This is a genomic window from Chryseobacterium gilvum (genome assembly GCF_025628965.1).
Classification (GTDB): domain Bacteria; phylum Bacteroidota; class Bacteroidia; order Flavobacteriales; family Weeksellaceae; genus Chryseobacterium; species Chryseobacterium gilvum.
Genome location: NZ_JAOTEN010000001.1, coordinates 576,714 through 634,384, shown reverse-complemented (window position 1 = coordinate 634,384; position 57,671 = coordinate 576,714). Strand labels below are relative to the sequence as shown.

General features: G+C 35.3%; 53 protein-coding genes (1 of these 53 only partly in view). 22 read left to right on the top strand and 31 right to left on the bottom strand.

The window, feature by feature from the left end; genetic code table 11:
* The 5 genes from N0B16_RS02915 to N0B16_RS02895 all read right to left on the bottom strand — a co-directional run.
* A protein-coding gene (locus tag N0B16_RS02915) for a glycoside hydrolase family 13 protein (protein WP_262989225.1) crosses the window boundary here: on the bottom strand, positions 1–120 show its 5' portion. Its footprint begins 1,734 nt before the window's first position; only the first 120 of its 1,854 coding nucleotides appear in the window; it begins with the start codon at positions 118–120; the stop codon falls past the left edge of the window.
* A gap of 65 nt (positions 121–185) precedes the next feature.
* Entirely contained in the window at positions 186–2,345 is a 2,160-nt protein-coding gene (locus N0B16_RS02910; RefSeq protein WP_262989224.1) for a glycoside hydrolase family 97 protein, read from the bottom strand.
* 76 nt (positions 2,346–2,421) lie between these two features.
* Positions 2,422–3,534 carry a SusE domain-containing protein gene (locus tag N0B16_RS02905; RefSeq protein WP_262989223.1) on the bottom strand — a complete coding sequence of 371 codons (1,113 nt, stop codon included), beginning with the start codon at positions 3,532–3,534 and terminating at the stop codon, positions 2,422–2,424.
* 16 nt (positions 3,535–3,550) lie between these two features.
* Positions 3,551–5,110 (bottom strand): RagB/SusD family nutrient uptake outer membrane protein, encoded by a 1,560-nt coding sequence (locus tag N0B16_RS02900; RefSeq protein WP_262989222.1) that lies wholly within the window; start codon positions 5,108–5,110, stop codon positions 3,551–3,553.
* A gap of 12 nt (positions 5,111–5,122) precedes the next feature.
* A complete protein-coding gene (locus N0B16_RS02895; protein WP_262989221.1) occupies positions 5,123–7,984 on the bottom strand; it encodes a SusC/RagA family TonB-linked outer membrane protein in 2,862 nt (953 codons plus the stop codon).
* Between the two features lie 335 nt (positions 7,985–8,319).
* Here N0B16_RS02895 and metG point away from each other — a divergent pair, with 335 nt between their 5' ends.
* Positions 8,320–10,353: a methionine--tRNA ligase gene (gene metG / locus N0B16_RS02890; protein ID WP_262989220.1), complete on the top strand. Its 2,034-nt coding sequence runs from the start codon at positions 8,320–8,322 to the stop codon at positions 10,351–10,353.
* Positions 10,354–10,557: 204 nt separating this feature from the next.
* Here the strand turns inward: metG and N0B16_RS02885 are convergent, their stop codons facing one another.
* Positions 10,558–11,262, bottom strand: a complete 705-nt coding sequence (locus tag N0B16_RS02885; protein WP_262989219.1) for a class I SAM-dependent methyltransferase — start codon at positions 11,260–11,262, stop codon at positions 10,558–10,560.
* A 154-nt stretch (positions 11,263–11,416) separates the two neighbouring features.
* Here N0B16_RS02885 and N0B16_RS02880 point away from each other — a divergent pair, with 154 nt between their 5' ends.
* The 4 genes from N0B16_RS02880 (at position 11,417) to N0B16_RS02865 (ending at position 15,688) form a co-directional block, all read left to right on the top strand.
* Positions 11,417–11,878, top strand: coding sequence for a DUF6438 domain-containing protein (locus N0B16_RS02880; protein ID WP_262989218.1), 462 nt, complete (start codon positions 11,417–11,419; stop codon positions 11,876–11,878).
* Positions 11,879–11,981: 103 nt separating this feature from the next.
* On the top strand, positions 11,982–13,124 hold the full coding sequence (locus N0B16_RS02875) for a vWA domain-containing protein (protein WP_262989217.1): 1,143 nt from the start codon (positions 11,982–11,984) through the stop codon (positions 13,122–13,124).
* Between the two features lie 529 nt (positions 13,125–13,653).
* Positions 13,654–15,108 (top strand): sigma 54-interacting transcriptional regulator, encoded by a 1,455-nt coding sequence (locus tag N0B16_RS02870; protein WP_262989215.1) that lies wholly within the window; start codon positions 13,654–13,656, stop codon positions 15,106–15,108.
* A 109-nt stretch (positions 15,109–15,217) separates the two neighbouring features.
* Positions 15,218–15,688: an Mpo1 family 2-hydroxy fatty acid dioxygenase gene (locus N0B16_RS02865; protein ID WP_262989214.1), complete on the top strand. Its 471-nt coding sequence runs from the start codon at positions 15,218–15,220 to the stop codon at positions 15,686–15,688.
* On the opposite strand, the gene N0B16_RS02860 is transcribed toward N0B16_RS02865, so the two are convergent.
* From N0B16_RS02860 to dnaA, 5 genes are all read right to left on the bottom strand, one after another.
* Positions 15,685–16,752, bottom strand: coding sequence for a DUF2891 domain-containing protein (locus N0B16_RS02860; RefSeq protein ID WP_262989213.1), 1,068 nt, complete (start codon positions 16,750–16,752; stop codon positions 15,685–15,687). The two genes, N0B16_RS02865 and N0B16_RS02860, sit on opposite strands and share 4 nt — an antisense overlap.
* 101 nt (positions 16,753–16,853) lie before the next feature.
* The gene (locus N0B16_RS02855) at positions 16,854–17,231 is read right to left on the bottom strand and encodes a hypothetical protein (protein ID WP_262989212.1); all 378 of its coding nucleotides are present in this window, start codon (positions 17,229–17,231) and stop codon (positions 16,854–16,856) included.
* Positions 17,232–17,330: 99 nt separating this feature from the next.
* On the bottom strand, positions 17,331–18,029 hold the full coding sequence (locus tag N0B16_RS02850; protein WP_262989211.1) for an SAM-dependent methyltransferase: 699 nt from the start codon (positions 18,027–18,029) through the stop codon (positions 17,331–17,333).
* 27 nt (positions 18,030–18,056) lie between these two features.
* Positions 18,057–18,512: a low molecular weight protein-tyrosine-phosphatase gene (locus tag N0B16_RS02845; protein ID WP_262989210.1), complete on the bottom strand. Its 456-nt coding sequence runs from the start codon at positions 18,510–18,512 to the stop codon at positions 18,057–18,059.
* A 111-nt stretch (positions 18,513–18,623) separates the two neighbouring features.
* Entirely contained in the window at positions 18,624–20,078 is a 1,455-nt protein-coding gene (dnaA, locus tag N0B16_RS02840; RefSeq protein WP_262989209.1) for a chromosomal replication initiator protein DnaA, read from the bottom strand.
* Positions 20,079–20,212: 134 nt separating this feature from the next.
* Between dnaA and N0B16_RS02835 the strand changes: the two genes are divergently transcribed.
* Both N0B16_RS02835 and N0B16_RS02830 read left to right on the top strand, forming a co-directional pair.
* Complete coding sequence (locus tag N0B16_RS02835; protein ID WP_262989208.1) at positions 20,213–20,620, top strand: acyl-CoA thioesterase; 408 nt, start codon at positions 20,213–20,215, stop codon at positions 20,618–20,620.
* Between the two features lie 167 nt (positions 20,621–20,787).
* Positions 20,788–21,222, top strand: a complete 435-nt coding sequence (locus N0B16_RS02830; RefSeq protein ID WP_262989207.1) for a hypothetical protein — start codon at positions 20,788–20,790, stop codon at positions 21,220–21,222.
* 48 nt (positions 21,223–21,270) lie between these two features.
* Here N0B16_RS02830 and N0B16_RS02825 read toward each other — a convergent pair whose 3' ends face one another.
* Positions 21,271–22,548 (bottom strand): replication-associated recombination protein A, encoded by a 1,278-nt coding sequence (locus N0B16_RS02825; protein ID WP_262989205.1) that lies wholly within the window; start codon positions 22,546–22,548, stop codon positions 21,271–21,273.
* 118 nt (positions 22,549–22,666) lie between these two features.
* Here N0B16_RS02825 and yidD point away from each other — a divergent pair, with 118 nt between their 5' ends.
* Together yidD and lgt are read left to right on the top strand one after the other, a co-directional pair.
* The gene (yidD, locus tag N0B16_RS02820) at positions 22,667–22,909 is read left to right on the top strand and encodes a membrane protein insertion efficiency factor YidD (protein WP_262989204.1); all 243 of its coding nucleotides are present in this window, start codon (positions 22,667–22,669) and stop codon (positions 22,907–22,909) included.
* A gap of 431 nt (positions 22,910–23,340) precedes the next feature.
* Positions 23,341–24,204, top strand: coding sequence for a prolipoprotein diacylglyceryl transferase (gene lgt, locus N0B16_RS02815; RefSeq protein WP_438265265.1), 864 nt, complete (start codon positions 23,341–23,343; stop codon positions 24,202–24,204).
* 20 nt (positions 24,205–24,224) lie between these two features.
* Here lgt and N0B16_RS02810 read toward each other — a convergent pair whose 3' ends face one another.
* Positions 24,225–25,748, bottom strand: coding sequence for an NAD(P)H-hydrate dehydratase (locus N0B16_RS02810; protein WP_262989202.1), 1,524 nt, complete (start codon positions 25,746–25,748; stop codon positions 24,225–24,227).
* A gap of 124 nt (positions 25,749–25,872) precedes the next feature.
* On the opposite strand from N0B16_RS02810, the gene mscL reads away from it, so the two are divergent.
* Positions 25,873–26,250 carry a large conductance mechanosensitive channel protein MscL gene (mscL, locus tag N0B16_RS02805; protein ID WP_262989201.1) on the top strand — a complete coding sequence of 126 codons (378 nt, stop codon included), beginning with the start codon at positions 25,873–25,875 and terminating at the stop codon, positions 26,248–26,250.
* A gap of 52 nt (positions 26,251–26,302) precedes the next feature.
* Here the strand turns inward: mscL and N0B16_RS02800 are convergent, their stop codons facing one another.
* A complete protein-coding gene (locus N0B16_RS02800; protein ID WP_262989200.1) occupies positions 26,303–27,262 on the bottom strand; it encodes a D-2-hydroxyacid dehydrogenase in 960 nt (319 codons plus the stop codon).
* Between the two features lie 20 nt (positions 27,263–27,282).
* Positions 27,283–27,684 (bottom strand): LNS2 domain-containing protein, encoded by a 402-nt coding sequence (locus N0B16_RS02795; protein ID WP_262989974.1) that lies wholly within the window; start codon positions 27,682–27,684, stop codon positions 27,283–27,285.
* Positions 27,685–27,921: 237 nt separating this feature from the next.
* Between N0B16_RS02795 and idi the strand changes: the two genes are divergently transcribed.
* The 3 genes from idi to gcvT are packed head-to-tail and all read left to right on the top strand — an operon-like array spanning position 27,922 to position 29,998.
* Positions 27,922–28,431: an isopentenyl-diphosphate Delta-isomerase gene (gene idi, locus N0B16_RS02790; protein WP_262989199.1), complete on the top strand. Its 510-nt coding sequence runs from the start codon at positions 27,922–27,924 to the stop codon at positions 28,429–28,431.
* A gap of 4 nt (positions 28,432–28,435) precedes the next feature.
* A complete protein-coding gene (locus tag N0B16_RS02785; RefSeq protein WP_262989198.1) occupies positions 28,436–28,915 on the top strand; it encodes a hypothetical protein in 480 nt (159 codons plus the stop codon).
* A 6-nt stretch (positions 28,916–28,921) separates the two neighbouring features.
* The gene (gcvT, locus tag N0B16_RS02780; protein WP_262989197.1) at positions 28,922–29,998 is read left to right on the top strand and encodes a glycine cleavage system aminomethyltransferase GcvT; all 1,077 of its coding nucleotides are present in this window, start codon (positions 28,922–28,924) and stop codon (positions 29,996–29,998) included.
* 60 nt (positions 29,999–30,058) lie between these two features.
* On the opposite strand, the gene N0B16_RS02775 is transcribed toward gcvT, so the two are convergent.
* Positions 30,059–30,412: an arsenate reductase family protein gene (locus tag N0B16_RS02775; protein WP_262989196.1), complete on the bottom strand. Its 354-nt coding sequence runs from the start codon at positions 30,410–30,412 to the stop codon at positions 30,059–30,061.
* 138 nt (positions 30,413–30,550) lie between these two features.
* Between N0B16_RS02775 and N0B16_RS02770 the strand changes: the two genes are divergently transcribed.
* A complete protein-coding gene (locus N0B16_RS02770; protein ID WP_262989195.1) occupies positions 30,551–31,018 on the top strand; it encodes an acyl-CoA thioesterase in 468 nt (155 codons plus the stop codon).
* A gap of 52 nt (positions 31,019–31,070) precedes the next feature.
* Here the strand turns inward: N0B16_RS02770 and N0B16_RS02765 are convergent, their stop codons facing one another.
* From N0B16_RS02765 to N0B16_RS02735, 7 genes are all read right to left on the bottom strand, one after another.
* Positions 31,071–31,256, bottom strand: a complete 186-nt coding sequence (locus N0B16_RS02765) for a hypothetical protein (protein ID WP_262989194.1) — start codon at positions 31,254–31,256, stop codon at positions 31,071–31,073.
* Between the two features lie 160 nt (positions 31,257–31,416).
* Positions 31,417–32,985, bottom strand: coding sequence for a ribonuclease Y (gene rny, locus N0B16_RS02760; RefSeq protein ID WP_262989193.1), 1,569 nt, complete (start codon positions 32,983–32,985; stop codon positions 31,417–31,419).
* 215 nt (positions 32,986–33,200) lie between these two features.
* The gene (locus tag N0B16_RS02755) at positions 33,201–33,488 is read right to left on the bottom strand and encodes a cell division protein ZapA (protein ID WP_262989192.1); all 288 of its coding nucleotides are present in this window, start codon (positions 33,486–33,488) and stop codon (positions 33,201–33,203) included.
* On the bottom strand, positions 33,488–33,790 hold the full coding sequence (locus N0B16_RS02750; protein ID WP_262989191.1) for a hypothetical protein: 303 nt from the start codon (positions 33,788–33,790) through the stop codon (positions 33,488–33,490). Before N0B16_RS02750 ends, N0B16_RS02755 begins: the two co-directional genes overlap by 1 nt.
* A gap of 136 nt (positions 33,791–33,926) precedes the next feature.
* Positions 33,927–34,709, bottom strand: a complete 783-nt coding sequence (porT, locus tag N0B16_RS02745) for a type IX secretion/gliding motility protein PorT/SprT (RefSeq protein ID WP_262989190.1) — start codon at positions 34,707–34,709, stop codon at positions 33,927–33,929.
* Positions 34,710–34,712: 3 nt separating this feature from the next.
* Positions 34,713–35,441: a bifunctional demethylmenaquinone methyltransferase/2-methoxy-6-polyprenyl-1,4-benzoquinol methylase UbiE gene (gene ubiE / locus N0B16_RS02740; RefSeq protein WP_303647414.1), complete on the bottom strand. Its 729-nt coding sequence runs from the start codon at positions 35,439–35,441 to the stop codon at positions 34,713–34,715.
* Positions 35,438–36,007: a hypothetical protein gene (locus N0B16_RS02735; RefSeq protein ID WP_262989189.1), complete on the bottom strand. Its 570-nt coding sequence runs from the start codon at positions 36,005–36,007 to the stop codon at positions 35,438–35,440. The genes ubiE and N0B16_RS02735 overlap by 4 nt, the downstream gene beginning before the upstream one ends.
* A gap of 97 nt (positions 36,008–36,104) precedes the next feature.
* On the opposite strand from N0B16_RS02735, the gene N0B16_RS02730 reads away from it, so the two are divergent.
* Positions 36,105–37,172, top strand: a complete 1,068-nt coding sequence (locus N0B16_RS02730; RefSeq protein ID WP_262989188.1) for a 3-oxoacyl-ACP synthase III family protein — start codon at positions 36,105–36,107, stop codon at positions 37,170–37,172.
* Between the two features lie 68 nt (positions 37,173–37,240).
* Positions 37,241–38,446 carry a metallophosphoesterase gene (locus N0B16_RS02725; RefSeq protein ID WP_262989187.1) on the top strand — a complete coding sequence of 402 codons (1,206 nt, stop codon included), beginning with the start codon at positions 37,241–37,243 and terminating at the stop codon, positions 38,444–38,446.
* Between the two features lie 55 nt (positions 38,447–38,501).
* Here the strand turns inward: N0B16_RS02725 and N0B16_RS02720 are convergent, their stop codons facing one another.
* Both N0B16_RS02720 and N0B16_RS02715 read right to left on the bottom strand, forming a co-directional pair.
* Positions 38,502–39,254, bottom strand: a complete 753-nt coding sequence (locus N0B16_RS02720; protein ID WP_262989186.1) for a polysaccharide deacetylase family protein — start codon at positions 39,252–39,254, stop codon at positions 38,502–38,504.
* Between the two features lie 76 nt (positions 39,255–39,330).
* Positions 39,331–40,302 carry an NAD-dependent epimerase/dehydratase family protein gene (locus N0B16_RS02715; protein ID WP_262989184.1) on the bottom strand — a complete coding sequence of 324 codons (972 nt, stop codon included), beginning with the start codon at positions 40,300–40,302 and terminating at the stop codon, positions 39,331–39,333.
* 85 nt (positions 40,303–40,387) lie between these two features.
* Between N0B16_RS02715 and N0B16_RS02710 the strand changes: the two genes are divergently transcribed.
* The 4 genes from N0B16_RS02710 (at position 40,388) to N0B16_RS02695 (ending at position 45,292) form a co-directional block, all read left to right on the top strand.
* Positions 40,388–41,500, top strand: a complete 1,113-nt coding sequence (locus N0B16_RS02710) for a DUF262 domain-containing protein (protein ID WP_262989183.1) — start codon at positions 40,388–40,390, stop codon at positions 41,498–41,500.
* On the top strand, positions 41,497–42,129 hold the full coding sequence (locus N0B16_RS02705; protein ID WP_262989182.1) for an MAE_28990/MAE_18760 family HEPN-like nuclease: 633 nt from the start codon (positions 41,497–41,499) through the stop codon (positions 42,127–42,129). Before N0B16_RS02710 ends, N0B16_RS02705 begins: the two co-directional genes overlap by 4 nt.
* Positions 42,126–43,811 (top strand): gamma-glutamyltransferase, encoded by a 1,686-nt coding sequence (gene ggt / locus N0B16_RS02700; RefSeq protein ID WP_262989181.1) that lies wholly within the window; start codon positions 42,126–42,128, stop codon positions 43,809–43,811. The genes N0B16_RS02705 and ggt overlap by 4 nt, the downstream gene beginning before the upstream one ends.
* 200 nt (positions 43,812–44,011) lie before the next feature.
* Entirely contained in the window at positions 44,012–45,292 is a 1,281-nt protein-coding gene (locus tag N0B16_RS02695; RefSeq protein WP_262989180.1) for a dicarboxylate/amino acid:cation symporter, read from the top strand.
* A 106-nt stretch (positions 45,293–45,398) separates the two neighbouring features.
* Here the strand turns inward: N0B16_RS02695 and N0B16_RS02690 are convergent, their stop codons facing one another.
* From N0B16_RS02690 to gyrB, 5 genes are all read right to left on the bottom strand, one after another.
* Positions 45,399–46,289, bottom strand: a complete 891-nt coding sequence (locus N0B16_RS02690; protein WP_438265261.1) for a diacylglycerol/lipid kinase family protein — start codon at positions 46,287–46,289, stop codon at positions 45,399–45,401.
* Between the two features lie 42 nt (positions 46,290–46,331).
* Entirely contained in the window at positions 46,332–47,153 is an 822-nt protein-coding gene (locus N0B16_RS02685) for a DUF3298 and DUF4163 domain-containing protein (protein WP_262989179.1), read from the bottom strand.
* A gap of 91 nt (positions 47,154–47,244) precedes the next feature.
* Entirely contained in the window at positions 47,245–49,179 is a 1,935-nt protein-coding gene (locus tag N0B16_RS02680) for a transglutaminase-like domain-containing protein (protein ID WP_262989178.1), read from the bottom strand.
* A gap of 2 nt (positions 49,180–49,181) precedes the next feature.
* Entirely contained in the window at positions 49,182–51,074 is a 1,893-nt protein-coding gene (locus N0B16_RS02675) for a DUF3858 domain-containing protein (protein WP_262989177.1), read from the bottom strand.
* Positions 51,075–51,236: 162 nt separating this feature from the next.
* On the bottom strand, positions 51,237–53,171 hold the full coding sequence (gyrB, locus tag N0B16_RS02670; protein WP_262989176.1) for a DNA topoisomerase (ATP-hydrolyzing) subunit B: 1,935 nt from the start codon (positions 53,169–53,171) through the stop codon (positions 51,237–51,239).
* 218 nt (positions 53,172–53,389) lie between these two features.
* Here gyrB and N0B16_RS02665 point away from each other — a divergent pair, with 218 nt between their 5' ends.
* Positions 53,390–54,733, top strand: coding sequence for a cytochrome ubiquinol oxidase subunit I (locus N0B16_RS02665; protein ID WP_262989175.1), 1,344 nt, complete (start codon positions 53,390–53,392; stop codon positions 54,731–54,733).
* Positions 54,730–55,737 carry a cytochrome d ubiquinol oxidase subunit II gene (locus N0B16_RS02660; RefSeq protein WP_262989173.1) on the top strand — a complete coding sequence of 336 codons (1,008 nt, stop codon included), beginning with the start codon at positions 54,730–54,732 and terminating at the stop codon, positions 55,735–55,737. The genes N0B16_RS02665 and N0B16_RS02660 overlap by 4 nt, the downstream gene beginning before the upstream one ends.
* Before the next feature lie 62 nt (positions 55,738–55,799).
* On the opposite strand, the gene lysS is transcribed toward N0B16_RS02660, so the two are convergent.
* Positions 55,800–57,500 carry a lysine--tRNA ligase gene (gene lysS, locus N0B16_RS02655; RefSeq protein ID WP_262989172.1) on the bottom strand — a complete coding sequence of 567 codons (1,701 nt, stop codon included), beginning with the start codon at positions 57,498–57,500 and terminating at the stop codon, positions 55,800–55,802.
* Between the last annotated feature and the right edge of the window lie 171 nt (positions 57,501–57,671).

Below are 57,671 nucleotides of genomic sequence, written 5' to 3'. Positions count from 1 at the left end.
CTGGAGTTCGGGATTTTTCATTCCTTTCCACCAGAAAGCGGGCTCTATTTTATCTAATGGTTTTTGAGAAAATGCGATAGCTGCTACGGAAAGTGAAAGAATAGTGTATATTTTTTTCATCATTATTGTTTTAAAAAACCTTACAGGATATTCACCTGTAAGGCTCAATTTTTAATTCAATTTAATTATTGTACGGGTTTAATAGAAATCGCAAATCCGCCACTTCTTGCCATTTTAAAATTAATTTTGGATTTGCGCGTAATCTGCTTTTTATAAATATGATAGCTTTGAGGATTATCAATATAATCGGCATCTTTTCCGTCTTCATAGATGGTTGCCTCATATTTTTTATTTTTATCAAGGAAAGAAAAATCGACACTGTAATCACGTTTATTTTCATCTGTAATTCCGCCTACAAACCAATTTTCAGTACCTTTTGCTTTTCTAGCGGTAATGACATAATCTCCTGGCTCTGCAGATAAGATTTGAGTATCGTCCCAATCTGCCGCAACATCCTTGATAAACTGGAAGGCATCCATATGTTTTTTATAGTTTTCCGGTAAGTCTGCAGCCATCTGAAGCGGCATGTACATCGTAACATATAGTGCCAGTTGTTTTGCCAAAGTAGTTTTCACAAAACGCTTATCTCCCGGGAAATAGTAATCTAATTTGGTCTGAAAAATTCCAGGAGTATAATCCATAGGACCTCCCATCCATCTTGTAAATGGCAGAATGGTCTGATGATCCGGATTGTTTCCTCCAAAAGCTTCGTATTCCGTACCGCGGGCTGCTTCTGCGGAAATGTAATTTGGATAGGTCCGGCTTTCTCCGGTAGGACGTACCGATTCATGGGAATTGACCATGATTTTATATTCATTGGCTTTCTCTGCAATCCGGTAATAGTGATTGATCGTCCATTGTGAATAATGATGCTCCCCTCTTGGGATCATATCTCCTACGTAACCGGTTTTTACGGCATCATACCCGTATTTATTCATCAGCTGAAACGCTTTGTCGGCCCATCTTTCATAATTGGTGGCCGACCCGGAAGTTTCGTGATGCATGATGAGCTTGATGCCTTTGGAATGAGCATATTCATTCAACATTTTAATATCAAAATCCGGATAAGGAGTAATAAAATCAAAGACATATTCTTTTGAATGACCAAACCAGTCTTCCCAACCGATATTCCAGCCTTCGATCAGCAATCCCTGAAATCCGTTTTCGGAAGCAAAATCAATATATTCTTTAACTTTTGTATTATTGGCGGCATGTTTTCCGTTGGGGGTCAGTTTTGAAAAATCCGTCTGTCCTAAACGAACATTAGATTCCGGCTGTCCGTAAGCCCATTGCGATTTTCCGATGATCATTTCCCACCAAACGCCCATATATTTTGTGGGATGAATGTAGGAAGTATCTGTATATTTTGTAGGCTCATTCAGATTAAAAATCATTTTTGACGCCATCACTTCTTCAGCTTTAGGAGCTACGATAATGGTTCTCCATGGCGTGACAGAAGGGGTTTGAATGTATCCTTTAGCACCCTGTCTGTCGGCGGTTAAATGTGTTTTCAATTTAAAATTCTGTGCGTCAACTTCTAAGTGTGAAGCAGGATAATCTAAAACTGCGGCTTCTGCAATATTGACATATAAAGGTTCTTTTCCTTCTTTTTTCAACATCAATGGCGACTGTACCGCATTTTTTATTAAAGTCTGTGAGGCATTTCCGTCAAAAGCTTTGTCCCATCTTCCCGGAATTTCAGAAATTTTTGTCTGTTGGTATTGGTATTCCTGGGAATCATAATCTGCTACCATCCACCATGCTTTCATATCTGTCGGAAAATCAATTTCAGAATCTTCTTCACGGATGGTGAAATAATTGAGGTTTTTCTGTTGTGGGAATTCATATCTGAATCCTAAACCGTCATTAAACAATCTGAATTTTACAATAATATTTCTTTCGGTCGCAGCCTGATTGAGGGTAACCGCCAATTCGTTATAATTATTGATATAATTTTTTTTCTCACCCAGAACCGGCTGCCATTTTTCATTTTTGGAATCTCTTTGTTCTTGCGTTTTTGTAAAACCGTTGTTCAGATCAAATTTTACGTCTTCCGGTTTTGCAATTTCTGAAGCAAATTTGATGGAAGTGTCTTTAAAAAGCCTTAAACCAAGTTTAGAATCTTCAACAACAGTATTTCCATTATATTTCAGATTGTAATAAGGCACTCCCTGCTTGAGCTGAAAACTCATTTCAAATTTCCCATCGGGTGATTTTAAAGATTGGGCATTTAATCCTACAAACATCATTGAGAGCAAAAATGCTCCAACCGTAATTTTCTTCATGATAACTATTTATAAGTTTTAAAAATAAAAAAACTGCTGCTGAAAAGCAACAGTTTAGTGTATAAATTACATTGTTTTATAATTTTGTAACTGTTAATTTGTAATATGCAGAATTATGTAAATCTAATTCTATCTTATAATTACCAGCAGTAGAAACTTTATATGATGAATCTCCAGTCACTGTACCTTCTGTATTCATATATGTTTGAACCCCTGTTCCTGAAGTTAATGTCTGATCTGCACTTGCGGGCTGGAATTTTAAAACCCAATCATCGTTTGCTCTGAATTTAAATACTCCCGTATTATTTAAAGCAATAGAATTAATTATATATGTTTTTGTTGTAGGATTATAAATAAAATTGGTATCTGATCCCCAACCTGTTGGAGTCGCATCACCAATAACACCAAAATCGGCTTTGATTGATGAGTATATATTTGCTGCCCAATCAACGTTAACATAGTAAGCTCCTGCTGATACAGCTTTAACGTTTTGCTCTCCTGTTTCCACTAATTTTCCAGTAAAAGTTCCATCATCACCTTTATCTCCTGCCCAGTCCTGATTGATGGTAAATTTATATTCACTATTAGGATTGGCTATGTAAATAAATCCTCTGTATTTATTGTCTTTCGCAGGTGAAAACAAATTCGGAGCATTATTTGGAGTCCAATCTGCATAACCTGCGGCTCCGGCGTATCCACCAGGAACATTTATTTTAGGGAAAATCAAATCAGGGTTAGGAGTGTACCCTGTCATATCAACTTTTATTGCATTTGAATATATGAAAGTGCTGCTGTTTAAGCTTGATTTTAATCTTATTTCAATAGATTTAGCAACATTTGGAGAGACATTTAGTGATGCTAAAATATTATTTAGTTCAAGATGTGTTAATGAAAATGTTTTTTGCTCTAAAGAAACTTCTTTTGTTATACTAGGAGTAAAATTAGTTCCAGAAATACCAAACTCTACTGTATTGGTAAATGCTACACTTGGATTAAATGTAGGATTTGAATAAGTGAATGTTAAGGCATTCTGTGAAGCTATAGTTTCATTTAAAACCACAGATGTTTTGTCTGCTGAAAGTGTACTTTGTGAAGTATTATTTAAGGTAGTTTTGTCCTCTTCTTCAGCACAAGAAATAATAAAAAGACCTATTATTCCTACTAGAAATATTTTAAATATATTTTTCATTCTAAATTATTTAATGTTAATAACCTGTGTTTTGTGTTAAATTCGAATTTGCCTGTAAAGCAGTACTTGGAATTGGGAACACTTTATAATTATCCGAAATAGAAGTTCCGTTTTTCACGCCACCTTTCCATGGCCATAAATATGCAGAACCTGTAAACTTATTAAATCTGATAAGATCTTGTCTTCTCATTCCTTCAAAATTTAGTTCGCGTGCTCTTTCATCTAAAACTGCATCTAAAGTAATTGAAGTTAGAGAAGTAGCTCCAGCTCTTGATCTAACCAGATTAACATACGTTAAACCTTGTGGAACCGTAGTTCCTGCTGCTCCTCTTAATGCACATTCGGCATACATTAGATAAACATCTGCAAGCCTAAAAAGTGGGAAATCTGTAGATGAATAATCTGTTGCACCGCCGACCCCATTAGAATCTTTATTCCAAAATTTATCTGATGGTAAACCATCGGTCCATGCTTTATAATCGTTCATTTCCCAATTATGGCCTTGAGTCCAAAATAATTTTGCTCTTTTATCGGTTGTTGTCTGAAGATCTGCAATGCTATTTCCAAATAATCCATACCATGCTTTAGTGGCTCTATGACCGGCCCATCCTTGTTTGGTTCCAAAGTCTGCAGGAACCATTGTATCGGTACTTACACTTCCATTTACTAGATATGTAGTATTTCCAAAACTCTGACTTGAGACCGCATCTGCTAATAATGGGAAAATGATTTCTTTAGAAGTATTATTATCTGATGAAAAGTTCTTTCTCACATTTGATTCCAGCTGAAACCCTCCTTCAGTAATAATTTTATTAATATAAACTGCTGCATCGTTATATCTTGCTGTACCGGTGTAGACTTCTGCATTTAAATAAAGTTTTGCAAGCAACATTCTCGCACAGGACTTATTGGCTCTTCCATATGAATTTGTCACTGGTAAAGTGGATTCTATCGCTAACAATTCACTTTCAACAAAGTTAAATAATTCTTTTCTTGAAGATTCCGGTAAAGGTGCTGTAGTATTAAAATTGTCATTGGTAATTAAAGCACCTTTTCCAAAAAAGTCAATCAGATAATAATAAGACAAAGATCTTAAAAATCTTAATTCATCTACAACCTGATCCTTTTTGGCATAATTTACTTTATCACTTTTCATGATAAGAATCAAATTTGTTGCCTGAGGAATGGTGTAATAAATTCGATCATATACATATTTGAAAAACTTATTGTTTGATGTCCAGTTGGAAGATGTTGTTAATTGATCTAACCCATTATCACCCCATCTGTTTTTCATATCATCTGCAGTAAAATCCTGAAGATTTACAAGTCCTCTTACAAATGGAGATTCTCCCGGATCTGCACCAATTATATCTGATTTATCGGGACCTTCAACACTTGAAAGTGCGAAACTGGCATATAATCTTGATAGAAGGCCTTCAACAGCATTAGGATCAGCTGCCAATAGGTTTTCTAGAGTCTGTTCCACTTTTGGTTCAGTATCCAGATCATTTATACAAGCTGTATTAATGGCTAGAAACGTCATTAAAGCAACAATTTTGTATTTAGTATTTTTCATAATTTGTTTTTATTAGAAGTTAAAATTAAATCCAATAGTATAGGTTCTAGGTCTCGGATAAAAATTATTATCTATACCGTTAAAGTTTTCAGGATCTTGTCCCGTATAATTAGTCCATGTATATACATTATTTACTGAACCGTATATTCTGACATTTGTGCTACCAAACATATTTTTGATCATGTATCCTACCGTAACGTTATCAAACTTTAAGAATGATGCATCTTCGAGAAAATAATCAGAGAAATAAATGTTATCTGAAATTGTAAACGGCGAATCAGCTGTTGAAGCCAATGTATTGTTTAAATTATTTGAATTTTGTGGAACTACATAGCTTTTAAGACCCTGTGCAATTTTTCTTGTATTATACATTAAACCTCCGATCTGACCTCTGAAAGCTGCATTAAAGTCCCAATTTTTATAGCTTAAAGAAGTGCTAAAGCCATACGTCCATCGTGGTCTTATTGCCTTATAATATCTGTCGTTATCATTGATAATTCCATCATTATTTTTATCTACATATACATTATCAAGAGGATTTCCATTGGCATCATAAACCTGCTCAAGAACCCATGCAGAATATGGTTGATTTCCTACTTGATTTCCTGCAATTTTTATTCCTGTACCTACAGGAAGCGTACTATTATCATCGGTAAAACTTACAATATCTCCCAGACTTAGAACCTTTGGATCATTGTAAGCAAAATTACCGGATACAGACCAATTCAATTTTTCATTTTTTACCGGAACTACTGTCAGGTTAAGCTCAACACCCTTATTTTCTAGGGAACCTACATTTTTAGTAAACTGATTGGTTAAACCCTGTCCCGGAGGTAACGGTACCCTAGCTAAAAGATCAGAAGTTTTTCTTTTATAAATATCTACACTTCCAAATATTCTCTCCTGATTAAATAAAGAGAAATCTAAACCAGCATTCCACGTTTCAGTGGTTTCCCATGTAAGACCAGCGTTATAAGGTAAAGCACTGTAAGTTCCTATACCTGGAAAGTATTGGGAATTTGACCCTCCAATTGAAAAATATGGACTGGAAGGATAAAAGCCAGATATTCCCACAATATCAGCATTTCCTGTTTTCCCCCAACCTAATCTTAATTTTAACTCTTTTACGGTATTAGATTCTGTAAAGAAATCTTTATTTACCTTCCACGCAAAACCTACCCCTGGAAAATAGCCCCATCTTTTATCTTTTTGAAATAATGATGATGCATCTGCCCTAAAATTGACCGTAAACAGATATTTGTCATAAAAATCAATATTAGCTCTTCCTAAAAATGACTGCAAATTAAGCACATTATAATATCTGTTATTAGGATTTAATGAACTTCCGGGATTGGGAACTCGTAACCCAGTTTTATCATCATATCGGTACTGATCTTTAAAACCATCATTCTTAAAGTTTTGATATGAATATCCTCCTTGTATCAAAAAATGTGATAAGAAACCGGAATATTTTTTCTCATATACCAAATATGCATCTAAGGTCTGATTGACAATATTCTGAGTTTCAGCATAGTCTCTTCCTGGGCTAAACACATAATCATTAGGAGTTACAGAACTCTGAGGATTTCTGTAAGTTGCAATCGCATTATTAGAATAAATTGTTTCAAGATCTGATTTTGAAGCTTCTAACCCTAAATTCACTATTGCTCTTAAATCCGGTAAAAAGTGAAATTTATAATTCAATTCTGCATTTCCTAAAAATTTATATACCTTTTGAGGAGATTCTCTCTGCATAAGAATAGCTAAAGGATTGCTCTGCCCCTGAATTAAATATTGATTTCCTTTTAATACAATATTCTGATAATATCCTCCAAATCTATTAAAGGGATCACCTGATAAATTAGTTTGTGACTGATAAATAGGCAATGTAGGATTCATATTGAGCGCTCCCCCGATTGCTCCACCATCATCAATAGCATTTAACTTAGAATACAGACCTTTTAAGCTGATATCAATTTTTAAATGATTATCAAATAAGGTAGGAGTTATATTTAATGCAGTTGAATATCTTTCATAATCACTTGTCTTAATAACGCCTTCAGTCCTATTATATCCTATTGATAATCTCGTAGGAATTTTTTTAAATAAGCTTCCTGAAACACTTAAATTATTATCTGACGATACTGAAGTTCTGTAAATTGCTTTTTGCCAATCCGTATCATAAATAGTTCCAGGTACCGTAGGATTTGCAGAGTTTCCTCCTACGCCAAGCAAATAATTATATGCAGGATAGTTTTTACCTATAAAACTGACAAATTCGTCAGCTTTCATCACATCGATATATTTTGTTACCGTACCAATAGAAACATTTGTGTTAAATGATACTTTTAGTTTTCCTCCACCTCTTTTTGTCTTAATGATAATAACACCATTAGATCCCCTATTACCATAAATTGCTGTTGCAGATGCATCTTTTAAAATTGAAAATGATTCAATATCATTAGGATTTATCAAATTTAAAGGATTTCCAACACCAGCAGGATTATTAGTATCTAACGGAACACCATCAATAACAATTAGCGGATTATTGTTTGCACTGAAAGAAGACCCTCCTCTGATTCTAATATTCGGGGCTGAATCCGGAGATCCTCCCGCATTAGTGATTCTCACTCCCGGTGCTTTACCCGTAATTAGTTGATCAGCGGATACAATTGCACCTTTGTTAAATTCTTTTTCGTTAACTGCAGTGACAGATCCTGTCAAATCTGACTTTTTTCTTGTTCCATATCCAATCAACACCACCTCCTCGATTTTCTTCTCCTTGGTTGCAGAGTCATTGGTCTGCGCATGCATAATAGTACTTGCCAGTAAAAATGCAGGTGCAATTTTTAATACCGTTGTAAAATTTCTCACAATATTTGTTTTTTTATATAGTTTTGTTTTTGTAAATAATCCGCTATAACAGCATTGCAATTTAAAAAAAAATTACAATTATCATCATTTTATGTAAAATTTAAATAATTTTATGTAAATTTAACGTTGTAAAACATTTAATTTATTGATTAACAAATTATTACAGTGATTTATTCATTACATAACATTGTGTTAACATGTAGTAAATAATTAAACGTTCGTTTAACCGAATTGATATTTTTTTCTCATCACAGCATTTATCAGCCCTTAAAATCACCGGATTCTGTCAATTTGTTAAATAATCTTTATCTTTACAGCTAAAATTTTACTTTAAAATGTCAAACAGAAAAATGATTACGGCAGCTTTGCCTTACGCAAACGGACCGGTTCATATAGGGCATTTGGCGGGTGTTTACATTCCTGCAGATGTGTATGCAAGATTTCAGAGAAGGTCAGGAAAAGAGGTGGCATTTATCTGCGGATCAGACGAGCACGGAATTCCTATTACCATAAGAGCAAAAAAAGAAGGGGTCACTCCACAGCATATTGTGGATGAGTATCATGAAGTCATCAAAAAATCTTTTTCAGATTTGGGAATTTCTTTTGACGAATATTCACGAACAACGTCTAAAAAACATTATCAGACCAGTCAGGATTTTTTCAGAACGCTTCACGATAAAGGAAAATTTACGGAAGAAGTTTCAGAACAGTATTTCGACGAACAGGCCAATGAATTTTTGGCTGACCGATATATTGTAGGAACCTGCCCGAACTGCGGAAACGAAAATGCTTACGGAGATCAATGTGAAAGATGCGGCTCTACCCTTTCCCCTTCAGAACTCATCAATCCGAAATCGATGCTGAGCGGAAATGTTCCCATTTTAAAAGAAACAAAAAACTGGTATCTCCCTTTAAATGAATACGAAGATTTCTTAAATGAATGGATCATCGAAGGCCATAAAGACGACTGGAAACCCAATGTGTACGGACAGGTAAAATCATGGTTAAACGACGGCTTAAAACCCCGTGCAATGACGAGAGACCTGAATTGGGGCGTTCCCGTTCCGCTTCCGAATGCCGAAGGAAAAGTGCTGTATGTATGGTTTGATGCACCAATAGGATATATCTCTTTTACCAAAGAATGGGCCGCAAAACACGGAAAAGACTGGAAAGATTATTGGCAAAGCGAAGAAAGTGACCTTGTTCATTTTATAGGGAAAGACAATATTGTATTTCATTGTATTATTTTTCCTGCAATGATGAAGGCTCACGGAGATTATATCATGCCGAAAAATGTGCCTGCTTTTGAATTTCTAAATCTGGAGAATGATAAAATTTCCACTTCAAGAAACTGGGCGGTTTGGGCACACGAATATGTGGAGGAATTCCCGGGGCAACAGGATGTGTTGAGATATGCTTTATTATCTTCCGCTCCGGAAACGAAGGATAATAATTTTACCTGGAAGGATTTTCAGACCAAAAATAACTCTGAACTGGTAGGAATTTTCGGAAATTTTATCAACAGAGTGGCTGTTCTGATTCATAAATATTATAACGGAATTGTTCCTCAAGGTGATGTAAATGCGCCTGAATTACAGGAAATTAATAAATCAGCTAAGGAAATTTCAGGATTTTTAGAAAATTATGAATTCAGAAATTCTTTAACGGCTTTAATGAATTTAGCACGCTTCGGAAACCAATACCTTCAGGCTGAAGAACCTTGGAAAACCATTAAAGATAATCCTGAAAAAGCGGCTCAATCTTTATTTGTCGGAGCTCAGATTGCAGTTGGCTTGGCGCAGTTGTGTGAGCCGTTTATGCCATTCAGTTCTGAAAAGCTGTTGAAGATGTTTAATGTTGAAAAAACAGACTGGAGTGCTGTTGAGACAAAATCGGTTCTCATTGAAACCGGTCATCAGATCAATGAATCATCACTTCTTTTTTCAAAAATCGAAGATGATGTGATCGAAGCACAGATTAAGAAATTAGAAAATACAAAACAAAACAATAAAAAAACAAATCCTAACGCCAATCCTATGAAAGAAGAAATCACTTTTGATGATTTTACAAAGATCGATCTGCGAACAGCGACTATTTTAGAAGCTGAAAAAGTGGAAAAAGCAGATAAACTGTTGAAACTGAAGGTGGATACCGGTGTAGATGTAAGAATCGTCGTTTCCGGGATTGCAGAAAGCTTTACGCCTGAAGAAGTAATCGGAAAGCAGGTGATGATTTTATTAAACCTTGCACCAAGAAAAATCAGAGGTATTGAATCTCAGGGAATGTTATTATTGACCACAAAAGCAGACGGAAAATTATCTTTTGTAACGCCTGATGAAACAGTGGAAAATGGTATTGAGATAGGATAACAGTTCAAAAATATAGATAAAGAAAGGCGTACAAATTGTACGCTTTTCATTTGTCATTGCGAGAATTGCAGCGATATTGATAACAAAGTTTAAACTTAAATGCTCTTAAATCTTAATTGAATTTAATGATCAAAAATTTAAACATTAAGAATTATTTAAGTTGTTAAGAATATGAGAGATTACTTCGTTGCTCTCGTGCAATTACTATTTCTTAGTCAGTTTTGCAAGATAAGAATCTTCCTCCTTTAAAACTATTTCAATTTTAAAACCATTGTTTTCCGCAGCATTTTTTAACGTATTGAAGTCAAGGTACAGCCATTTGATCGGGTCTTCAGACTCACCTTTATAATGAACCACATAATCCAGCTCGCCATAATATCCTTCTGCCGGAATATAAACCCCGCCGTCTTCATCGGCGTCGAACATATACAGAATATCAGTGCTGTCAATAAGGATTTGTCCGTTTTTATTTAATAATGAATAAAGCTTTTGAAGATAAATATCAATCACTTTCAAGCTTTGAAAAATTCCGGTTCCGTTCATTAACAGGAGAATCGTATCAAAAGTTTCTCCTGAAAATTCAAGCATATTCTGAGTAACGGCTTTTTTAATTCCTCTCGATTTGCAAACTTCAATGGATTTTGGGGAAATATCCAACGCAGTAACATCCAATTTTCTTTCATCCTGCAGATACAGGGAATGCGAACCGGCTCCTGCTCCGATATCCAAAACTTTTCCGTGAGATAATTTCAAAGCTTTTTGTTCGATGGTATTCATCCCTTCAAAATCCCTGAAAAGATATTCTACCGGAAGTTCATCGAGCTCAGAAATTGAAGTTTCAGTCTGCAGATCTTCATAATTTTCTTTGTAGAAGTAATCCCAGATCGCGCGTCCCATTAAATCTTTCATGCTGAATTGTATTGGGGCAAAGATAGCGGTTTCCTGCTTAAAAATTTATTGTGAATAATGACATTTAAATTTTAAATACTTAAATTTATTATTTGAAACTATAATTGATGAAAAATTCATTTCTAATTTTTATTGTTGCTTTATTAGTGTTTAGATGCACAAACGAAACCCCAAATTTGATAAAGTTATATATAAAACAACTAGCTGTTTTGGAACCCGTCCAACATATTATCTCGAGATTAACAGCGATAGATCTTTTAAACTATTTGCAGAACAAGTTTTTATAAAAAATACATCAATTTTTGCTTTTAAATTGGATTCAGCAAAAATGGGATATTTTAAAGGTCAGTTAGATGATCTCACTTTTCATAATCTGAATTATAAAATACAGAAAATATCTAATCCTAATTACAAATATTATATAAATGAAATTATTATAGACACTCCAAAAGTGACTTTAATTGTACAAAAAGGTGGTGATAAAATCTGCTATGAAACATTTAATCCCCCTTCTGATTTCCAAAATGATATTATTAATTTCTTCAATAAAATATGTTCAGCAAAACTTGAAAAAGGCGATAAGTTTAAAACCGATTATAAATTTGATTGTTTATGATGCTCTTTTTTTAAATAAACATCATAAACAATTTCTATTTCAAGACTCTACTCTATTTACAATATTTCCCTAACTTGTCTATTCTAAAAACGAGATTCATCTCATGACAGATAAACAATTTAATTTTCAACAGGGTTTTACGTTCAACAAGCACATTCCGGAAGAAATATCAAATTTTGACCGGGTTTTTGACGTGTTCAAAGATCTACTGACCCACACTTCCGGTGATATTGAAGAAGCCTTCGAATGGCTCGATATGCTGGATAAAGAATATGATATTTTTACCGATGAATATACACTTGCCGATTTTGAAGAAGATCTCAGAAAACGGGGTTACATTAAAAAAGAAGATGATTCCGAAGACGGAAACACCGGAACCGGAAAAGGCAAAAATATTCTGACTGCCAAACTGGAAGCAGCTTTGCGGGAATATGCGCTCGACCAGATTTTCGGAAAGCTTAAAAAAAGCGGAATCGGAAATCACCGCACCAACAAAACCGGAGTCGGTGACGAACGTGACGGTGAAAACCGCAACTTCCAATATGGCGATGATCTTTCCAGTGTAAATATGACTGAAAGCCTTAAAAACGCACAAATCAACAATGGAATTTCAGATCTTCGGATGACAGAAGATGATCTGATTGTAGAAGAAACCAAGCACAAAGCACAGATGAGCACGGTTTTGATGATCGACATCAGTCACTCGATGATTCTTTACGGTGAAGACCGGATCACGCCCGCCAAAAAGGTCGCGATGGCTTTGGTAGAACTCATCAACCGGAAATACCCGAAAGATTCCATTGATATTATCGTGTTTGGAAATGAAGCCTGGCCGATTAAAATCAAAGACCTACCTTATTTACAGGTTGGCCCCTATCATACCAATACTGTTGCCGGATTAGAATTGGCCATGGATATTCTCCGCAGAAAAAGAAACACCAACAAGCAGATTTTTATGATCACCGACGGTAAGCCAAGTTGTATTCAGCTTCCTACAGGAGAATTTTATATGAACAGCAACGGTTTGGATGAAATGATTGTCACGCAGTGTCTGAACAGAGCGGCACAGGCAAGAAAATTGAAAATCCCGATCACCACGTTTATGATCGCCCAGGATCCTTATTTGCGAAAGTTTGTAGAAGCATTCACCGCACAAAATAAAGGGAAAGCCTTCTTAACAGGACTTTCCGGGTTGGGACAAATGATATTTGAAGACTACGAAAAAAACAGAATTAAAAGAATATAAATAAAGAACCAAGTAAAAAGGTTAAAAGTAACATTATTCTCTGGCAATTACTAATTACCTAACTATTAAAAACATTGAGATCTTTGCTAAGTAAAACGCATTTGCGAACTTAAATAAACAGTTGGTATTAAAAAGAATCTTTGCGGACTTTGCGTTAATAAAATAAATTAAACCTAAAGTATTCGTAAACTTTGCTGAGTGAAACGCCTTTGCGAGCTTAAATAAACAGTTAGTATTAAAAGAATCTTTGCGGACTTTGCGTTAATAAAATAAATTAAACCTAAAGTATTCGTAAACTTTGCTGAGTGAAACGCCTTTGCGAACTTAAATAAACAGTTAGTATTAAAAGAATCTTTGCGGACTTTGCGTTAATAAAATAAATTAAACCTAAAGTTTTCGTAAACTTTGCTGAGTGAAACGCCTTTGCGAACTTAAATAAACAGTTAGTATTAAAAGAATCTTTGCGGACTTTGCGTTAAAAATATATCAGCAAATAATGCAATACAAAAATAATTACATCATTAAACAAATGAAAAACGATACAACATTCAAAGAACTAAAAAAATCAGGATATACCGATAAAACCATTAATCAGGAAATTCAGGCCAATTTAATTGCAAAAATTAAAGCGAAAGAACCTGTATTTGAAGGACTTTGGGGATATGAAGACTCCGTCGTTCCTCAACTGAAGAAAGCAATTCTTGCCGGTCATCACATCAATTTATTAGGATTGCGCGGTCAGGCAAAAACCAGAATCGCAAGAAGCATGGTGAATCTTTTAGACGAATATATGCCGGTTGTAAAAGGTTCCGAGATCAATGACAGCCCTTTTCAGCCGATTTCAAAATTTGCGAGAGATCTTATCGCAGAATTAGGAGATGAAACACCGATTTCCTGGGTGCACCGCTCCAACCGTTTCTTTGAAAAACTGGCCACTCCGGATGTAAACGTTGCCGATTTAATTGGAGACATTGATCCCATCAAAGCAGCCACTTTAAAATTACCCTATTCTGACGAAAGAGTCCTGCATTACGGGATGATTCCCAGAGCCAACCGCTCAATTTTTGTGTTGAACGAATTACCCGATTTACAGGCAAGAATTCAGGTTTCTCTGTTTAATATTCTGCAGGAAGGTGATATTCAGATCCGTGGGTTTCAGCTAAGAATGCCGTTGGATATTCAGTTTGTATTCACAGCCAATCCGGAAGATTATACCAACCGTGGAAGTATTGTAACACCTCTGAAAGACAGAATCGGGTCACAGATTTTTACGCATTATCCGAAAACGATTGCTTTGGCAAAACAGATTACTGAGCAGGAAGCTGCGATTTCTGCTGAAGACCGTTCCCAGATACAGATTCCTGACCTGGCAAAAAATCTTTTGGAAGAAGTGGCTTTCGCAGCACGTGAAAGTGAATATGTAGACGCGAAAAGCGGAGTGAGTGCAAGATTAACCATCAGTGCTATGGAAAACCTGGTTGCTGCGGCAAAACTTCGTCTGATTGAAACCGATACTGAAAAAACCACCGTTCGACTGCTTGATTTTATGTCTGTAATTCCCTCCATCACAGGAAAAATTGAGCTCGTTTATGAAGGGGAACAGGAAGGTGCAGATTACGTAGCGAAAATATTGATCGACAAAGCGGTAATGACCCAGTTTGAAAGCATATTCCCGCGAATCTCAAAATTAGATAAAGAAGGGATCAAAACGCCCTATACTGATCTGATCAAATGGTTTAATAAAAACCAGCTTGAACTTAATTATACCGATACTGATGAGGAATTCTACAAAAAACTGGAACGTATTACTCCATTAACCACCATTGTAGAAGAAAATGCTTCCGGCTTAGGTACAGAAGATCAGAATTTCTGTAAAGAACTGGTTTTATGGGCATTAACGATTAGTAAAAAGTTAGATAAATCTGAAAATTCCACGGCCTACACATTTGATTCTGCAGGGATCGGACAGTTTTTACGAAATTAGATAAAGCAGAATTACAGCTATATGAAAGTGTAAATCCTCAGATTTAGAGAGATTTACACTTTCTTTTTTTCAAAAATTTTATTTAAATTCGTTATTATTAATGTTAACCATGAGAAAAATAGATTTACTTTTTGCAGAGTATGCTGAAAGTCACCGCAATTCAACCAATAAACTCATTCACTGGATCTGTGTACCGTTAATTTTCTGGACTATTTTAGGGTTTATCTCCCTTATTCCTGCACCCCATTTCTGTATTTCATATTTTGGCTGTATGAGTATTGTAAGTCTTATCGCCATTATTCTCGTCAGCATTTTTTACGCAAGGCTTTCCCTGTTAATCAGTTTAATCATGTTTTTTGTGATGCTTCTGATGGAGTATTTTATTTATTCAGTTAACATTCATGTCAGACAATCATGGATTGTTTTTCTTTCAGTGTTTATAATTACCTGGATTTTACAGTTTGTGGGTCATAAAATCGAAGGTAAAAAGCCTTCTTTCCTTAAAGATCTTCAATTCCTTTTGATAGGACCTATCTGGCTTTTAAGTTTCATCCTAAAAAAAGCAGGAATAAAATATTAATCCTCCAGCGCGTAGATGGCAAAACTTGCCAGCCAATGATCACCGCCGTAATTCCCCTGAAACAATAAAGGCAACGCATTTGATAAAAATATATCGGCTGACTTTTGAAAATCTTTTTTCAGCGGGTGACGATCAGGAAGTGATTTTGCAATCCCTTTCATACACCATGCTTTTGAAAAAGAAAGGCCCACCAAATGCACCGTCTGATAATCGCTCAAATCACTCACTACCGGAATTTTACTGATATTCTCAAGGCTTCTTTTTTCGTAAAACCTGTCGAGCCACTGTACAAATTCTTTTTGCGGAAGAACTCTTCGCATAAGATCGGCAATCTCTAAGCTGGGAGAGAAAAAATCTGATCCGTCCGGTTCCAGATAGGCCGGTGTTTTTGTGTTACCAAGATAAAAATATTTTGCCTTTTCGATGAGCTGATTTTCAAAATCATGATCTGCACCTGCTCTTGCCCAATCAAGCGCAAAAGCCATTGCGAAAGCAGTATTGGGATGTACACCGGTTCTGTTAGGATACGTTTGTTTCGGTAAATAGGTTTTCCAGGAATTTAAAATTTTATCAGTAAGCGGTTTCAGATTCTGGTGCCATATTTTGGCTTTCGGATGATTCCAGGTTATGAGTTCTTCGTCCAGTTTTAATATCCATGCCCATCCATACGTTCTTTCGAAAGTAGTGGTTAATTGATATTTTGTAAAATAATCGGCTTCAGCCTGTAATTTTTCTTTCTGGAAAGATTCATCAAGAATATTTTCAATGTCTTTCGCATTAGAAAGGCCCGGTTTTGTTTTTAAAAGCCTTAGCAACATCCAATGCCCATGAACAGAGCTATGCCAGTCGAAACATCCGTAAAAAGTAGGATGTAAATTTTTTGGACTTAAAGAAACTTCATTTTCATTATTAATGATGTGTGCGGTTTTATTCGGGTATTCCTGATTGATGCAATGAAGCGGCTTTTCAGATAATTGTAAAGCCATTTCATCCGTCAGCTTCGGAACTTGCTGGCCTAAAAATAAAACAGGGAAAAATATGATTGCTAAAAGATTGTTTTTCATCTATTAAAAATAAAAAAAATTGATCAATAAATGCTCAACGCACGTCAAGGTAGATACAGACAAAAAAAATCCGCACTTCAGTTGAAATGCGGATTTTATATTTAAGCGTTAAAATGTGTTTTAACCATTTCCAGTACCTGTTCGTCAGACATTTGTTGTGACGATTCCAGAGTAATGTTCAGATCTTTGAACTGAGCTGTATCGTGAAGATAATGTTTGAGTTCTTCCTGAATAGTTCCGGGTCCTGTAATAAAGACTTCCTGCGAATTGGTAAGAAGATGCTCGATTTCTTTAAAGAATTTGGTTTTATTGGTTTGTTCAGCATTATTTCCGGCATTTTCACTTGAGTTCCCATGTTGAATTACTGCTTTTACAGGACTGCATAGAAAAAATTTAAATGCATTTTGCGCATCATGATTTTTTACGACTACAGCTTTATGAGTATCAACCCAAAGTCCTGCTAATTTTTTATCAGACATAATTTATTATTTTAAGTAATACTATAAGTCAATTAGCATGCAAACCGTGAGTTAACAACTGTTAAACTATTGAAAAACAATTTATTTCTAATATTTCTATTATTTTCCCAAAACAAATACGGCAGGAATTTTATGAAGTTCCGGTTTCTTTTTTTGCCAGTCTTTGATTGCTAACGTTTTAATAAATTCATGTTCAGGATCATCAATATTGGCCGCAATGCACAATTTGGTATTGGGCGAAAGAAACTTGCATAAATCTTCAAAAAGAACATTGTTTCGATATGGTGTTTCCATGAAAATCTGTGAATAACCTGTTTTTTGAAGCGTACTTTCAAGATTCAGAATTTGCTTCTTTTTTTCAGTTTTATCAATAGGTAAATAGCCGTTAAACGTAAATTCCTGACCGTTGAAACCGCTTGAAATTAATGCTAGAATGATTGATGATGGCCCGGAAAAAGGAATTACCCTGATGTTTTTTTCGTGACACCATTTTACCACCAAATTTCCCGGATCTGCAATACAAGGAAGACCTGCTTCGGAAAGCAGCCCAAAATCCTGGCCGTTGAGCATCCTGTCCTGAGCTTCTTTGATGTCTGCGTTTTCAGTATATTTATCTAAAACAAAAAGCTTCAGATCAGACTGTTTTTTGTCAGGGGCAAAAAATTTGATGACTTTTCTCGCCGTTTTTTCATTTTCGACAAAAAAATAATCGGTCTGCATGATATATTCTTTCAATATCGGAGAAAAATGACTGACCGGAGTATTTTCTGAAAGGTACGCTGGAAGTAGAAAAAGCATTTTATGATGAATTATTAGGGTGAAGGATTATTGATCATTGATTATTTGTTTAGCAATCAGGGTACAGCCTTGATCGAGAAGCTGAAATACATTTTCGAAATCGCTCATATCGCCCCAATACGGATCTGGAACTTCAGCATTTTCATGATCTCCCAAAACTTCAAGAAATAATGAAATCTTTTGGCGCTGTTCTTCATTTTTAGCTTTTGAAATGACATCCTCGTACACATCAATATCCATACAGTAAATTTTATCAAAACGTTCAAGATCTAAGCTCGTAATGGGTCTTGATCTCTGTTTTGAAATATCAATATGATGATGGGCAGCCGTTTTTATTGCTCTTGGATCCGGATGTTCACCCTCATGCTGCGAAATTGTTCCCGCGGAATCTACAACATGGCCTTCCGTAAGCTTGGTTTCCAGGATACCTTCTGCTAAAGGGCTTCTGCAGATATTTCCCAGGCAAACCATCAGTATTTTCATATCATTTAAATTTGAAATAATTCTTAGAATTTCAATATTTGAATTGACAAAACTAAATAAAAAAATGAAGAATAAAATTATCCTTCATTTATATATTCTACAAATTGATTTTTAATGTTTGATCTTTTCTGTCAGTTCTTTGACATATTTTTTGACTTCCTTATCAATTTTCGAGACATCCTTAATCGTTTCACAGGCATACATCACTGTGGAATGGTCTTTCCCTCCCATTTCTTCACCGATCTTCGTGAATGTCGCGTTGGTAAATTCTTTGGCAAAATACATAGCCAGCTGTCTCGGAAGGGCAATTTCTCTTTTTCTGGTTTTCGATAAAAGCTGCTCTCTTTTGATCCCGAAATAATCGCACACCACTTCCTGAATATAAGGGATATTGATGATTTTTTTCTGATTGGCAGCAATTTTACTGATGGTTTCTTTCAATAATTCAAGGCTGAGATCAGACTTATAAATCGTAGAATACGCAATAACAGAATTGATTACCCCGATAAGCTCTCTTACATTGGTTTTTGCTTCAGCAGCAAGAAAATCAAGCATATCTTCAGTTAAAACAATTCCGTCTCTGCTCAATTTATCAACAATAATCCTTTTACGGGTATCCAGATCCGGAGATTTGATTTCTGCAGAAAGGCCCCATTTGAAACGGGAAACAATTCTGTCCTGAATATCCATAATATCTACAGGTGCTTTATCTGAAGTTAAGATAATCTGCTTTCCATTTTGGTGGAGATAATCAAAAATATGGAAAAAGCTGTCCTGAGTTGCCGATTTTCCTGAAAGAAACTGAATATCATCAATGATTAAAACATCAACCATTTGATAAAAATTGGCAAATTCTGTCTGTTTATGAGCTTTCGCAGAAGAAATAAACTGCTGGATAAATTTTTCTGAAGATAGATAAAGAACTACCTTATCGGGAAACTGATTTTTAACTTCTAATCCTACAGCCTGTCCCAAATGCGTTTTTCCTACTCCATAACCGCCATAGAGAAACAAAGGGTTGAAAGCAGTTGCGCCGGGTCTTTTGGCAATAGATCTCGCTACAGTTGAAGCAAATTTATTGCTTTCTCCTTCTACATAATTATCAAAAGAAAAGTCTGCTTTAAGATTAGAATCAATGTTTACTTTTTTGATTCCCGGAACCACAAACGGATTGACAATGTTGGATGAAAAACCCTGCGGCATGGTTTCCTGCATTTTTGGTGTAGGAACTGTTTTTCCTTTCATATTCATGGTAACGGGCTTTTCTAAACCATTCGGTTTATTTTCCATTACAGAATACCAAAGTTTTACCCCTTTCCCAAAGTTTTTTTTCAGAGCAGCAGAAAGTAACGACAGATAATTATCTTCAATATATTCTTTATAAAAATCACTCGGTACCATTAAAGTAAGATTGTGGTCAACCAGAGAAACCGGCTGTACTTTATCAAACAGTAAATCGAAAGACTTTTCAAGCTTTTTAAGATCAGAATTGTCTTCAGCTGCGTTTAAATTATCTCGCATAAACTGAAGGCATTTCTGCCATATCGTCATTAAATTTTCATTCATTTTTACGCTCTGATTAATTTTATGGTTATTCTTTTTACGGGGAAGACAAAGGTCATCTTTTTTAATTTTAAAAAAAAATTTTGCAGGTATTGATTATTAAAAAATATATTTGTATGTATAATTTAAAACTTAACATGATACACACAACTCACACATTAAGAGTACGTTACGCTGAAACAGACCCTATGAAATACGTCTATTACGGCAACTACGCCGAGTATTTTGAAATTGGCCGCGTGGAACTTTTCAGAAGCATCGGAATATCATATGATGAGATTGAAAGATCCGGAATTTGGCTTCCTGTCTCCGAATACAATATTAAGTATTTAAAACCAGCTCTGTATGATCAAAAATTAGAAATCCACACGTATGTAAAAAAAATCCCGGGAGTACGGATTGAGTTTGAATATGAAATTTATAATGAGCAGAAAGTAAAAATTACGGAAGCTTCCACTACGCTGTTTTTTTTGGATGCTCAAACCAATAGAGTGATCAAATGTCCCCAATTTTTAATGGAACTCATTGAAAAAAACTGGATGTAATTTAATATGAAAATTAATTGTATACGGAATATTTGCAGCTTGAAATTTTATTTGCATTGACAACATCACATTAATATTCGTGATTATATAACTTTATTTAAATTTTCATTGGACTTTTATAAAAAATAAGTATATTTATCCAGTTTTTAACACTTATATTTTTGATTATGAAAAAAATTCTATACTCTTTATTCATCTTCGCATCTGCAGTATTGTTTGCTCAGAAAAATCCTAATGTGAAGTTTGCTGTTTCCGGTGATGCTGTAGGAACTGTAGCGATGTTTGACGCTAAAAAAGAATTTATCCAGAGTGTAAATGTTTTTAAAACTTCTGCAAATCTGCCTCAAAATTTAAAAAAATTCGGATATCTTTCAGAAAACGGCCTTGCTGAAGTAAAGTTTAAGAAAAACTTCGGTCCTTTAGATACCATGAAAATCAGCCAGCTTAATGAGCAGTACGGTTTGCCGAAAGATAATACGGTATTTATTGAAGGATATGAGTTTTCTCCTGAAGCTAAAATTTACTCAGATATGCTTGTAAAGCAGGAAGTAAAAGACTATAACGGCAAAAAGACGCTTTTTGTCACAACTACTCAAAACTAATAATACACTATAAAAAGCGGATGCTGAAGTAAGGTATCCGCTTATTTTTTAATATTTATGGTTCCATTTTTTCTTTAGCTCTTCGTAAATCTTTTTTTCTGTAGCATTATTTCCGGGCTCATACAGTTTAACATCCTTTATTTCTTCCGGTAAAAAATCCTGATTTACAAAGTTCCCCTCAAAGGAATGGGCATATTTGTAGTCTTTTCCATAATCCAGATCTTTCATCAGTTTTGTAGGAGCGTTTCTCAAATGTAGCGGAACAGGTAAATTTCCTGTTTTTTTTACAAAAGCCAGTGCTTCATTAATCGCAGCGTATGCAGAATTGCTTTTAGGAGAAACGGCAAGATAAATTGCAGTCTCACTCAGCAAAATCCTTGCTTCCGGATTACCGATCACATTAATGGCCTGAAAACAGCTGTTTGCGATTACCAAAGCATTGGGATTTGCTAAACCGATGTCTTCAGAAGCTAAAATAAGCATTCTCCTTGCGATAAATTTAATATCTTCACCTCCCGCAATCATTCGTGCAAGCCAGTAAACTGCTCCATTCGGATCGCTGCCGCGCATTGATTTGATAAACGCCGAAATAATATCATAATGCTGTTCGCCATTTTTATCATACAACGCCATCGTTTCCTGAAGAACCGACATTACATCTTCGTCAGAAATTTCTTTTTGGGCCGAATTTTTAAACTGTCCCAAAACCAATTCTACAGAATTGATCAGCTTTCGCCCGTCTCCCCCTGAATACTGGATGAAAGCTTGTTTTTCTTTGATTGCAAAATCAGTTTTTTCATCGTTATTAAACCTTTTCAGAGCAATATCAATCAGCTCTTCAAGCTTTTCATAGCTTAAAGCTTTTAAAATATAGACCTGGCTTCGCGAAAGCAAAGCGGAAACAACTTCAAAACTGGGGTTTTCTGTGGTAGCACCGATCAAAACTATCCAGCCTTTTTCTACGGCGTGAAGAAGAGAATCCTGTTGAGATTTATTGAACCGGTGAATTTCATCAATAAATAAGATCGGTGATTTCCCTGAAAACAGATTTTGTTTTTTGGCATCTTCTATGACATCCCGCACATCTTTTACTCCGGAAGAAACCGCAGAAAGTTTAAAAAATTTCCTACCCGACTGCTCCGAAATAATTTCTGCCAAAGTTGTTTTACCCGTTCCCGGCGGTCCCCAGAGAATTAATGAATTGAGAGAATCGTTCTCCAGCATTTTCCGTATGGTACCTTTTTTTCCCGTAAGATGTTCCTGTCCTAAAACTTCATCCAGCGTTTTGGGCCTCAGTCTTTCTGCCAATGGAATATTATTGCTCAAAATTTCTGCTTTTCTATAGATGGATTATTTTTCAGTGAAACAATTTTGGTGATTGCTTCCTGAAACTTATAACAAATTTAAACTAATTTTCAATTTTTTACCCTATTTTTGCACTGTTTTGAGTATCACATTCAATAAAATCATTACTTTTCCTTTGGTAATTTTCATTAAATTTTACCAATGGTTTATCTCGCCTTTACTCCCTAAAAATTGCCGTTATCAACCCACCTGTTCTCATTACATGGTACAATCGCTTCAGACGCACGGCATTTTTAAAGGGTTCTGGCTGGGAATGAAAAGGATCTTAAAATGTCATCCTTGGGGCGGAAGCGGATACGATCCTGTACCGCCAAAGAAATAATATTAAAAGAACGAATTAAAAAAATAAAAATGAATCCTATTTTATTCAGAATTTACTTTGTCATATTTGCCTTTACAGCACAGTGTTTTTTTGGCCAGAATTATTCCGGCGGAACTTCAGACGGGATTTTAAAGGTCAATGCCGCAAATGTTCCGGTGAAAATTTTCACGACTACTGAAAATCAGGACCTCAGTGCGTTCGCAGATCGAAAAGACAACAAGAATGTATTGGTTATTTTGAATAAATCAAACCTGGAGCATGATTCTTATACGTTTAACGCTGCTGTTCTCAATAGGTTTAAAGGTGAAAAATACCAGTTTTTAGATAAAGATTACAACCTTATTAATAATGATATCTCAGAGCAGAATATTGAAAGCTTTAAATATATCGTAAAAACAGAAAAGCCGATTGCGGAATCTGATAAAATAGATCTGGAAACCAAATATAAAATCTGGGACCCTTCTACGGGAATTCATTTAGGACCCATTACCCTGCATTTTTACAGCTTAATGTTTATCTGCGCTTTTGGTTTGGGATATATCCTGATGACAAGAATGTTTACGATCGACCATGTAAACCAGAAATACGTGGAGCCTTTATTTACCTGGACACTGATCGGAACAATTTTAGGAGCAAGATTGGGGCACGTTATCTTTTATCAGCCGGAATTATTCAAAGAAGATTTCTGGAGTGTTTTTTTACCGATAAGCACCAAAAACGGATTAAAATTTACAGGATTTTCAGGTTTGGCAAGTCATGGTGCTACCATCGCACTGATTCTGACCACTCTTTATTACTCTTTTAAAATAATCAAGAAAAACCCGTTCTGGGTATATGACAGATTAGGGATTGTAGTTTCTATTGGCGGCGCCTTTGTAAGAATAGGTAACTTTTTTAATTCAGAAATCATCGGGAAACCGGTAGATGAAAACTCTCCGTTTGCTTTGCTTTTCCCTCAACAGAGCAGTGAATACGGGATCACAGTACCCCGTTATCCGACGCAGCTTTTTGAAGCTTTCGGATATGTCTGTCTTTTTGTTTTGCTTTGGGTTTTATATCGAAAAACAGATAAAAAATATCAGCAGGGATGGTTATTCGGATTATTTTTCATTATTCTCTGGGCAGTAAGATTTTTCGTGGAGTTTTTAAAAGAACCGCAAGGTGACGAATTTATCCAGTTTGCAGGATTAAATACCGGGCAAATCCTTTCAATACCTTTTATGATCGCAGGATTAGTGATTATGATCTATTCCAAAAACAATAAAATTGCACCGGAAGCAGACAAAACTTTTTAATTGAGTTTAAAATATAATACCTAAAGCCACAACCGAGTTGTGGCTTTTTTATTAAGGTCAAGAAAAACATTTCCGATCTCATCAATTACCTGTGTAGGAAGCATAGATTCTTTAGAGAATTTTTCCGCGGCAAAATCTGCAGCCTTGCCATGAACGTAAATTCCCAGAAGACACGTGTTTTCTTCAGAATAACCTTGTGCTAAAAGAGAGGTAAGAATTCCGGTTAATATATCTCCGCTTCCGCCTTTTGCCAATCCGGAATTTCCTGTGATGTTATAAAACACTTTTCCTTCCGGGGTTACGACCTGAGTATGATGGTCTTTTAAAACAATATAAATGGAGTATTCCTTAGCTTTTTCCCGCGCAAGTTCCAATCTTTTGTATGAATCTTCAGTGGTCCCGAAAAGCCTTTCAAATTCTTTCGGATGAGGAGTGATGATTGATCTTTCAGGAATGAGTTTTAAATTATTCTGATTTTTGGAAATGATATTTAAGGCATCTGCATCCAAAATGAGAGGTTCAGAATAATTTTTTAGAAATTGTAAAAATGCCATTTCAGTTTCGGGATCAGTATTCAAACCGGGACCGATTCCGTAGGCTGTATTTTCCTGAAATTCAATATTGTTGATATTTTTATTTCCCCCTTCGATAAACATTGCTTCTGGACAGCTGGTTTGCAGAATTTCGTATCCGCAAGCCGGCGCAAGCACAAAAGTAAGTCCGGAACCTGTTTTGAGAGCAGATTTTGTTGCCAAAACTGCGGCTCCTATTTTTCCGTAGCTTCCGGCAGCGATTATTGTTTTTCCATACGTTCCCTTATGGGTAAAATTTTCTCTGGGTATAAAAATCTGATCGATCATGTCATCATCAATCACAAAATTATCAGTGTACACTTGACTACTATATTTTTGGCTTAAACCGATATCCAAAATAATAACCTTTCCTGTGAATTTCCCTGTTTCGGGATGTAGGAAGCTTTTTTTCCAAAATTGAAAACTCAGTGTATAATCTGCCTTAAATATGATAAGTTCTTTGTCTGAAATTGAATCGGAAAACAATCCTGAAGGTAGATCTACAGCAATTTTAATATTTTTAAGTGCATTAAGGTTTTCTATTACCTTCTTATAGATACCTTCGGGTTTTCTTGATAATCCTGTCCCAAAAATGGCATCAATAATAATTGTCTGATCCTCAAAAGAGTCATCAGAAATATCATTGAAATCTTTAATGCTAATTCCTGAAATTTCTTTTACTTTTTTAAAATTTATAAGCGCGTCTGAAGAAAAATTTTCGTTTTCCTGATTGATAAAAACATCTACATCAAAACCTTTAAGATACAGCATTCTGGCTATCGCAAAGCCATCACCACCGTTATTTCCATTCCCACAGAAGATGGCAAACGCAGTTTGATTTTTACAGTAGGGAACAATCTGGTCTGTAAAAGCCAATGCAGCCCTTTCCATGAGCTGTATAGAAGAAACGGGTTCGTTTTTTATTGTAAATTCATCCGCTGAGCGAATTTGATCTGCTGTTAAAATTTTCATTGAAAAGCTTTCTTTAAATGTAATGATAATTGTTAAAATGATGGTATATCAAATAAAAAAACTTAAAAATAATAAGATGTAAATATTAAAATGATAATTTTGTGTAAACATTAAAAAAAAATTTATGGGACTTGTAAAAGAATTCAGAGACTTTGCCTTTAAGGGCAATGTCATAGACTTGGCGGTTGGGGTTATTATCGGTGCCGCTTTTAGCGCCATTATAAAATCTTTTGTTGACGATATCGTCACACCCTTACTCTTGAATCCTGCGCTGGAAAAAGCGCACGTTAAAAACATTGCAGAACTTTCGTGTAACGGAGTAAAATACGGTAATTTTATATCCTCTGTGATTAGCTTTTTTATTGTGGCATTTGTATTATTTTTAATGATTAAAGCATTCAACAAGAAAGAAGAAACTGCTGTGGTACCTTCAGGTCCCACAGAAGATCAAAAATTATTAATGGAGATCAGAGACGCTTTAAAAAGTAAAAACAACTTATAAAAATAAATCCCGCCACATGTATGTGGCGGGATTTATTTTTAAATATCCAATCTTAATGAATCTGTAAAATACTTGAAATCTGTTCTGCAAGTGAAAGACCAATTCTGTCCTGCGCTTCCAGAGTAGATGCTCCGGTGTGCGGAGTCAGCGAAATTTTAGGGTGATTCAGTATTTCTTTTGAAGGAGTAGGCTCGTTGATGAATACATCTAATCCTGCAAACCTCACTTTTCCTGAATCTAAAGCATTTATTAAAGCCTCTTCATCAATTACTCCGCCTCGTGAACAGTTTACAATGGCAACACCGTCTTTCATGATTTCCAGTTCATTTTTTCCGATCATATAGCCGTCTTTTTGCGCCGGAACATGAAGCGTAATAAAATCCGAATGCTTTAAAACCTGCGGCAAAGGTTCTGTTTCTATATCTACGTTGATGAACTGATTGTTATAGAATTTTACCTTAATGCTTGCTTTTCCTACATTATTGTCGGCGGCAACCACTCTCATTCCTAGTCCGAGAGCAATTCTTGCAACTTCCTGCCCTATTCTACCCATTCCAACAATTCCGATGGTTTTTCCTCTTAGTTCGATTCCTGCTGCATACGATTTTTTTAAACCTGAAAAATCGGTATCTCCTTTTACAGGCATTTTTCTGTTTGATTCCTGTAAAAACCTTGCTCCCGAAAACAAATGGGCAAAAACCAGTTCGGCAACAGATTCTGAAGAAGCCGAAGGTGTATTGATGACGTGAATTCCTTTTTCTCTGGCATATTCTACATCAATATTATCCATTCCCACTCCACCTCTTCCGATGATCTCGATAGACGGGCATTGATCAATAATATCTTTTCTGACCTGAGTCGCGCTTCTTACCAGTAAAGTGCGGATTTTATGCTCATTAATATATTCTGCCAAAAATTCCTGGGGTACTTTCGCGGTAATAACCTCAAAACCTTTTGCCGTTAATGCATCAATCCCGGACTGATCCAAACCATCGTTTGCTAAAACTTTCATATATATAATTATTAGATGTATTAGTCTTTAAAAACTTCAATAGTGACCTGCTTTTCGATCAGATCGGTAAATTTACCTTTATACCGTGTCGCTTTTACCAGATGATTATCAATCCAGTGGTAATTTCCGCCTCTTGGTTTTCCGCACAGTACACTGTGGTATTTAAATCCGTGCTTATCCAGCCAATCTATAGTAATCTGCTTAAGATTTTCTGTTCTTGAAGTAAAAAAACAAATCAAATGGCCGTCATCATACCATCTGTTAATGGTTTCCAGCGCATCAGGATAAGGTTCGCACGTTACCATTCTTTCGGGTTCTTCATTTGGAACATCGTCTGTGATCGTTCCATCGATATCAATCAGATAATTTTTAACCCCGTCTTTCAGGATCGGACTGATATGTTCAATGTATTCTAATTCCATCATTATTTTTTAAATCGCAAAGTTACAATTAATAGGCAGAACACTTTTATTAAACTTAGTTTAAGTTAATATTTTATCAGAAAAATTATATTTCAACGAATAACATAAGAAACTTGAACATATATATTACATGATTGATTGAAAATTTTCTATATTAAAAACATAAAAACCTTTTAATTACAAAAAAAGGCAGGCAAATATTTTACGAAATGATGATTTAGGCTTAAATTTGCATCAATGGAAGAATATGTTGTTTTAGTAAATTCTGAAGATGAAATTATAGGTTTGATGGAAAAACAGCAGGCTCATATCAATGGTTTGCTTCACCGCGCATTTTCTGTATTCTTATTTAATGATAACGGCGAAATGCTCTTACAGAAAAGGGCTAAAAAAAAATATCATTCTCCCAACCAATGGACCAATGCGGTATGTTCTCACCCAAGAGAAAATGAAACATATATTGAAGGTGCCCAAAGAAGGCTGAAGGAAGAATTGGGCATAGAAACTAAGCTTTCAGAAAAATTTAATTTTATTTATAAAGCAGATGTCGGAAACGGGCTTTGGGAACATGAGCTTGACCATGTTTTTACCGGTATTTATAATTTAGATTTTAATCTTAATCCGGATGAAGTGGAAGAAGTAAGATACGTTTCCATTGCAGACCTTGATCAGGAAATCGCCCAAAATCCGGAAAATTTCACAGAATGGTTTAAAATCATTTTGGAAGAATACAAACACCATTTTTAACCTCATGATGAAAAAAGTTCTCGTTCTATTTTTAATGTTCTCAGGAATATATGCTTTCACCCAGAAACTGGAAACTAAGCTTTATGACAGTGAAAATTATTCCATCACCTTTCCCGATACCTGGATATCTGCTAATGACAATGGCATTGTCAATATTTTCCCGACCAACCAGATCGGAGCCATTACCATTTCGGAATACGAAGATCTTGATCTTCCGAAAACAGAAACAAAGAAATTTATCCTTGCACTTTATAAATCGGAAGATGACGAAAAAAAAATAAAGACTTCCGGAAGTAAAAAAGGGTATACAGAATACGATTACGAATATTTTGATGAGCATGATAAAACATTCTGGAATACAAAAGTTTTTCAGAAAAATAAAAAACTCTACCTTATTACCATCAGTTGCCAACAAAAATACTGGAACGGAAATTATATGAAGCTCTTTAGTGAAGCTTTTGAAAGTTTTAAAATAAAGAAATAAAATAATATGAAAAAAACAGCCTTGTACGATAAGCACGTTTCTTTGGGAGCGAAAATAGTACCTTTTGCAGGTTTTGATATGCCTGTGCAATATTCCGGAGTAACGGAGGAACACTTTGCCGTGAGAGAAAAAGCGGGATTATTTGATGTTTCTCATATGGGACAGTTTTTCATCGAAGGTGAAGGTTCTAAAGATCTTCTGCAATACGTTACCACCAACAATGTAGATGCGCTTGAGAACGGAAAAGCTCAATACTCTTGTCTTCCCAACGAAAACGGGGGAATTGTAGATGACCTTATCGTGTACAAGATGGATGATAATAAATATTTTGTCGTGGTAAACGCTTCGAATATTGATAAAGATTGGGATCATATCTCAAAATACAATACGTTTGGCGCAAAAATGACCAATGCTTCAGATGAAATGTCTCTTTTGGCCATTCAGGGCCCGAAAGCAACTGAAATCCTACAGAAATTAACAGAAACAAACCTGTCTGAAATTCCTTACTATCATTTTACTGTAGGAACAGTTTCCGGAGTAAATAATGTAATTATTTCAAATACAGGATATACCGGAAGCGGCGGTTTTGAAATTTATTTCAGAAATAATGATGCCGAAAAGCTTTGGGACGAAATTTTAAAGGCAGGAGAAAGTGAAGGAATGATCCCTTGCGGACTGGCTTCCAGAGATACTTTAAGACTTGAAAAAGGATTCTGCCTATACGGGATGGATATTGATGACACCACTTCTCCGATTGAAGCCGGATTAGGCTGGATTACGAAATTTGATAAAGATTTTCTTTCTAAAGATATTTTTGCCAGACAGAAAGAAGAAGGAATTACCAGAAAATTAGTTGGTTTTGAATTGCAGGACAAAGGTGTTCCGAGACATGACTACCCTGTTGTAGACGCTGAAGGAAATGTAATCGGAAAAGTGACGTCCGGAACACAGTCTCCAATGAAAAAAATCGGTTTGGGAATCGCTTATGTAGATAAGCCTCACTTCAAACTGGGCTCAGAAATTTTCATTCAGGTAAGAAACAAAAATATTCCTGCACAGGTTGTAAAAATGCCGTTTGTATAGCTAGATTTTAAATCATAAAAAAACCGTAGAAGTTCTACGGTTTTTTTTATTTGTGAAATTTTAATTTCCGTTAAAATATGCTCTCAGGCTTTCAATATTCTTTTTATCATTGCCTATAAAAATTTCTTTATCGGTAAGGAAAACAGGGCGTCTTAAAAAAGTGTAATGATCCAGTAACAATTCTTTAAAATCATCTTCTCCCATCGTTTTCAAATCAAGTTCTCTTAATTTTATCTGGGTAGATTTTTTACTGAACAAATCCTCATACGAATTGGTAATTTTATACATTGCCTCTACTTCTTCTAAGGTAATAGGCTCTTTTTTTATTTCGCGAAGCTCCCAGCTTTTCAGATCAAATTTTGCTAATATTTTCCTGCAGGTATCACAACTATTAAGATAAAATACTTTTTTCATCTATATTATAAATTTTATTATTTTTAAAGTTTAAGTTCAAAATTGAACATTTTGACAATATAAGCATTTTATAATCAAAAAGAAGGATTTTATCAGACTTTTTAGATTTTATTAGATATCTTTAGCAAAATTTAAAAAATGGATAACAAACCTGTTACTTTTCAATTTATTTCTGAGCCTTCAGACGTTAACTACGGCGGAAATGTACATGGAGGTAGTGTGATGAAATGGATTGATCAGGCAGGATATGCCTGCGCAACCACATGGAGCGGAAATTATTCTGTTACCGTTTACGTAGGTGGAATACGTTTTTATGAACCCATTAAAATCGGTGAGATTGTGAAAGTGGAAGCTCAGGTAATTTATACGGGTTCTTCAAGCATGCACATATCAATCAATGTATTCTCAAGAAACCTAAAACAGCCTACTTTTGATAAAAAAACACACTGCATTATTGTTTTTGTAGGCGTAGATGAAAATGGTAAAAAACTTCCCGTCCCAAAGTGGATTCCGGAAACGGACGAAGAGATACAGCAGGAAAAATATGCAAAACGATTGATGGATCTGAGAACGCAGATTGAAGATGAAATGAAACCTTTTTTGTAAGAAAATTTGATACAAATAAAAGCCTTCCATTTGGAAGGCTTTTATTTGTTGATTAGCAAGTTATTACCTGCGGACATCCTATGTACTGGCTGCAATATTTAGGGCCTGTAACAGCTCCTGTACAACTGCATCCGCATAATGATAAATCCGGAGTTCCAATTTTTCCAGCGCCTCCTGTAATATTTTTCAAATCGGCACTTTTCAATTTTTTAGCGTTTTTTAAAATTTCATGTAACATAATAATTTGATTTGGTTGTATTTCAAATTTAACAATAAATAGCATTTACGACAGCATTTTTTTTAAAATCTTACAGCAAATATTATTAAACTAATCATGCCTTCATAAAAAAACCTCTCAAATTTCTTTGAAAGGCTGCTTCTTTACTTTTTTTGAGAAGTTATCTTGCGATATTCACCGCTCTCGTTTCCCGGATTACCGTTACTTTAACCTGTCCAGGATACGTTAATTCATTCTGAATCTTTTCTGAAATATCATAAGAAAGCTGAGAAGCAATCTCATCATTTACTCTTCCACTTTCTACCATCACTCTCAGTTCTCTTCCTGCCTGAATAGCATATGCACTGGAAACACCTTCAAAGCTTAACGCTGCTGATTCCAAATCTTTCAGCCTTTGAATATATGATTCCAATACCTGTCTTCTTGCTCCCGGTCTCGCTCCTGAGATTGCATCGGCAACCTGAATGATCGGTGATAGTAATGAGGTCATTTCCACTTCGTCATGGTGAGCCCCGATCGCATTGATTACTTCAGGATTTTCACCATATTTTTCTGCCCACTGCATTCCCAATAAAGCGTGCGGAAGTTCAGATTCCTGCTCAGGCACCTTTCCGATATCATGTAAAAGACCGGCTCTTTTGGCTAGTTTTACATTCAAGCCTAATTCAGCGGCCATGGTTGCAGCGATATTTGCAACTTCTCTTGAATGCTGTAATAAATTCTGTCCGTAAGAAGAACGGTATTTCATTCTACCGATGATCTTCACCAATTCCGGATGCAAACCGTGAATTCCAAGGTCAATGATTGTTCTTTTACCTACTTCAATGATTTCTTCTTCAATCATCTTTCTGGTTTTCTCAACTACCTCTTCAATTCTTGCCGGGTGAATTCTTCCGTCTGTTACCAATCTGTGCAGTGATAATCTTGCGATCTCTCTTCTTACCGGGTCAAAACATGATAAGAGAATTGCTTCCGGAGTATCGTCAACGATGATTTCAACACCTGTAATTGCTTCTAAAGCACGGATATTTCTACCTTCTCTACCGATAATTCTTCCTTTTACTTCATCAGATTCTATATTAAATACTGAAACTGAATTTTCAATGGCCTGTTCTGTACCGATTCTCTGAATGGTCTGAATTACGATTTTTCTGGCCTCGCTTTTCGCATTAAGCTGAGCCTCTTCCATAATGCTCTGAACATGCGCCTGTGCTCTTGTTTTCGCTTCTGCTTTCATGGTTTCTACCAATTCGGCTTTTGCTTCTTCTGCGGTATAATTAGAAATCTTCTCGAGCATTTCTACTTTTTTAGCCGTTGCAGAGTCTAATTCCTGCTGTTTTTTTTCTAAAACTTCATTTTTCTTGGCATAATCGGCAATCTGCTTGTCAAGATCTTTTTCTAATTTGCCCGCTTTGCTAAGCTCGTCATTCAGCTTATTTTCTTTGTCTTTTGTTCTTTTTTCAGCTTCCTGCATTTTCTTTTCACGAATCTGAATATCGGCATCATGCTGGGATTTTAGTTCAAGAAATTTTTCCTTAGCCTGAAGGTTTTTTTCTTTTTTTATGGATTCAGCTTGTACATTAGCTTTTTCTATAAGGTTTTCTGCATTTTTTTTGGCATCATCGATGATAAATTTAGCTTTTGTATTGAGTGAGCTTTTAGAAAATACCATTCCTAAAACCGCACCTATTATCAAGCAAATAACGCCTACTATAATGGCTGTTGTCATATATATTGAGTTTTAATTGTCTATTTTAAAATAATAAAGCCTACAATAATCCAGTGATATAGAGTAAACTCCTAATCAACACGATTTGAACTGATTTCCACTGTCTGTAATCCGGAGAACCGGCACGCCATTCGATGGACATTTGTTCGGTAATTGTTTAGCGTTGAGTTTACCTTTAATGTGTTAGAATTACTGTAGGCAGATTGTTCAGGAAATTATTTCCCGATTTCATCCAGAGTCTGATTGATTTTCGTCAATCGTTCATTGGTTGAATGTATATTTTTTTCGTAGTTCAGAGCAACTACTTCGGCATTGGTTCCCAGCTTAAGGGCACACATTGCTAAAGCATCCTGTTTGTCTCTTACGTCGAAATTCTGTTCAAAATCTTTAATCATGTTCTCGATCTGCTTCCCCACTTTACGCAAAGTTTCTTCTTCTGCTGCGGGTACATTCAGCGGGTATACTCTTCCTGCAATGTTGATGGTTATTCTTCTTACCTCCATTATAATCCGCTGTTTTGAAGCTGAGCAATACAAAAGTCTACTTCTTTTACCAATCTGTTGATATGGTTTTTCATGAGTCTGTTGTGTTCAGGGTTTCCTGATATTGCTGAGTACAATTTTATATTTTTCTGTTCTTCTGCTAATACCTGATTTTTTTTTCTCTCTTCATCGTATTTCATCTGCAGCTCACTATGTTCCTTACTCAATTCTGAAAAACTTTCAGAAAGACTTTGATAGCTTTTATGCAGATTCAAAATCTTTTTTTCCAGTTCTGAAAAATTGTTTTCTAATTTTTGAAGCATTTCAGGTATGTGAATATTCTAACTAAGCAAAAATATGAAAATATTAAGACTAACAAAAATAAAAGCCCCTATTTTTTGAGGCAAAACAAAAAAGGAGATGCCAAGCAACTCCTTTGTATATTAATTTTGTATGAATCTATTCAAATTTCAGAATAAACATAATTGCTCTTGTCTGTAACGTAGATACCGCTGCAGTCCAATATGGAGGTGTAGTAGGATTATCGGCAACGATTTCGTTATTCATAAAGAATGTACCTCTTACTGCAGGGGTCAGTTTGAATTTATTGAAATAAAACTGGATTCCCATCTCTGCAGACCAGGCAAAATTATGCGTTGTAGATCTGAAAACCTGCTGCTGGTTATCATCTTCCGAATCAGAATTAGACTGTAAATTAACAATATAGTTTACTCCTCCCGCAATATAAGGTCGTGAGTTATACCATCTGTCACCATGAAATTCTAAAAGCACCGGGATATCTACCAAAGTAGATTTAATGTCTCTCACACGGTCTTTTTCAGCTAATGCAATAGGAAAAAAAGGAGGATTTGTTAAGCTTCCGTTTTGGTAAATATCATTGGCCTGCGTATTGAAGGTTACTTGTCTCTGAGCAAACTGTAAACCCGGTTCTAATCTCAGATCCAGATAATCACTAAGTCTCCATTTTCCGATAAGACCGGCTCCGAAGCTGTAACTCGGCTTAGAAGTAACAAGATTTTGATTGTCTCTCGCTCCATATCTCGGATTGAGCACGATACGGTAATCTAAGCTGTTTCCGTTCAGATAAAACCCCCAACTGAAAGCCTGTTGATCGAAATCTTCCAGATTATCCATCCTGTTTCGGGTTCTGAATTGAGCATCTGCAAAAACTGCAATATTAACTGAGACTAAAACCAGTACTTTTAATAAAAATTTATTCATAGGTTACTTTGTTGCTTTATAAATTGTGGCTATACCTAAACTTAGCTTTCTGTATTCAACTTTTTTAAATCCTGTATCCAAAAGAATCTGCTTCATCTTTTCACCAAACGGGAATGCATTCACAGAATCCGGAAGATAGCTGTATGCTCTGTCATCTTTTGAAACCAGTCTTCCGATTGCAGGCAATATATTTCTAAAATAAAACATATAAAAAGGTGCTAAAAAGCCTTCAACTTTTGAAAACTCAAGGATGTAAACACTCTTATTATCTTTCACTACTCTTCTTAATTCTGCAAGGCCTTTACTCAGGTTTTCAAAATTCCGCACTCCAAAGGCGACGGAAACAGCATCAAACCTATTGTCCTCAAAAGGTAAATTTTCCGCATCCCCTTTTTGCATGGAAATTTTGCCGTCTAAATTAAGTTTTTTTATTTTAATAACGCCAACATTTAACATTTGTTGCGATAAATCCAAACCTACTACTTTTGCCTGTGTCCCTTTTTCTACAGCAATAGCCAGATCTCCGGTTCCTGTAGCGACATCCAGAACTTCTTTCGGAGCATCTTCTTTCATCATATTCACCATCTTATTTCTCCACAAAACATCAATTTTCATAGATAAAGCATGGTTCAGCAAATCGTATTTCGGAGCTATATTGTCAAACATATCCTCCACCTGGCTCTTTTTGCTTGAGTCAGAGTTGTATGGTGTTACTTTGTTGATATCTGTCAAAACTTGTAATATTCTTTATAATAATTAAGATAATCTTGCTTTCTGAAAATTTTGGAACGGGATTCTACTTTATCAATATTCTTGATCAGCTTATCATAATCTTCGTCTACATTGTAGTAAAAATCTTCTGTATAAAGCTTGTTGAAATGTTTTGCCCCGCCAAAATACGGCTTACCGTCTATCATGGTTTTATCCAGTGTCAAAAGTAATGAATCTTTTTTAAGATTGTACCCATAATATTGACGATTGATATAATAATCCTGGTGAGCAATATTCAGCAGTCCGCGGAGCTTCTTTACCTCAAAAGCAGAATCATACAATAATTTTTTATTCTTATCAAAAACCTTGATGGAATTTTTACCCTGATTGACGTCTACATGTACAAACTGTCCTGCAGTAATAATTCCCTCAGAAGCATTGTTGATTTTATAATAATAGGTATTTGGAGTAGGATTATCTACAACATAATAATTTTTCTTGGCCAAAAAGAAGAAGTACACTCCGAAGGCAATCACAAAAAATGCAACAGCTATTAGTAGACCTTTTAAAGAAGGATTGTTTTTCATAGATTGTAAAGCACAAGTTTTGCAAATTTAATAATATTTTTAATTCTTTCTTATTAATATTAATTATTAACTTTGCCTCTTTAAAATTATTTAACGAATGCCGAATACAATCATTATTGGTTCTGGATCTTATATTCCCAACAGAATTATTGGTAGAGATCATTTTAAGGATTCTGAGTTCTATACAGATGAAGGCGAAAAGATAGAAAAACCTACTGAAGAAATCATTTCAAAGTTTGTAGAAATTACTGAAATTGAAGAACGCAGGTATATTGAAGAAGATTTTTCTAATTCCCTTATGGGTTACGAAGCTTCCAAAATTGCCATCGCAGATGCAGATATAGATCAGGAAAATCTGGATTATATTATCTATGCAAGTAATTTTGGTGAAGTAAGCACCGATGGATTGGTGAACTTTATGCCGACTATGGCAGCAAGAGTGAAAAAGCATTTAGGAATTAAAAACAGAAAATGCATCACCTATGATATGATTTTCGGCTGTCCTGGCTGGGTAGAAGCTATGATTTTAGCCAATAACCTGATCAAAGCAGGTGTTGCCAAAACCATTTTAGTGGTTGGAAGTGAGGCATTAAGCCGTGTAACAGATCCTTATGACAGAAATAAAATGATTTTTGCAGACGGAGCCGGAGCAGTCGTTGTACAAGCGACTGACGAAGAAAATGTAGGAATTATTGCTCATAATACCATTTGTGACAACGGCCCTGAACTGGAATATCTCGTAAGTGGTTGCTCACTCAATAAGCAGGCTGAACCGAAAAAGTTTTACATCCGGATGTTGGGCAGAAAAATTTATGAATATGCCCTCAAAAATGTGCCTGTTGCCATTAAAGAAACTATTGATGATGCAGGGCTTTCTATTGAAGATATTGACAAAATACTGATTCATCAGGCAAATGCCAAAATGGATTACGCCATGATCGAAAGACTGCATAAACTGTATAATATCAAAGAATATGATCATGCGATCTCACCGATGACGATACAGATGTTCGGAAATTCTTCTGTAGCAACCATTCCTACCATGTTTGATTTAATTATTAAAGGAAAAATGGAGGGTCATTCGTTTAAAGATAAAGGCAATGTGGTGATGACTTCCGTAGGAGCGGGAATGAACATCAATGCCATCGTTTATAGATTTCCTTAAAAGATATTTAATTTAAAAAATAGTAAGAGCACAGGGAATTTTTCTTTGTGCTTTTTTAAAACTCAATTATGCAAAAAAACTTTTTAATTATTGCTGCAATCTTTCTCTTCCTGGAAGTATATATTTATCAGGCAATAAGAACATTAACTGATAATACGTGGATAAAAATAGGATATTGGGTCTTATCTCTCGGTATTTACGGAATTTTTGCCTACGAAATCACCCATTTTCAAAAATCTGACCGAAGTACGATGAGAATACAGGTTATGATCTCCTTATTTTTGGTGTTTATTCTGCCTAAAGTATTCATTGTACTGTTTTTATTAATTGATGATATTTTCAGAACCGGCGGCTATTTGATCGGCTTAACAAAACCAACAGAAAATTTTTTCCCGGAAAGAAGAAAATTCCTGAGTTTAATAGGGTTAGGTTTTGGCGGTGTACTTTCCCTTTTATTCATTGATGGGATTACTTTTGGGAAATACAGACATACAGTAAGAAAAGTAAAGGTAAAAATTGCCAATCTTTCAAATAGTTTCAAAGGATATAAGATTATCCAGATTTCTGATGTTCATAGCGGAAGTTTTTCAGACCCTGATAAATTACAGCACGCGATTGATCTTATAAACGAGCAAAATCCTGATTTAGTGCTGTTTACCGGAGATATGGTGAATAATGTCTCAGAAGAATTCAAACCCTTTATTCCTCTATTTTCTAAAATTAAAGCGAAAGACGGAAAATTTGCCGTGCTTGGAAATCATGATTACGGAGATTATATAACGTGGGAATCTCCTGCCGCAAAGAAAAAAAACCTAGAAACCCTGATTGATTATGAAAAACAGGCGGGTTTTGATATGTTAAGAAACGAACACAGGATTATTGAAAAAAACGGTGAAAAATTATATATTTTAGGCGTTGAAAACTGGGGCTTAAAACCCTTTCCTCAATTTGGTGATCTGAACAAGGCCTTACAAAATGTACCAAGTGAAGCGGCCAAGATTCTTATGAGCCATGATCCCACTCATTTCGATTCTATTGTAAAAAAACATCCCGGAAATGTGCATTTAACACTTTCAGGACATACTCACGGAATGCAGTTTGGGTTAGACCTTAAAAATATCAAATGGTCACCGGTGCAATATAAATACCCGAAATGGGCAGATTTATACGAAAGCGAGGGAAAATTGTTATACGTAAACCGTGGTTTCGGAGTCTTAGGCTACCCCGGAAGAGTAGGCGTTTTACCGGAAATTACACTTTTTGAATTGGCATAGCGCAAATTACAGAGATATAAAAGGTTTTATGATCATTCATAAAACCTTTTTTTATTTAAAACAGATAATCTTTCATTCTGGAAGTTGCCATTTCTTTCTCATTCATCCAGGAAAGAAATTCTTCCAGCTTGTCTTCCATCTTTTTTCCTGAATTATATCTTCTGTACAAGGGAACCTTAAACTGATGTTTTTTAATGTCGGTAAATTGCCATGCATCAAGATAAATCAAAACAAATTCATCATTTTTCAGTGTTTCAAAAACCATATTCTGATAATATTTCATTGGCAAAGCCTGAAAAACAAAATCATTATACGGCAGCTGGCTGTACGGTGAAATACTTTCAGGGACAATGCTTATCCCGTTTTCCTCAACAATTTCGCATACTCTTTTCAGGCGTTTTAAAGGAAATAAAATTTCGGCATGATCAATATTTGAAATATAATTGAAACCCAGCATTTTTAATGCATTAACATTCAATCGTACATCTTTCTGACGAATCCCTTTGATTGATTTGTGAAGCAAGTATTCGGTATTTTTTTTAGCTTCATCAACCTGATGCAAGTCTGAATTTTTATTGTAAAAAGCAATTTCGTGCCCTTGAGCAGAAATTGCTTTTATGATATTATGAAGTTTTTCTATGATCGAAATCTCGATAAAAAAAGTTGCTTTCGTCTCATGAATATCCAAAATTCTGAGAATTGATTTTGTGTTGGACTCTGTAATCCTTACTCTTTCTTCATCAGACAAGTGAACACCGGATTGAGTACTGGCTTCAATAATCATAATGTTGAAAGTTAATAATATCATATCAATTAAAATTTATATAAAGTACATAAGACATTGTAAATCAAATGTTAAAATCATTTTTACTTAAACATAAACTTTAAATACCAGATTTTCTTAATTTAATTTTTAAATTTTTAATCATATCTGTAGACATTTCAGAAATCCCAAAATCATAAGAAAGATTCCAGTCTTTTTTAGCAACAGAATCATCAATTGAGGAAGGCCAGGAATCAGCAATCTGCTGTCTGAAATCCGGTTGGTAATTAATCTCAAATTCCGGAATCTCTTTTTTAATTTCTTCCGCCAGCTGTTTTGGGGTAAAAGACATTCCGCCCAAATTATAAGAAGAACGAACGGTCAAACTTTCCTTAGGAGCTTCCATCAATTTTAATGTTGCATTAATGGCATCATCCATATACAACATCGGCATTGCGGTGTCTTCAGCAATGAAACTGGTGTACTTTCCCTGTTCTACTGCTTCATAAAATATCTCAACTGCGTAATCTGTAGTTCCTCCTCCTGCAGGTGTTTTCCATGATATCAATCCCGGATATCTTATGCTTCTTACATCAACTCCATATTTATCAAAATAATATTCGCACCATTTCTCACCTGCCATTTTAGAGATTCCGTATACGGTAGTAGGATTTAATACTACATCCTGCCCAACATCATTTTTTGGAATTCCTTTCCCGAAAACAGCAATTGAACTCGGCCAGAAAATCTTTTTAAGCAAACCTTCTTTCGCCATTTCACAAAAATGAATAAGAGGTTCAAGATTTAATTTCCATGCAAAAAGAGGCTGTTTTTCAGATGTTCCGGATAAAAGCGACGCCAAATGATATACTGTGGTAATGTCATAATCTTTAATAACCTGTCTTACCAATTGAGTATTGGTAACATCCATTCTTTCATAATATCCTGCTGAAGTAAGATCTTTCTGCCATCTGTCAAGTCCTGAAGCGACTACATTTTCCGCACCGTGTATTTCGACAAGTCTGTTGGTAAGCTCAGTTCCGATCTGCCCTAAAGCTCCTGTGATCAGTATTTTTTCCGTAAAGGATTCCATTTTTATGTAATTAATAGATTATACGCAAAAGTAAATATTTTACAATTGAAAATAAAACTTAAATTTGTATTAAACAAATATAATTATGCCTCTACAAGAAGAAATAGATGTTAAAGCAAAAGAAATACATACTGAAAACTTAAGTATGTCTATTGGTGAAATAATTAGCATGTATAATGATGGAGATTTAGATATCCATCCTGAATTTCAAAGATTTTATAGATGGAGCGCAACTCAAAAGTCAAAGCTCATTGAATCAATATTGCTTAATATACCTATACCATCTATATTCGTAGCTCAAAGGCCAGATGGAATCTGGGATGTTGTTGATGGATTACAAAGACTATCAACTATTTTTGAATTTATAGGAATCTTAAAAAATGATAAAAATATACTATTGCCAGCATTGACTCTAGTTGAAACTCAATTATTACCATCTTTGAAAGACAAACAATGGGAAAATATTGGTGAAATACAGAATATAGAAGAAATGTTTTTTACCGAGGCTCAGCAAAGATATTTTAAAAGAAGTCGATTAAATTTTGTTATAATTCAAAAAGAAAGTGATTCAACAAGTAAATATGAGTTATTTCAGAGATTAAATACTGGAGGTAGTTCATTAACACCACAAGAAGTTAGGAATTGTCTTTTAATTATGAATAATGAAAAATACTTTGGCAGATTGAAAGAACTAGCCGAATTTCCTTCATTTTTAGAAACAGTAAATTTATCCGAAAAAAATTTAGATGAACAATATGAGAAAGAGCTTGTCTCAAGATTTTTAGTAATAAAGAATGCAAGCCAAAACGAATTTAGTTCTATAAGTGAGTTAAGTACATATTTAGATAATAAACTTGTTGAATTCTTTGAAAATAATGATAATAATTGGGAGGATATTAAAGATAACTTTGAAAGAACCTTTAATTTAATTAATGAACAAATTGGTGAAAATGCCTTTAAAAGATATAGTATTCAAAAACAAGTTTTTAATGGGAGCTTTATTGTTTCTGCTTATGAAATGATAGCAATAAATATTGCAAAAAATATAGAATACTGGGAACAAAATAGAAATCAAGTTAAAACCAAAATTATTGAATGTTGGGAGAAAATCGATAATGAAAGTATAAGTTGGAGAGGATATAATGCAGCTGGAAGATTACCTAAGACGATATCTGTTGGAGAAGAAATATTTTTATGAAAGTTCGAACATTAAATGAGTTACAAGATAAATTAGATAATGATATTCAATGGAGAAAAAAAGAACTCACAGATTATAAACTTGTATTAGAAAAAAATAAAGAATCTACAGCAGTAATACCCTTGATAAGAGGGGGAATTACATTATCATATGCTCATTGGGAAGGATTTATAAAAAATTCCTCTAGCTTTTACATATCCTATATATCCACATTAAACTTGCCATTAGATAAAGTAAAACTAAATTTTGTTGCACTAAAATTTAAAAAAAAATTAAATTTAAGTAATGGAATTATAGAATCAATGAATCTAATTGAAGAAATACAAAATATTGAAAAATTATTTTGTAAAATTTTTGACAAGGATATAATCGACACAAAATCAAATCTTAAATTTAAAATCTTAAATGAAATAATAGTTGGTTTAGGATTTGAGATTGAACATTTTGAAAGAAATGAAAATTTTATAGATAAAAAATTAGTAGAACCTCGTAACGATATTGCACATGGTACTTACAGAGACGTAAATTATGATGATTACAAAATCGTATTTGAGAATGTTATTCCACTTATGGAATACTATAAAACTTTAATTGAAAACTCTGCTTCTCTTAAGTCTTATTTAAAATGAAAAAAATAGTATTCATTATTATTTTAGGTACCTCCCTACTTCATGCCCAATACACCGATTTTAATATTATAAAAGAAGTAAAAGTAAAAAACAAGGGAGTTATCGTTTCTGCACATCCTCTCGCCAGTGAAGCCGGAGCTCAGATCCTCAAAATGGGCGGCAATGCTTATGACGCAATTGTTGCCACACAATATGCATTGGCTGTCGTTTATCCTCAAGCCGGAAATATCGGCGGCGGCGGATTTTTAGTCGGGGTAAAACATGACGGTGAAAAGTTTGCCATTGACTATCGCGAAACAGCTCCAAAAGCTGCTTCCAGAGACATGTATCTTGATCAAAAAGGCAATGCCAATACCGATCTTTCCCAAAACGGTCGATTGGCAGTAGGAATTCCCGGAAGTGTAGCCGGGTTTTTTGCAACCTTGAAATACTGCAGACTTCCTATGGAAAAACTTATACAGCCCGCCATTGATTTAGCGGAAAAAGGATTTGCCATCACTTCACAGGAAGCTGGATTATTGAACGCAAGCAAAACATATTTCCAGAAACAAAATCCGGCATCATTTATTTTCGTTAAAAATACTCCATGGAAAGAAGGCGATATTTTAATTCAAAAACAGCTTGCCGAAACATTAAAATTGATTCAAAAATATGGGACAAAAGGGTTTTATGAAGGAAAAACTGCCCAACTTCTTGTAAATGAATTAAAAAAAGGCAAAGGAATCATTACTCTGGAAGATCTTAAAAATTATAAGGTTGCTGAAAGAAAGGCCCTTGAATTTGATTATAAAGGCAATCAGGTAGTTTCTATGCCGCTTCCATCAAGCGGAGGAATTCTTCTGGCTCAGATGCTGAAAATGTCGGGCTTTGAAAACCTGCAGAATTATCAGCAAAATTCTACAAAAGCTGTACAGATCATGATTGAGGCAGAACGGCGTGCTTTTGCCGACAGAGCAGAATATATGGGCGACCCTGATTTTATTGAGGACAGGACAGAATATTTAACATCTGATCAGTATTTGAAAAAAAGATGGGAGAATTTCAGCTTCGAACATGCCACTCTAAGCTCTGAGGTAGGAAAAATCATTCCACAACCTAAAGAATCTACACAAACTACTCATATTTCAGTGATTGATAAAGACGGAAATGCTGCCGCCGTTACCACTACCTTAAACGGTTTATACGGAAGTAAGGTATTTGTTTCCGGAGCAGGCTTTTTCTTAAATAACGAAATGGATGACTTTTCCGTAAAACCCGGTGTCCCGAATATGTTTGGAGCAGTTGGTGGAGAAGCCAATGCTATTCAGCCCAACAAAAGAATGCTTTCATCAATGACTCCCACTATTGTACTCAAAAACGGAAAACCTTTTATGGTTGTCGGAACTCCGGGAGGAACCACCATTCCTACTTCGGTGTATCAATCGATTGTGAATGTCATCGATTTTAAACTTAATCCCAATCTTTCTGTCAATTCTCCAAAATTTCATCACCAATGGCTTCCGGAGGTAGTTGCATTTGAAAAAAACTTCCCTGAAAACACCATTAAAGAGCTTGAAAAATTAGGATACAAACCAGAAAGATGGGACCAATTGGGAAGGACAGAAATGATATGTATTGATGAATCCGGAAATATACATGCGGTTGCAGATGGCCGCGGCGATGATTCTGTAGCAGTAGAATAAGGTATAAAAAAAATGTTTAGATAAATCAGCTATATATTATAAATACATTGCAATCGTATTGAACAAAATCAGGTATCTCAAATTGATATATTTAAGGTGATTTGGTTTCGGCGGGGCTTCCAGCCCCGCCGAAACCAATATTTTTTAGCTCTGTAAAAACTTTTTTCTTACATTTCGCTGAATAATCAAAAAAAATAATCTTGAAAACAAAAAAAATATATCAGCAACTGTACTTTCAGGTCATTATTGCCATACTTGCAGGAATACTGTTAGGCAAATTTTACCCCGAAACAGGTGAAAAAATGAAACCTTTAGGAGACGGTTTTATCAAACTGGTAAAAATGATCATTGCACCGGTCATTTTCATTACCCTTACTCTGGGAATTGCTCATATGACCGATCTTAAAAAAGTAGGGAGAATTGCCGTAAAAGCGATGGTTTATTTTTTTGCCTTTTCTACGTTAGCGCTTATTATTGGGCTGATCGTTGGAAATGTTTTACAGCCGGGATCAGGGCTGAATATTAATCCGGCAAGTCTTTCCGGAGATATTTCTCAATATCAAGGTCAGGCACACGCAACGACACTTACCGGTTTTATTATGAATATTATCCCTGAAACCCTGTTGAGTCCGTTGGTGGGTGACAATATCCTTCAGGTGCTTTTGGTTGCCATATTAATGGGAGTTTCTTTGGTTTTAATGAAAGAAAAAAGTGGGAAAGTGACCGTTTTTCTACAGGATCTTGCTACGCCCATTTTTAAAATGGTGCATTTGCTGATGAAGCTGGCCCCGATCGGAGCTTTCGGAGCCATGGCATTTACGATTGGAAAATATGGTTTAAGTTCTGTTCTAAATTTAATTTTTCTGGTAGGAACATTTTATATTACTTCCATTCTTTTCGTAGTTTTGGTTTTAGGAGCTGTTGCATGGTACAATGGTTTTAATATTTTTAAACTGATCAATTACCTTAAAGAAGAACTGCTGTTGGTTTTAGGGACCAGCTCTTCAGAGTCTGCCCTTCCGGGAATCATGGAAAAGCTAGAAAAAGCCGGCTGTTCAAAAGCAATTGTCGGCCTCGTTGTCCCGACGGGATATTCTTTTAATCTTGACGGAACCAATATTTACATGACACTCGCTTCGCTATTCATTGCTCAGGCTTTAAATATTGATCTATCGCTGGAAGAACAGCTCATCCTTCTTCTGGTAGCAATGCTCAGTTCAAAAGGTGCGGCCGGAGTTACCGGTGCCGGATTTGTGACATTGGCGGCAACTTTAGCAGTCGTTCCTGAAATCCCAATTGCGGGTATGACACTGATTTTAGGCATTGATAAATTTATGAGTGAATGCCGTGCTCTAACCAATGTCATCGGAAATTCTGTAGCGACCGTCGTTGTGGCCAACTGGGAAAAGCAGCTGGATAAACAACAGTTACAATATTGTCTGGATCATCCGGATGAAATTGAAAAAAAACTGGAAGTTTAATCTCGTAAATGTTTGTAATAACACCCCTATTTAGCCCCGATTGCAGTGGAAATCCTTTTTTGAAAAAAAAAGATTGTAACGGAAAGCGGGAAATAGCTCCTAAAAATTATACCAGAATATGTAAGCTTGAAGGCTGTACTTTTACGTGTATCGGTGATTTTATTTTGTTGAATTCGCCATCTAAATGCCAGTTTTTAGTATTGACTTTAAATTCAATCTCTGAAACAGGAAGATAAGTAATATAATCATCGCCCTTCAGTTTTTTGGTAAACATTCTGAATGCAAAAAGCGGTGAATAGGTGATGGGAAACTTTTTTACCAGTACCATATCGACCAAACCGTCACTTTTACTCGCCATGGGCGCAATGTAAGCGTTATTCCCAAACTGTCTCGTATTGGCTATGTTGATCATAAGGTATTTCCCGTTGTATTTTTGGTACTGTTCGTCTGAAAATTTAAGTTTTATAGGTTTGTAAGTGAAAAATGTCTTTAATGAAACTTTTATGTAATTTTTAAAACCGCGGCTGGTTTTTTCGAATTCTTTGACCACTTTTCCGTCAAAACCGGTTCCTGAAACATTAATGGAAAGTTTGCCGTTGACCGTGAAAGTATCAATCTTTCTGGATTTTCGTACTTTTAATTTATCTAATAATTCGGCCAGATTTTTACTGAACTGGGTTTCGTTTGAAAACCCGTTCCCGGACCCTGCCGGAAAAATGGCCAGTATTTTATCGGTATGAATCAGGTTTCTGGCCACTGTAGAAATGGTTCCGTCGCCTCCTATGGCCACAAAAACATCGATCTGATTAAAATACGCTGCAATAAACTCGTCTGTTCCTTCAATAGATTCTGAAATGTAGTATAACGGATTTTCTACTTTCTTTCTCAATTCATTAAGAAAAGGCAGATAATTTCTTTTTGCCGAAAAAGGATTGATGATAAAAGCGACTTTTTCCATTATCACAAAAGTAAAAAATGCTTCCTGATTTGAAAGCATTAAATTATATTAATTTTAAGCAGATTATCAATTGTATAAAAACTACTGAAAGTTTTTCATCCGTTCTCTGAACTGCGGCGTAAGTGTCGTTTTGAGATCTTCCCATGAAACAGGGATCACAAGATCGCCTGCGGCGAACGCGGCAATTTCGTATGGACTGTAATGAAAATATAGATTTTTGTCATCAAAATAAAAATTCTCTGTTGCCGGAATAACATCTACCAGAAGCATGTCAGAGTTTTTTACCGACCCCTGCGAATCTGTAGTGCCGCTCGGAAGTATGTCGATATTTCTTTTTAATAAAGCTTCCAATCTCGCTTCTGGCATTGTGGTAATATCTTTTAAAGCCAGTTTCTTTTTATTTTTAAGATCAAAGACCCTTTCTGAAAAACCATAATTATCATGAGCACCGCCTTCATACGAACTGAATATATATTGGATTTGAAGAAAATCGTTGGTATTGGATTTTACATTCATCGAAGAATTTGAATTCCACGTTTGTTTTCGGTTAATATCTGAAAGCCATTCTTTACTGCTGTCTTTTACAGAATTGAAATATGTATTTTTTTCTTTTTCAAGACTGCTCTGCAAACCTTGCTTTGAAAAGTCTGTGAAATCTTTATTTTGGAAATATATGCTGTCTAACAAAACTTTATCTTTAATATCTGGAAACACAAGCAGTTTTGAAGTGTACTGTACCGAAAGAAAATCGTTGATGCGTACAGAATCATTAATTTCTATGGAATCTATTCTGAATTGTTCAGGCTTTACATATTCACTTTTTGTTTGAAAAGCTTGAGGCTCGGTTTTTTTGCAGGCTAAAAATGCAAAAAAGAAGAATAATATAAAAATGGTCTTATTCATAGCTTTGATTTTAGGTAGCAATGCAAAAACCATTCAAAAGATGAATGGTTTTATGAATTAAGTGATAATCAGTTTAAAATTTTAGATTTAACTATTTTTTAATCAAACTGATTACCTGATTTTCTTGTTTTGAAGCAACACCCCAAATCTGTTTAAATGCAGGGTAATATTCTTTAGGATATTCTGAACTTGCGACTTTTGTTATGGAAGTAACCTCAATTTTATTGCCTTTTTGCTCTGCAATATAGCTGTACTCTATTTCTTTGTCGTCTGTTGTAATCTTTTTATTTTTTGGCATTTCTTCCACTGCATATCCCTCAGGGATTTCCAGAACAATTTTTTTTGTCCTTGTATATGGTGAAATAAAATCGATATTGTATTTTCTTTCTTCGGTCTGATCAAATTCGTTTGAACTTTTATTTAAGAATAACATTGGATTGATAATGATTTTCTTACCTATTTTATCAATTAAATTATCCGAAGTAAAATTCATCGTACTTTCAAAATCGCCGTTTTCAAGGACTTTAGAATCAATTCCGGTAAAATCTGTTGCAAAATTTTCTTTATATTGTTTTTTATATTTTTCCGCATTATCATCGTAACTTTCTTTTGCAAACATCGCAAAACCTCCGGTATCTTTATCAGAATATGTACCCGAAATGCTGCCATTATCATTAATTTTTGCATTGGCCGTAAGATAAGTATAACTTGGTTGCGCATTGATCATCTGTAACTGCTTTATATTCTCTTTTGACATGAGAATACCAAACTGGTTCCAGTCTTGCGGAGGCAACTGATCTACTGAAGACTGTTTTGACGTAGCATCATATAAATGGTAACCTTCTTTTGTTTCTACCGCTGCAATGACAAAATTCATGTTTGAAACATTAGGAGATATAAGGTTGATCAATCCGTTGTTTACCGTAGAAATAAGAAGAGGATCAGCTTTAATACCGGCTTCACGAAGCATCATTACTAAAAAAAGATTGATTTCTGCTCCGTTTCCTGTTTTTGTTTCCAAGAGTTTTTTAATGCCATTATCGGTATAAATTCCTCTGTTATTATTCCATGTAAATGTCTTTTGAACATACTTGAATATAGCATCAGCTTTTTGTGCATCGTTTTTTATGGCTGCAATGTCAGCAGGTATACTTTCTTTAGCAAGTTTTGATTTTTTCAATTCATTACCAAAATTTTCATTTTGATAAAGTCTTTCTTTTATCTGTTCCCAAGATGATGAGTATAGTTTTAATTCTCCAAAATTAGTAGAATGTGCTTCTGCACCTATTTTAGTTCTGTAATTTCTATCATTTTTTACAAATTTTTCGGTCTTGAATCCTTTTAGGTTTTCATATGCAAATCTGTATGTTTTATATTGTGTCCCATATAATGTTTTCTCTTCAATAATTCTATTTTTAGGCGCTAAAGAGCCTGTATAATTGATGTTGTAAGAAATGTTTAGCGGGGCATCCAGAACATATTCTGTATATTGTGAAGGGGCATCCATTTCGATCAGAATTTCAGGGATCATAAATGTATAAGGAGAAATGAGTTCATATTGATATTCTATAACAGACCCGTCTTTCACATTGGGAAAAGCAAACTTTGTCATCTGTATAAATTTACTTTCCTTGCTTTTATATTTTGAGCTCTTGTCTACTTTTGTGGCAACAGCAGTTCCGTTCTCTAAGTTATATGTAAAAGCCTTTACTTTATTTAATACTTCCTGATCACTTCCTGAACCTTGATATAGTGGAATCTCAAGGCTCAACCAATCTTCTGCTTTATCTTTGTTATAAATTTTTACCCTGTAAAAAATGTTTTTGTGAAGATTTCCTGTAGAAGCATCAATCATAAAATGAACAGATCTGTATAAAACTTCTGCCGGAGCATTTTCATCCAATGTAGATTTTGCTTTGGATAAATCGGCATCATTAAATTTGGGAGGATCAAGAAATTCACGCTTTTGAGCTTCAACAAAAATTATATTTATTGAGCAAAAAATAGCTAATAAGATTTTTTTCATGCTTAGATTTTAGTTATTAAAATTTTTGAGTTATCAATATTGATCGTTTTTTTTCTGAAATTCACATAATCGTTATATTTTTCTTTCGGATAGAGACCTTTATTAATTCTAATGATTCTGTTGACTTTTAATTGTTCGCCATTTTTTATAAAGTTCAGTGTATATGTTCCGAATTCTGAGTTAAGCGAAATATTTTCCGGAACCTCATCTATCTTATAATTTTTTGGAATCATAAAACTGATCTCATATTCATCTTCATACGACTGTCTTAATTCGAAAGGAAGTTCTCTTTTTTCGTCAGTTTTATAAATGTTATCAGAAAAAATAGGAACCGCCCTGAAAATAATACTGTTTCCTGCGTTTTTAGAATAGTTGTTGGCTTTAAAGTCAAGATCATATTTGGCAATTGCTTTATCCTTATCATTGATGAAATTTTTCATCTCTATTTTTTCAAAGTGCAAGACATCCAACATATTTTTTACCGCTTCATTTTTGTCTTTCGGTGAAAGATTCGCTAACGCTATATTATTATCATATTGAGTTCCCGTAAAAGAAAAATTACCTTCACCTAAAATGCTGTTATCTTCGTTAAGCGTAATCGTAAGAAGCTGTTTTTCTTTATTCTGCTCAGCAGGATAAGAAGGTGTATCAATAATTTCAATCCCATTTTTACGTATGGAAAGTACATTTCTGTCGGTGGTACTATATCCTAAATGATTAAAAGCTATTTGCTGTGATGTATTCTCTAACCAGATATTTCCTTTTTCCAACGGAACCATCAAAATCACATGATTGCCTCCCATTTTAGGAAAAGCAGGATCAAAGGAAACCGGTGACGAACTGGAATTAATTACAGAATAATAGGAAAGGATACCGGCTTCATCCAACAGCGTTTTCATATAATTTGTAAGGCCTTTACAATCTCCATACCCCTTTTTATCCACTTCTTCCGGAAGCATCGGTTGCCAACCTCCTATTCCCAATGCAACAAAAATATATCTTGTTTTTGCCTGCATATACTGATAAAGTTTTTTAACTTTTTCCTCAGTCGTTCCCTGTAAATTAAGGGCAGCAACTTCGGCTTTAATCGCAGGGGTTGATAATGAAACCGGTTGAAGAATAGTATTGTAATACCAAGATCCGAATTCTTCCCAATTGTTGATACTTCCCTGTTTTCCTTCAAGATTAAATTTAGCGAGCGCAAAGCTTACTTTGGGTAAAATTTTAACAGGTTGTGGTAATAAAAAAGCATCTTCAATGGCAGATACATTTTTATAGGTGTATGTTTTTTCTGATCCGTTATCATTTTCGATTACAGAGGTATAACCGTATTTTGACGGATAGATTTTTGTCTTAAGATCAATGCCGGATTTATTGATGATTTTCATCTGAGCCTCTTCCAAAGAAATATTAGTAGATTTGAAAGGGATGAAATCAGGTAAAAAAACGGTATTTTCCTCGCTTATTTGATACGTAAATTCAACAGTATAAGGATATTGTGTAGGAGTAAAAGATAGAGCCATTACTCTGTTCTCTGAATAAAATGTACCTTGTGCATTATTGGCAAAATCACCAAAATCTGATTTGGAATAAGATTTAATTTTTTTCCCGGATTCATCTAAAATATTCACTTTTACATCAGAAATACTATTTCCTTTTTCATAAGGAATATAGACCATAGCCTGTGAATCTCCGTCTTTATTTAAAACTGTGGTCGCAGTATAATATTGATATTGAATGTCATCAATTTTATTAATCTGAATGGTTGTAAGATCTTTTCTGATAACAGCATTTGCATTTTTCTTTAAGTCTGCTGGAATTGTAGAAGCGGGATAATTTTGCGCAAAGTAAAAAGAGGTTACCGAAAGCGCTCCCAGATAAATTATTTTCATCATATTATTAAAATTGAGCAAAAGTAAGCAATTCTTAATAACTGTTAAAATTAATTTTAAATATTACATTAAGTTAATACAATTAAAAAGTTATATAAATTACTAAGAAATAAAACAAAAAAGACTTCATTTCTGAAGTCTTTTTATATTGTAATCAATTCTTAATTACACATCAATTTTTGCATATTTTGCATTTTTCTCAATGAATTCTCTTCTAGGAGGTACCTCATCGCCCATTAACATAGAAAAAACACTGTCCGCTTCTACCGCGTTATCAATAGTTACCTGTTTTAAAATCCTGTGTTCAGGATTTAGGGTAGTTTCCCAAAGCTGTTCAGGATTCATCTCTCCAAGACCTTTATAACGCTGAACCTCGACACCCTTTCCGTCCGGAGCCATTTCTAAAGTAAACTCTTCACGCTCCTTTTCATTATATGCATAAGTCTTCTTGTTTCCTTTTTTTAATAAATATAAAGGGGGCTGTGCAATATAAATGTACCCGTTTTCAATCATTTCTTTCATAAAACGGAAGAAGAATGTAAGGATCAAAGTAGAAATGTGAGACCCGTCAATATCGGCATCGGTCATAATTACCACTTTATGGTATCTTAACTTTGCCATATTCAGCGCTTTACTATCCTCTTCAGTACCTACGGAAACGCCTAAAGCCGTATAAATATTTTTAATCTCTTCATTATCATACACCTTATGAAGCATTGATTTTTCCACATTCAAGATCTTCCCTCTTAATGGAAGGATCGCCTGAAAATGCCTGTCTCTACCCTGCTTTGCAGTTCCGCCTGCGGAATCTCCCTCTACTAAGAATAATTCAGATTCAGCGGGATCTTTTGAAGAACAGTCAGAAAGTTTTCCCGGTAACCCGGAACCTCCCATCGGGGATTTTCTCTGAACCATCTCACGGGCTTTTTTTGCAGCTTGTCTTGCCTTTGCCGCTAAAACAACTTTCTGAACAATGATTTTGGCTTCATTCGGATTTTCTTCCAGAAAATTGGAAAGCATTTCACCCACAATCTTGTCTACCGCACCGGAAACTTCAGAATTCCCTAATTTGGTTTTGGTTTGCCCTTCAAACTGCGGTTCCATCACTTTTACCGAAATCACGGCAGTCAAACCTTCACGGAAATCATCTCCGGTAATCTCTACTTTTTCTTTAGCCGGAATTCCCAAATCATCCGCATATTTTTTGAGCGTTCTTGTCAAAGCACGTCTGAATCCCGCTAAATGCGTTCCTCCTTCATGGGTATTGATATTGTTGACGTAAGAGTGAAGATTCTCCGTAAATGAAGTATTGTAACGCATCGCAACCTCTACCGGGATATCGTCTCTTTCACCTTCCATGAAAATTACATTTTCCATAATGGCTTCACGGCTTCCGTCAATGAATTCTACAAATTCTTTTAACCCGCCTTCAGAATGAAAAACTTCAGTGATGAAAGATCCGTCTTCGTTAGGTTCTCTTTCATCAACAAGGGTAATCGTAATTCCTTTATTAAGAAAAGACAATTCACGCAATCTTGAGGCAAGCGTGTCATAATTATATACCAATTCCTGGAAAATGGTTCCATCCGGCTGGAAGAAGATTTCCGTTCCTCTTTCATTCGTGGTTCCAATTTCAGCCACCTCTGCCAATGCTTTTCCTTCTGAATATTTTTGCTGATATAGTTTACCGTCGCGGCTTACCGTTGCCACCAAAAGAGTAGAAAGCGCGTTTACACAAGAAACCCCAACTCCGTGAAGCCCTCCTGAAACTTTATAAGAATCTTTATCAAATTTTCCACCGGCACCGATCTTGGTCATCACCACTTCCAATGCAGATTTCTGTTCTTTTTCGTGGAAATCTACAGGAATCCCTCTTCCGTTATCTTTTACGGAAATACTTTCCCCTTTGTGAATGGTAACTAAAATGGTGTCACAGTGTCCTGCTAAAGCCTCATCAATAGAGTTATCTACCACTTCATAAACCAAATGATGAAGACCTCTTACTCCTACATCTCCAATGTACATTGATGGTCTCAGTCGAACGTGTTCCATCCCTTCTAAGGCCTGGATACTACTAGCTGTATATTGTTTTTGACTCATATTAAAATTGAATAACTTTGCCTAGTGCAAAGACCTACAAATATCGTGATTTTTTTCGAATTATCAAAGCTAAAAAGCGTTCAAAAAATTGATTCTGTACGATAAATTAAAACAAAAATTACCTTAAAGCCAGGATAGAATATTGAATCTTTTAGCTGTTTAAAATCATATAAAGGCTCAGCAATTAATCCGTAACTTTATTGTGAAAATTAATCGATATGGATGATTTCATGGCAGCCAGAGCACAGATGGCACTTTCATTAGGCTTTCACATCATATTTGCGTGCATAGGAATGGTCATGCCTTTTCTGATGGCATTCGCACACTGGAGATATCTGAAAACCGGCAATGAAATGTATAAAGGCCTTACCAAAGCCTGGAGCAAGGGAGTGGCTATTTTATTCGCAACCGGTGCCGTTTCCGGGACGATGCTTTCTTTTGAATTAGGGCTTCTCTGGCCCTCATTTATGAAACACGCAGGTCCTATTTTCGGAATGCCTTTTTCGCTGGAAGGAACGGCATTTTTTATCGAAGCGATTGCCATTGGTTTTTTCCTTTACGGGTGGGACAAGTTTAATAAATGGTTCCACTGGTTTTGCGGGTTTTTAGTAGGTTTGAGCGGATTGGCTTCCGGAATATTAGTAGTTGCCGCCAATGCATGGATGAATTCTCCCGCAGGATTTGAGTATATCAATGGTCAGTATGTTAATATTGATCCCATTAAAGCAATGTTTAATGAAGCATGGTTTCCGCAGGCTTTACACATGACTGTTGCCGCTTTCTGTGCAACAGGTTTTGCGGTTGCAGGGGTGCATGCTTTTTTAATCATGAAGAAAAAAAATGTGGAATTTCACACCAAAGCTTTTAGAATTGCCGCTGCTTTTGCTTTGGTAGGAGCTTTTGGGGCACCTTTGAGCGGAGATGTAGCGGCAAAATCTGTAGCAAAAAGGCAGCCGATCAAACTAGCTGCGATGGAAGCCCACTTTGAAACCGAAAAAGGAGCTGCATTCGTTATAGGCGGTATTCCGGATGAAGAAAAAGGAGAAATTAAATACGCTGTCAAAATTCCGAAAGTTCTGAGTTTTTTAGTCAGTAATGATTTTAATACAGAAGTAAAAGGACTTAATGATTTTCCGAAAGATGAATGGCCACCCGTTGCTGTCGTACATTATGCGTTTCAGATCATGATCTTTTTTGGAGTGGTGATGATTTCCATCGGTGCGATGTATCTGTATGCTTTATTTTTTAAAAAGGAGTGGCTTACAAAAAACTGGCTGTTAAAAACTTTTCTCATTGCAACACCTTTTGGATATATTTCGCTGGAAGCGGGATGGACTGTAACAGAAGTCGGGAGGCAACCCTGGATTATCTACGGAATTATGAGAACTGCCGATGCTGTGACACCAATGCCGGGAATTCAGTATTCGTTTTACTTTTTTACGGGGATTTTTATTTCATTATCATTGATTATCGCTTTCCTTCTGAGACGCCAGATTCAGATGGTCCCAAAACTTTATGATCCTACGGATGCACAGTTTAACGCTAAAAATAAAAAATTATGATCTATGTTGTAATAGGTTTTCTATGGCTTTCCATCTGTCTATATCTGATCTTGGGAGGTGCTGATTTTGGAGCGGGAATTGTAGAATTAATGACCAAAAAGAAACAAAGAAAATTCACCGAGAAAATTTTGTATGATTCTATTGCCCCGATTTGGGAGGCCAATCATATGTGGCTGATTATTGCAATTGTGATCCTTTTTGTAGGTTTTCCTGTTATTTACACTACGATGTCAACGTATCTTCACATTCCGTTGGTTTTAATGCTGTTGGGAATCATTGCAAGAGGCACCGCTTTTACTTTCAGACATTACGATGCCGTGAAAGATGATAACTGGCAAATTATTTATACTCAGATCTTTTATTACGCAAGTCTTTTAACACCGTTCTTTTTGGGGCTAATTGCAGCCGCCACAATTTCCCAATCAATCAATCCGGATGCGACAACCTTTATAGATCTTTACATATTCAGTTGGCTCAATGAGTTTGGGGTGGCAGTAGGATTTTTCACCGTATCTATCTGTGCGTATCTTGCTTCTATTTTTTCGTTGAGGGAGACAAGAGATAAGCTGGATTTAAGTATGATGATCAAAAAATCCAAGCAAACGATGATTTTTGTGGTGATCACAGGAATTATGGTTTTTGTAACGGCTCATTTTTCGGGTATTCCTTTATTAAGATGGGTATTTTCAAAACCATTGGGAATATCAGCAACGTTGCTTGCAACTTTATGTTTAGGGTTGATTTTAAAAGCGATCAGTAGCCGAAAACTGCTTTTTGTGAGAGCTTTAGCGGGATTTCAGGTAATTATGATTCTGGTGGCGGCAACATATCAGCATAATCCGAATATTATTTTATTTGCCAACGAACAACACCTCTCATTATTAGAACATGTTGCCGCTCCTAAAACCATTGATGCTTTGGGTTGGGCATTAATTTTAGGTTCGGTGTTTATTTTACCTTTTTTGTTTTATCTGATGTTCTCATTTAGTCGTCAAAGAAAGTAATCTGTCAGAAAAATAAAATCCTCTACAAAACTGCAGAGGATTTTTATTTATTTTAATTTTTATTAGGCCAGTTTCATCAAAACATTCTCATCAATCTTCTCCACTTTTACCAAATTATGTTTGGTCAAAACTTTGGAAGCCTTATCCCATTTCTTTCCTGATAATTGACTTCTTTCTTTCACTTCTGCCAAGGAAAATGCTTCTTCCTGAGAATTTAAAATCTCTAAAATTACTTTTTCGTCTTCTCCCAGTTCAATTTGAGGCACCGTCTTTTCAGGTCTCATTTGCGGGAAGAACAATACTTCCTGAATGGACGGATTATTGGTTAAAAACATAATTAACCGGTCCATCCCGATTCCTAAACCTGAAGTTGGCGGCATTCCGTATTCCAAAGCTCTCAGGAAATCTTCGTCAATAAATCCTGTCGCTTCATCATCACCTTTTTCTGCCAATTTCAGCTGATCTTCGAAACGTTCTCTCTGATCAATCGGATCATTTAATTCTGAATACGCATTAGCAATTTCTTTACCGCAAACCATCAATTCAAAACGTTCGGTCAACCCTTCTTTGCTTCTGTGCTTTTTGGTCAAAGGAGACATCTCAATAGGATAATCGGTAATGAAGGTTGGCTGAATAAAATTACCTTCACATTTCTCACCAAAAATCTCATCAATCAATTTCCCTTTTCCCATCGTTTCATTGACATCAATTCCGATAGATTTAGCAAAATCGAACAATTCCTGCTCTGATTTTCCCGTAATATCGAAACCGGTATATTTCTGAATCGCTTCCGTCATAGAAATTCTCGGATACGGTGCTTTCCAATTAATGGTATACTCTCCAAAAGTAGATTCTGAAGACCCGTTGACAGAAGTGGCACAGAATTCCAGCAATTTCTCTGTAAAATCCATCATCCAGTTGTAATCTTTGTAGGCTACATAGATTTCCATAGCGGTAAATTCAGGATTGTGGGTTCTGTCCATTCCTTCATTTCTGAAGTTTTTTGAGAATTCATACACTCCGTCAAAACCACCCACGATTAATCTTTTCAGATACAATTCGTTGGCAATTCTTAAATATAAAGGAATATCTAAAGCATTGTGATGGGTGATAAACGGTCTTGCAGCAGCTCCTCCCGGAATTGATTGTAAGATAGGTGTTTCCACTTCAAAATATCCTGCATCATTGAAAAACGTTCTCATTGCAGTGAACAGCTTTGTTCTTTTTACAAAAATATCTTTCACCTGCGGATTAACCGTTAAATCTACGTAACGCTGTCTGTATCTCATTTCAGGATCGTTGAATGCATCATGTACGACTCCGTTTTCATCGGTTTTCGCCTGCGGAAGCGGACGTAATGCTTTGGTAAGCAGCGTAAAGTTTTTCACCAAAACTGTTTTTTCACCCACTTGTGTGGTAAACAACATTCCTTCGACCCCGATAATATCACCGATATCTAAAAGATGCTTATACACATCGTTGTATAAAGTTTTATCTTCTCCGGTACAGATTTCGTCTCTATTGAAATAGACCTGAATTTTTCCTGTAGAATCCTGCAATTCAGCAAAAGAAGCCTTCCCCTGAATTCTGCGCGACATCAATCTGCCCGCAATCTTCACCTGTTTACTTTCAGAAAAATCCTGTTTTATAGATTCCGTAGTATCTGTAATGGTATATTCTTCTGCCGGGAATGCATTGATCCCCATTTCAACAAGCTTATTCAGCTTTTCTCTTCTAATAATTTCCTGTTCTGATAATTGCATTGTAATTCAATTTTTTCGAACTGCAAAAATAGTGATTTTTTATAGGTTTATGAAACTGGGATTTATTTAAACTGTAAAACTTAAGATTCTACACAATCAAAAGTCATAAAAAGTTTTTTATCTTATTAAAGTTGATTAAAATGTACGCAATACATTGTGATAAAAATAAAA

Coding starts and splice junctions, on each gene's coding strand:
- N0B16_RS02710 (WP_262989183.1), top strand. CDS start 40,388: ATGCCTCTACAAGAAGAAATAGATGTTAAAGCAAAAGAAATACATACT.
- N0B16_RS02770 (WP_262989195.1), top strand. CDS start 30,551: ATGGATAACAAACCTGTTACTTTTCAATTTATTTCTGAGCCTTCAGAC.
- N0B16_RS02900 (WP_262989222.1), bottom strand. CDS start 5,110: ATGAAAAATACTAAATACAAAATTGTTGCTTTAATGACGTTTCTAGCC.
- N0B16_RS02850 (WP_262989211.1), bottom strand. CDS start 18,029: ATGCTTTTTCTACTTCCAGCGTACCTTTCAGAAAATACTCCGGTCAGT.
- N0B16_RS02730 (WP_262989188.1), top strand. CDS start 36,105: ATGCCGAATACAATCATTATTGGTTCTGGATCTTATATTCCCAACAGA.
- N0B16_RS02720 (WP_262989186.1), bottom strand. CDS start 39,254: ATGATATTATTAACTTTCAACATTATGATTATTGAAGCCAGTACTCAA.
- N0B16_RS02660 (WP_262989173.1), top strand. CDS start 54,730: ATGATCTATGTTGTAATAGGTTTTCTATGGCTTTCCATCTGTCTATAT.
- N0B16_RS02795 (WP_262989974.1), bottom strand. CDS start 27,684: ATGGAATTAGAATACATTGAACATATCAGTCCGATCCTGAAAGACGGG.
- N0B16_RS02705 (WP_262989182.1), top strand. CDS start 41,497: ATGAAAGTTCGAACATTAAATGAGTTACAAGATAAATTAGATAATGAT.
- lysS (WP_262989172.1), bottom strand. CDS start 57,500: ATGCAATTATCAGAACAGGAAATTATTAGAAGAGAAAAGCTGAATAAG.
- N0B16_RS02880 (WP_262989218.1), top strand. CDS start 11,417: ATGCACAAACGAAACCCCAAATTTGATAAAGTTATATATAAAACAACT.
- metG (WP_262989220.1), top strand. CDS start 8,320: ATGTCAAACAGAAAAATGATTACGGCAGCTTTGCCTTACGCAAACGGA.
- N0B16_RS02680 (WP_262989178.1), bottom strand. CDS start 49,179: ATGAAAAAAATCTTATTAGCTATTTTTTGCTCAATAAATATAATTTTT.
- gyrB (WP_262989176.1), bottom strand. CDS start 53,171: ATGAGTCAAAAACAATATACAGCTAGTAGTATCCAGGCCTTAGAAGGG.
- N0B16_RS02665 (WP_262989175.1), top strand. CDS start 53,390: ATGGATGATTTCATGGCAGCCAGAGCACAGATGGCACTTTCATTAGGC.
- N0B16_RS02905 (WP_262989223.1), bottom strand. CDS start 3,534: ATGAAAAATATATTTAAAATATTTCTAGTAGGAATAATAGGTCTTTTT.
- mscL (WP_262989201.1), top strand. CDS start 25,873: ATGGGACTTGTAAAAGAATTCAGAGACTTTGCCTTTAAGGGCAATGTC.
- N0B16_RS02865 (WP_262989214.1), top strand. CDS start 15,218: ATGAGAAAAATAGATTTACTTTTTGCAGAGTATGCTGAAAGTCACCGC.
- N0B16_RS02735 (WP_262989189.1), bottom strand. CDS start 36,007: ATGAAAAACAATCCTTCTTTAAAAGGTCTACTAATAGCTGTTGCATTT.
- N0B16_RS02685 (WP_262989179.1), bottom strand. CDS start 47,153: ATGAATAAGACCATTTTTATATTATTCTTCTTTTTTGCATTTTTAGCC.
- gcvT (WP_262989197.1), top strand. CDS start 28,922: ATGAAAAAAACAGCCTTGTACGATAAGCACGTTTCTTTGGGAGCGAAA.
- N0B16_RS02725 (WP_262989187.1), top strand. CDS start 37,241: ATGCAAAAAAACTTTTTAATTATTGCTGCAATCTTTCTCTTCCTGGAA.
- N0B16_RS02875 (WP_262989217.1), top strand. CDS start 11,982: ATGACAGATAAACAATTTAATTTTCAACAGGGTTTTACGTTCAACAAG.
- N0B16_RS02690 (WP_438265261.1), bottom strand. CDS start 46,289: ATGCTTTCAAATCAGGAAGCATTTTTTACTTTTGTGATAATGGAAAAA.
- ggt (WP_262989181.1), top strand. CDS start 42,126: ATGAAAAAAATAGTATTCATTATTATTTTAGGTACCTCCCTACTTCAT.
- N0B16_RS02765 (WP_262989194.1), bottom strand. CDS start 31,256: ATGTTACATGAAATTTTAAAAAACGCTAAAAAATTGAAAAGTGCCGAT.
- dnaA (WP_262989209.1), bottom strand. CDS start 20,078: ATGAATGAAAATTTAATGACGATATGGCAGAAATGCCTTCAGTTTATG.
- N0B16_RS02785 (WP_262989198.1), top strand. CDS start 28,436: ATGATGAAAAAAGTTCTCGTTCTATTTTTAATGTTCTCAGGAATATAT.
- idi (WP_262989199.1), top strand. CDS start 27,922: ATGGAAGAATATGTTGTTTTAGTAAATTCTGAAGATGAAATTATAGGT.
- N0B16_RS02775 (WP_262989196.1), bottom strand. CDS start 30,412: ATGAAAAAAGTATTTTATCTTAATAGTTGTGATACCTGCAGGAAAATA.
- N0B16_RS02845 (WP_262989210.1), bottom strand. CDS start 18,512: ATGAAAATACTGATGGTTTGCCTGGGAAATATCTGCAGAAGCCCTTTA.
- N0B16_RS02830 (WP_262989207.1), top strand. CDS start 20,788: ATGAAAAAAATTCTATACTCTTTATTCATCTTCGCATCTGCAGTATTG.
- N0B16_RS02715 (WP_262989184.1), bottom strand. CDS start 40,302: ATGGAATCCTTTACGGAAAAAATACTGATCACAGGAGCTTTAGGGCAG.
- N0B16_RS02855 (WP_262989212.1), bottom strand. CDS start 17,231: ATGTCTGATAAAAAATTAGCAGGACTTTGGGTTGATACTCATAAAGCT.
- N0B16_RS02800 (WP_262989200.1), bottom strand. CDS start 27,262: ATGAAAGTTTTAGCAAACGATGGTTTGGATCAGTCCGGGATTGATGCA.
- N0B16_RS02870 (WP_262989215.1), top strand. CDS start 13,654: ATGAAAAACGATACAACATTCAAAGAACTAAAAAAATCAGGATATACC.
- rny (WP_262989193.1), bottom strand. CDS start 32,985: ATGACAACAGCCATTATAGTAGGCGTTATTTGCTTGATAATAGGTGCG.
- N0B16_RS02755 (WP_262989192.1), bottom strand. CDS start 33,488: ATGGAGGTAAGAAGAATAACCATCAACATTGCAGGAAGAGTATACCCG.
- N0B16_RS02675 (WP_262989177.1), bottom strand. CDS start 51,074: ATGATGAAAATAATTTATCTGGGAGCGCTTTCGGTAACCTCTTTTTAC.
- N0B16_RS02810 (WP_262989202.1), bottom strand. CDS start 25,748: ATGAAAATTTTAACAGCAGATCAAATTCGCTCAGCGGATGAATTTACA.
- N0B16_RS02910 (WP_262989224.1), bottom strand. CDS start 2,345: ATGAAGAAAATTACGGTTGGAGCATTTTTGCTCTCAATGATGTTTGTA.
- porT (WP_262989190.1), bottom strand. CDS start 34,709: ATGAATAAATTTTTATTAAAAGTACTGGTTTTAGTCTCAGTTAATATT.
- N0B16_RS02860 (WP_262989213.1), bottom strand. CDS start 16,752: ATGAAAAACAATCTTTTAGCAATCATATTTTTCCCTGTTTTATTTTTA.
- N0B16_RS02885 (WP_262989219.1), bottom strand. CDS start 11,262: ATGAAAGATTTAATGGGACGCGCGATCTGGGATTACTTCTACAAAGAA.
- N0B16_RS02835 (WP_262989208.1), top strand. CDS start 20,213: ATGATACACACAACTCACACATTAAGAGTACGTTACGCTGAAACAGAC.
- N0B16_RS02750 (WP_262989191.1), bottom strand. CDS start 33,790: ATGCTTCAAAAATTAGAAAACAATTTTTCAGAACTGGAAAAAAAGATT.